The 57671-nt window shown below is 46.1% G+C and carries 46 protein-coding genes and 1 riboswitch (2 of these 47 cut by a window edge); of the genes, 30 read left to right on the forward strand and 16 right to left on the reverse strand.

Features of this window, described 5'->3' with window-relative positions; translation table 11 throughout:
• The 3 genes from AAC052_RS11725 to AAC052_RS11735 form a co-directional block, all read right to left on the reverse strand.
• Positions 1 to 1268, reverse strand: partial view of a DUF4403 family protein gene (locus AAC052_RS11725; RefSeq protein WP_339813434.1) — the 5' portion only. The gene continues 157 nt to the left of window position 1, outside the view; only the first 1268 of its 1425 coding nucleotides appear in the window; the start codon lies at positions 1266 to 1268; its stop codon lies beyond the left edge, outside the window.
• Positions 1268 to 2566: an acetyl-CoA C-acyltransferase gene (locus AAC052_RS11730; protein ID WP_339813435.1), complete on the reverse strand. Its 1299-nt coding sequence runs from the start codon at positions 2564 to 2566 to the stop codon at positions 1268 to 1270. Before AAC052_RS11730 ends, AAC052_RS11725 begins: the two co-directional genes overlap by 1 nt.
• Positions 2567 to 2658: 92 nt before the next feature.
• Positions 2659 to 5682 (reverse strand): AsmA-like C-terminal region-containing protein, encoded by a 3024-nt coding sequence (locus AAC052_RS11735; protein WP_339813438.1) that lies wholly within the window; start codon positions 5680 to 5682, stop codon positions 2659 to 2661.
• Positions 5683 to 5854: 172 nt separating this feature from the next.
• Here AAC052_RS11735 and AAC052_RS11740 point away from each other — a divergent pair, with 172 nt between their 5' ends.
• Genes AAC052_RS11740 through AAC052_RS11755 form a run of 4 tightly spaced genes read left to right on the forward strand, consistent with a single transcriptional unit; the run spans position 5855 to position 8675 of the window.
• Positions 5855 to 6499, forward strand: a complete 645-nt coding sequence (locus tag AAC052_RS11740; protein ID WP_339813440.1) for a DUF4230 domain-containing protein — start codon at positions 5855 to 5857, stop codon at positions 6497 to 6499.
• 25 nt (positions 6500 to 6524) lie between these two features.
• Positions 6525 to 7979, forward strand: a complete 1455-nt coding sequence (locus tag AAC052_RS11745; RefSeq protein WP_339813443.1) for an aminotransferase class I/II-fold pyridoxal phosphate-dependent enzyme — start codon at positions 6525 to 6527, stop codon at positions 7977 to 7979.
• 26 nt (positions 7980 to 8005) lie between these two features.
• On the forward strand, positions 8006 to 8227 hold the full coding sequence (locus AAC052_RS11750) for a UPF0175 family protein (protein ID WP_317489061.1): 222 nt from the start codon (positions 8006 to 8008) through the stop codon (positions 8225 to 8227).
• On the forward strand, positions 8220 to 8675 hold the full coding sequence (locus tag AAC052_RS11755) for a DUF3368 domain-containing protein (RefSeq protein ID WP_339813445.1): 456 nt from the start codon (positions 8220 to 8222) through the stop codon (positions 8673 to 8675). Before AAC052_RS11750 ends, AAC052_RS11755 begins: the two co-directional genes overlap by 8 nt.
• Here AAC052_RS11755 and metX read toward each other — a convergent pair whose 3' ends face one another.
• Positions 8676 to 9779 (reverse strand): homoserine O-acetyltransferase, encoded by a 1104-nt coding sequence (gene metX / locus AAC052_RS11760; protein WP_317489063.1) that lies wholly within the window; start codon positions 9777 to 9779, stop codon positions 8676 to 8678.
• A gap of 31 nt (positions 9780 to 9810) precedes the next feature.
• Positions 9811 to 11118, reverse strand: a complete 1308-nt coding sequence (locus AAC052_RS11765) for an O-acetylhomoserine aminocarboxypropyltransferase/cysteine synthase (protein WP_317489064.1) — start codon at positions 11116 to 11118, stop codon at positions 9811 to 9813.
• A gap of 252 nt (positions 11119 to 11370) precedes the next feature.
• Positions 11371 to 11479: riboswitch (SAM riboswitch) on the reverse strand.
• Positions 11480 to 11687: 208 nt separating this feature from the next.
• Here AAC052_RS11765 and tpiA point away from each other — a divergent pair.
• The 10 genes from tpiA (at position 11688) to AAC052_RS11815 (ending at position 28814) form a co-directional block, all read left to right on the forward strand.
• The gene (gene tpiA / locus AAC052_RS11770; RefSeq protein WP_339813446.1) at positions 11688 to 12452 is read left to right on the forward strand and encodes a triose-phosphate isomerase; all 765 of its coding nucleotides are present in this window, start codon (positions 11688 to 11690) and stop codon (positions 12450 to 12452) included.
• Entirely contained in the window at positions 12453 to 12797 is a 345-nt protein-coding gene (locus tag AAC052_RS11775) for a DUF6150 family protein (protein WP_339813448.1), read from the forward strand.
• Between the two features lie 29 nt (positions 12798 to 12826).
• Positions 12827 to 13666, forward strand: a complete 840-nt coding sequence (gene prmA / locus AAC052_RS11780; RefSeq protein WP_339813451.1) for a 50S ribosomal protein L11 methyltransferase — start codon at positions 12827 to 12829, stop codon at positions 13664 to 13666.
• A gap of 74 nt (positions 13667 to 13740) precedes the next feature.
• Complete coding sequence (locus AAC052_RS11785) at positions 13741 to 18495, forward strand: hypothetical protein (RefSeq protein WP_339813453.1); 4755 nt, start codon at positions 13741 to 13743, stop codon at positions 18493 to 18495.
• Positions 18496 to 18718: 223 nt separating this feature from the next.
• Positions 18719 to 20101 (forward strand): dipeptidase, encoded by a 1383-nt coding sequence (locus AAC052_RS11790; RefSeq protein ID WP_339813456.1) that lies wholly within the window; start codon positions 18719 to 18721, stop codon positions 20099 to 20101.
• Between the two features lie 84 nt (positions 20102 to 20185).
• Positions 20186 to 22213: a cytochrome c biogenesis protein CcdA gene (locus AAC052_RS11795; RefSeq protein WP_339813459.1), complete on the forward strand. Its 2028-nt coding sequence runs from the start codon at positions 20186 to 20188 to the stop codon at positions 22211 to 22213.
• A gap of 9 nt (positions 22214 to 22222) precedes the next feature.
• Positions 22223 to 23518, forward strand: a complete 1296-nt coding sequence (locus AAC052_RS11800) for a peptidoglycan DD-metalloendopeptidase family protein (protein ID WP_339813461.1) — start codon at positions 22223 to 22225, stop codon at positions 23516 to 23518.
• An 81-nt stretch (positions 23519 to 23599) separates the two neighbouring features.
• Positions 23600 to 25891, forward strand: a complete 2292-nt coding sequence (locus tag AAC052_RS11805; RefSeq protein ID WP_339813463.1) for a patatin-like phospholipase family protein — start codon at positions 23600 to 23602, stop codon at positions 25889 to 25891.
• Between the two features lie 68 nt (positions 25892 to 25959).
• Positions 25960 to 26694 (forward strand): OmpA family protein, encoded by a 735-nt coding sequence (locus tag AAC052_RS11810; RefSeq protein ID WP_339813465.1) that lies wholly within the window; start codon positions 25960 to 25962, stop codon positions 26692 to 26694.
• 38 nt (positions 26695 to 26732) lie between these two features.
• Positions 26733 to 28814, forward strand: a complete 2082-nt coding sequence (locus AAC052_RS11815) for an OmpA family protein (RefSeq protein ID WP_339813467.1) — start codon at positions 26733 to 26735, stop codon at positions 28812 to 28814.
• Positions 28815 to 29324: 510 nt separating this feature from the next.
• On the opposite strand, the gene AAC052_RS11820 is transcribed toward AAC052_RS11815, so the two are convergent.
• Positions 29325 to 30146 carry a hypothetical protein gene (locus tag AAC052_RS11820; RefSeq protein ID WP_339813469.1) on the reverse strand — a complete coding sequence of 274 codons (822 nt, stop codon included), beginning with the start codon at positions 30144 to 30146 and terminating at the stop codon, positions 29325 to 29327.
• 255 nt (positions 30147 to 30401) lie between these two features.
• Between AAC052_RS11820 and AAC052_RS11825 the strand changes: the two genes are divergently transcribed.
• Genes AAC052_RS11825 through AAC052_RS11835 form a run of 3 tightly spaced genes read left to right on the forward strand, consistent with a single transcriptional unit; the run spans position 30402 to position 34281 of the window.
• The gene (locus AAC052_RS11825) at positions 30402 to 31841 is read left to right on the forward strand and encodes an aldehyde dehydrogenase family protein (protein ID WP_339813471.1); all 1440 of its coding nucleotides are present in this window, start codon (positions 30402 to 30404) and stop codon (positions 31839 to 31841) included.
• A 1-nt stretch (position 31842) separates the two neighbouring features.
• Positions 31843 to 33819 (forward strand): FAD-dependent oxidoreductase, encoded by a 1977-nt coding sequence (locus AAC052_RS11830; protein WP_339813472.1) that lies wholly within the window; start codon positions 31843 to 31845, stop codon positions 33817 to 33819.
• 60 nt (positions 33820 to 33879) lie between these two features.
• Positions 33880 to 34281 (forward strand): hypothetical protein, encoded by a 402-nt coding sequence (locus tag AAC052_RS11835; RefSeq protein ID WP_317489077.1) that lies wholly within the window; start codon positions 33880 to 33882, stop codon positions 34279 to 34281.
• On the opposite strand, the gene AAC052_RS11840 is transcribed toward AAC052_RS11835, so the two are convergent.
• Both AAC052_RS11840 and uvrA read right to left on the reverse strand, forming a co-directional pair.
• Positions 34282 to 35328: an alcohol dehydrogenase family protein gene (locus AAC052_RS11840; RefSeq protein WP_339813474.1), complete on the reverse strand. Its 1047-nt coding sequence runs from the start codon at positions 35326 to 35328 to the stop codon at positions 34282 to 34284.
• 7 nt (positions 35329 to 35335) lie between these two features.
• Positions 35336 to 38161 (reverse strand): excinuclease ABC subunit UvrA, encoded by a 2826-nt coding sequence (uvrA, locus tag AAC052_RS11845; RefSeq protein ID WP_339813477.1) that lies wholly within the window; start codon positions 38159 to 38161, stop codon positions 35336 to 35338.
• 277 nt (positions 38162 to 38438) lie between these two features.
• Between uvrA and AAC052_RS11850 the strand changes: the two genes are divergently transcribed.
• The 4 genes from AAC052_RS11850 to AAC052_RS11865 are packed head-to-tail and all read left to right on the forward strand — an operon-like array spanning position 38439 to position 41077.
• Positions 38439 to 39038 carry a sigma-70 family RNA polymerase sigma factor gene (locus tag AAC052_RS11850; RefSeq protein ID WP_317489080.1) on the forward strand — a complete coding sequence of 200 codons (600 nt, stop codon included), beginning with the start codon at positions 38439 to 38441 and terminating at the stop codon, positions 39036 to 39038.
• On the forward strand, positions 39013 to 39252 hold the full coding sequence (locus tag AAC052_RS11855; RefSeq protein WP_152001277.1) for a hypothetical protein: 240 nt from the start codon (positions 39013 to 39015) through the stop codon (positions 39250 to 39252). The genes AAC052_RS11850 and AAC052_RS11855 overlap by 26 nt, the downstream gene beginning before the upstream one ends.
• 10 nt (positions 39253 to 39262) lie before the next feature.
• Positions 39263 to 39913: an endonuclease III gene (gene nth / locus AAC052_RS11860; protein ID WP_339813479.1), complete on the forward strand. Its 651-nt coding sequence runs from the start codon at positions 39263 to 39265 to the stop codon at positions 39911 to 39913.
• Between the two features lie 3 nt (positions 39914 to 39916).
• Positions 39917 to 41077 (forward strand): glycosyltransferase family 4 protein, encoded by a 1161-nt coding sequence (locus tag AAC052_RS11865; RefSeq protein WP_339813480.1) that lies wholly within the window; start codon positions 39917 to 39919, stop codon positions 41075 to 41077.
• On the opposite strand, the gene AAC052_RS11870 is transcribed toward AAC052_RS11865, so the two are convergent.
• Entirely contained in the window at positions 41074 to 42063 is a 990-nt protein-coding gene (locus AAC052_RS11870) for a gliding motility lipoprotein GldB (protein ID WP_339813481.1), read from the reverse strand. The two genes, AAC052_RS11865 and AAC052_RS11870, sit on opposite strands and share 4 nt — an antisense overlap.
• A 122-nt stretch (positions 42064 to 42185) precedes the next feature.
• On the opposite strand from AAC052_RS11870, the gene AAC052_RS11875 reads away from it, so the two are divergent.
• The gene (locus AAC052_RS11875) at positions 42186 to 42827 is read left to right on the forward strand and encodes an outer membrane beta-barrel protein (RefSeq protein ID WP_339813484.1); all 642 of its coding nucleotides are present in this window, start codon (positions 42186 to 42188) and stop codon (positions 42825 to 42827) included.
• On the opposite strand, the gene AAC052_RS11880 is transcribed toward AAC052_RS11875, so the two are convergent.
• The 3 genes from AAC052_RS11880 to AAC052_RS11890 form a co-directional block, all read right to left on the reverse strand.
• Complete coding sequence (locus tag AAC052_RS11880) at positions 42824 to 44377, reverse strand: Rne/Rng family ribonuclease (RefSeq protein ID WP_317489085.1); 1554 nt, start codon at positions 44375 to 44377, stop codon at positions 42824 to 42826. The genes AAC052_RS11875 and AAC052_RS11880 overlap by 4 nt on opposite strands.
• 146 nt (positions 44378 to 44523) lie before the next feature.
• A complete protein-coding gene (locus tag AAC052_RS11885; RefSeq protein WP_317489086.1) occupies positions 44524 to 45345 on the reverse strand; it encodes a tetratricopeptide repeat protein in 822 nt (273 codons plus the stop codon).
• A 28-nt stretch (positions 45346 to 45373) separates the two neighbouring features.
• Positions 45374 to 45664 (reverse strand): HU family DNA-binding protein, encoded by a 291-nt coding sequence (locus AAC052_RS11890; protein ID WP_317489087.1) that lies wholly within the window; start codon positions 45662 to 45664, stop codon positions 45374 to 45376.
• A gap of 138 nt (positions 45665 to 45802) precedes the next feature.
• On the opposite strand from AAC052_RS11890, the gene mutY reads away from it, so the two are divergent.
• From mutY to recG, 5 genes are read left to right on the forward strand one after another with little or no spacing between them, the layout of a single operon-like run.
• Positions 45803 to 46876: an A/G-specific adenine glycosylase gene (gene mutY, locus AAC052_RS11895; RefSeq protein ID WP_339813487.1), complete on the forward strand. Its 1074-nt coding sequence runs from the start codon at positions 45803 to 45805 to the stop codon at positions 46874 to 46876.
• Positions 46877 to 46926: 50 nt separating this feature from the next.
• The gene (locus tag AAC052_RS11900) at positions 46927 to 47358 is read left to right on the forward strand and encodes a single-stranded DNA-binding protein (protein WP_339813488.1); all 432 of its coding nucleotides are present in this window, start codon (positions 46927 to 46929) and stop codon (positions 47356 to 47358) included.
• Positions 47359 to 47384: 26 nt separating this feature from the next.
• Positions 47385 to 48743 carry a gliding motility-associated protein GldE gene (gene gldE, locus AAC052_RS11905; protein WP_317489089.1) on the forward strand — a complete coding sequence of 453 codons (1359 nt, stop codon included), beginning with the start codon at positions 47385 to 47387 and terminating at the stop codon, positions 48741 to 48743.
• Between the two features lie 9 nt (positions 48744 to 48752).
• On the forward strand, positions 48753 to 49334 hold the full coding sequence (gldD, locus tag AAC052_RS11910) for a gliding motility lipoprotein GldD (protein WP_339813491.1): 582 nt from the start codon (positions 48753 to 48755) through the stop codon (positions 49332 to 49334).
• A 29-nt stretch (positions 49335 to 49363) separates the two neighbouring features.
• Positions 49364 to 51457, forward strand: coding sequence for an ATP-dependent DNA helicase RecG (recG, locus tag AAC052_RS11915; RefSeq protein WP_339813493.1), 2094 nt, complete (start codon positions 49364 to 49366; stop codon positions 51455 to 51457).
• Here recG and AAC052_RS11920 read toward each other — a convergent pair.
• Genes AAC052_RS11920 through AAC052_RS11935 form a run of 4 tightly spaced genes read right to left on the reverse strand, consistent with a single transcriptional unit; the run spans position 51450 to position 55842 of the window.
• Positions 51450 to 52217 (reverse strand): LytTR family DNA-binding domain-containing protein, encoded by a 768-nt coding sequence (locus AAC052_RS11920; RefSeq protein WP_317489092.1) that lies wholly within the window; start codon positions 52215 to 52217, stop codon positions 51450 to 51452. The two genes, recG and AAC052_RS11920, sit on opposite strands and share 8 nt — an antisense overlap.
• Positions 52214 to 53266 carry a histidine kinase gene (locus AAC052_RS11925; protein ID WP_339813496.1) on the reverse strand — a complete coding sequence of 351 codons (1053 nt, stop codon included), beginning with the start codon at positions 53264 to 53266 and terminating at the stop codon, positions 52214 to 52216. Before AAC052_RS11925 ends, AAC052_RS11920 begins: the two co-directional genes overlap by 4 nt.
• Positions 53263 to 54258: a histidine kinase gene (locus AAC052_RS11930; protein WP_339813498.1), complete on the reverse strand. Its 996-nt coding sequence runs from the start codon at positions 54256 to 54258 to the stop codon at positions 53263 to 53265. The genes AAC052_RS11925 and AAC052_RS11930 overlap by 4 nt, the downstream gene beginning before the upstream one ends.
• 45 nt (positions 54259 to 54303) lie before the next feature.
• A complete protein-coding gene (locus AAC052_RS11935; RefSeq protein WP_339813500.1) occupies positions 54304 to 55842 on the reverse strand; it encodes a hypothetical protein in 1539 nt (512 codons plus the stop codon).
• A 257-nt stretch (positions 55843 to 56099) separates the two neighbouring features.
• Here AAC052_RS11935 and AAC052_RS11940 point away from each other — a divergent pair, with 257 nt between their 5' ends.
• The 3 genes from AAC052_RS11940 to AAC052_RS11950 form a co-directional block, all read left to right on the forward strand.
• The gene (locus tag AAC052_RS11940) at positions 56100 to 56900 is read left to right on the forward strand and encodes a hypothetical protein (protein WP_339813503.1); all 801 of its coding nucleotides are present in this window, start codon (positions 56100 to 56102) and stop codon (positions 56898 to 56900) included.
• Between the two features lie 4 nt (positions 56901 to 56904).
• Positions 56905 to 57393: a methylated-DNA--[protein]-cysteine S-methyltransferase gene (locus AAC052_RS11945; protein WP_339813506.1), complete on the forward strand. Its 489-nt coding sequence runs from the start codon at positions 56905 to 56907 to the stop codon at positions 57391 to 57393.
• 164 nt (positions 57394 to 57557) lie between these two features.
• On the forward strand, positions 57558 to 57671 hold the start of the coding sequence (locus tag AAC052_RS11950) for an alpha/beta hydrolase (RefSeq protein ID WP_317489098.1). Its footprint extends 867 nt past the window's final position; only the first 114 of its 981 coding nucleotides appear in the window; the start codon lies at positions 57558 to 57560; the stop codon falls past the right edge of the window.

The raw sequence follows: 57671 nt of genomic DNA on the forward strand, positions 1-57671 counted from the left end.
TTTTCTGCCAGCTTTCCCTTTTCTATCCCGCTTGTGATGAGCATGGGGATCATGTCGGCATAAGGCTGGAGTTCATAGGTAAGCTGCTTTTCAACCATCGTCTTTATGGAGCTATGGAGAAGCCAATCAGCAGAAGCCAGAACGGCATCATCAGAATCTACCACAAAGTCAAAGTCTTCTATCTTAAAACTTTTCGATGTTCTGTCAATCACTGGCTTTCCCTGAAGATAGACATCGCCCCTCACATCGCCTGTCAACCCCAGCTTCACGGCCAAGCCATCCTTCGTGCCGTATACCTCTACATCCTTGATTTGCGCAGAATAACCTGCCGAATCGATCCTCAGCCCCACCAGCTTTTTTCTGCTGTATTTGTTGACCAGGTCAAACGGAAGCGTACACAGTACGCTTGCCACCAGGCTATCCTGATGGTCTGTTTGAAAACTAAACTCAGGTAATGGCACAGGCGAAACTGTCAGGTCATCTCCTTCCACGAGGGTTGATATTTGAGCCGTTAATTCCGCTTGGGCAGTAATTTGTCGTTCAGGGCCACGGGTCCACCTTGCTTTCAGCGTCTCGGCTTTGGCCAGCAGCCAAATCCTTGGCTCATCCTTTTTTAGTCGGATCGGTTGCTGCAAGTCGCTCCAGATTTTTTCAATGATTTTCCTTGTGTCAATGGTCTCTTTCATAAAACCATCCAGCTTCAGTGTAAGGCTGTCTTGGTGGTCGTTCAGCGCTTTCTCGACAGGTTTTCGGAAATTGATGGTCGCAATCCCGAGATTCATCACTGGGTCGCTTTTCCAGACTATCTCGTCAATAACAGTTTTGGGCCTGATGCTCCAGTCTTTTTCAAAACCAAGCTCCGTCTTAAAGAGTAGTTCCAATTCAAATTCTATCGGCGTTTGATTTTGGATTTTCACACCCAAAATATTCTTCATGTATTGACCTGAAACTTTCAGATGAGCCCGATAGCGAAGGTCTGGTGCTTTCCAGGTCAATATTATAGGCTGTTGCTTAGTAAGCTCAAAGTAAAGACTGTCGTTTGTATTGACCGCTACCCTCTTTCTCAGAAAGGTGCCATCGATTTTTTCGTTGATAAGGGCTTCTACCTTATCCAGGCTAAAGCTGAGAGGGATGGTCAGTCTTGAAACCGGCGGAGCAAGCGTTGAGTCGAGTGTTGTTCTTTCCGGAGCGTCGGTTTTTGCTTTCTTGCAGGAAGCAAGGGCCAAAGCCAAAGCGACGGTAACGGCGAGGCATTTTAAGATATGCATTAGATCTTCTCTAGAATCATCCCATGACCATGCGCTCCGGCAGCGCATGCCGCCAGCAAGGCCAGTTTGCCTTCCTCCCTCTTCAATCTGTTCATGGCAGTAGTTACCAATCTCGCTCCAGTGGCACCAAAAGGGTGACCCAAAGATAGTGAGCCTCCGTGAATATTAAATTTATCCATGTTTATCTCGCCAGCTTTTGCAGTCAACCCCATCTTCTCCTTTGCAAATTGGTCGGAATTCAATGCTTTGAGATTGGTGACAATCTGAGACGCAAAGGCCTCGTGAAACTCTATAACATCCAAGTCTTTCAAGGTGAGGTTCTGTCGGTGCAGCAGTTTGTAGGTGGCATATGCCGGGCCAAGCAGAAGCTCTTCATTGGGGTCCTGACCAGTGAACAGATAGTCTCTGATTTGAACCGATGTGTCGTAGCCCAGGGCTTTGGCTTTTTCTTCGCTCATGAGCAACACAACTGCGGCACCATCTGTGAGGAAGGAAGCATTGCCGGCCGTTATTGTTCCGTTCTTTTTGTCGAAAGCTGGTCGCAGCTTTGCTAGCTTCTCAACCGTTGTATCTGCCCGATAGGTATTGTCTTCCTTAATTGCCTCAAACGATGGCGGAAACTCTGCGGGAGTAATCTCACTGGCCAATATCCCTTCCTCAGCGGCTCTTGCAGCTAACTGGTGCGACCGGGCTGCAAATTCATCCTGCTCTTCCCGGGTAACACCAAATCGGGTGCCCATCAGTTCGCAGTCCTGACCCATAGTGCGCCCGGTGGAGTATTCTGCGATTTGGGGTACCTCTGGTTTGAAATCTGACGGACGGAGAGACAACACAAACTTCAGCCATTCACCGGTCGAGCGAATCTTCTGAGAAGCGAAGAGCTTGGTTCTCATTTTCTTGGGAAAGCCTATCGGAATATCCGACACGCAGTCGGTTCCACCCGCAACAACCACATCGGCATGACTAAGCCTGATCAGGTCAGCTCCCTGGGCAATAGCCTGGTTGGCGGAAATGCAAGCCTGGGAAACGGTATGTGCCGGTGTGGTAAAAGGAATACCGCCAGTGAGGGCGCACTCTCTGGCCACATTGGATGTCACAATATTGTGGACGACCGTGCCCATGATCACCCTTTCAACCTGTGCCGCATCAAGAGACGTTTTTTTCAAAAGGCCAGAAATTGCTACTGCACCCAGTTGATAGGCCATAAGATCCCGATAGCCTGTGCCCGACTTCAGAAAAGGCGTTCGGGTGCCGTCAACTACTACTACTTTTCTTCCGACATATGATTGCTTTGCCATATCTGGGGCTGTTTAATTGGATATAATTATACAAAAAAACCCTCAGGACAATAAACATCCCGAGGGTTTGAAACGTCTCGTGAGGGTGGGAATTATTCTCCTCCTCCTTTTTTCTTTTTAAGCAGCCCCTTCAGTTTGTCGGCAGCCTCCTCTTTCACTTCTTCTTTCTTCTCTTCGACTTGTTCTTTCACTTCTTCCTTAGCTGCCTCTTTTTTCTCCTCTACCTCTTTTACAACGGCTTCTTTCTTTTCTTCAGCCGCTTTGACAGCCTCTGCTTTTGCCTCCTCTGCTTTTTTTGCAGCTTCTTGTTTCTTTGCATCCATTTCTGAAGCTATCTTAGCCTTGGCAGCATCTGTGGCGGATTTGCCACCCTCGCCCGCATCTACGCTTTTCAGTGTCACTTTTGGATCATCATAAGTGCCACCAACGCCGAAGTTCATCACAATATTGGAGGAGATAGCAGAACTCACTCCTGTGACAGACGCTATGGCCTGATTGGCTGCGGCAGATGCGGCACCGGCAGGCACGTTCATGGCCATTACGTAGTCCATTGTGCCATCTATACCATTACTTCCGGCAATCGTGGTTTTATATTTGCCTACATTCACATCGAAAGGCTTCAGCCACACTCTTCCGTCCCTAATTTCGGCTTGCATAATCACGTCTTTCAAACTCAATGTCCCTGAGTCATCACCAAGTTTTGAAACAGACGACAAAGAGGTCAGCACTTTAAGGTCATTTACTTTGCCCTCAGCGACTTTCACCACACCCTGGCCCAGGATAGACTCCATCACAGGCATCATATCCTGACCCAAAGCGCCCGCCATAACAAAGTCTGTTGAGAACTTGCCTTCCATCTTCTCAGCTATTGGCGCCAGTTGTTGAACTGTTGTGAATGTATTATACGCTGCTTTGATTGACATATCGGTGATTGAAAAGTCAAAGGCAAACACGGGCTTTTCCAGGTCACGGCTATCGTACTCCCCGTCCATAGCAAACAGACCATCCATCAAATTGAACTTACCATTGTCAAGTTTTACCACACCATCTTTCACAATGATATTGCCCTTCATGTTTTTGATCTCCATGTTGTCATACAACAGACTGGTAATACTTGACCTAAGAATGAAGTCGATATTCTTTGGCACTTCCACTACTTCAAGTGCAGCCGTGTCGGCCTCCACAGTGGCAGTGGTGTCTTCGTCGGTCATCCACTCGTTCAGGTCAAACGAGTTGGAAGAAAAGTTCAGCTCGCCTTTGATGGTTTCATCGTTCAGCGCATAGGCCATGTAGTTGGTAATGGCGCCGGTCATGGCCATGTCGCTGCGACCAAGCGTAGCGTTGAACTTACTCAGGCGAACTTCTTTTGGATTGAAGCTCAGTTCAGACTCAGAAATGGCAAAGCCCTGGGGCAGGTCAGCGTCGGCATAGTAGAAGTTGCTTACGGTCATCCCTCCGCTGGTGGCCAGCTTGTCGTATCTCTCGGCATCTACATCCGACATTTTACCTTTCGTCTGCATGTTGGCAGCGATTTTGCCTTTCAGCTCCATGCCCTCCATTGGAAAGATTTGCATGATTTTCTCTAGGTCAATACCGCCATTTACTGCCAAATCCCAGGTATAGTCATCCAGGTTTTCAAACCTTAGTGTTGATTCAAGCTTTTCGCCATCTACCAACATAGTGAATTTGTCCATCAGCACCACCGTTTCAGCCATCTTGCCGCTTTCGTTTTTGATGGTAGTATGCATATTCATCTGTTCCATCGGTATCGGATACTCCGCATATTTGATGAAACCATCGGCCAGCCCCATTTCCATATCAATTGTCGGAATCGTGTTGGCAATGCTGTCATAAACGCCCTGAGATTTGGCATTCATACTAAAAATACCCTTCATCTCAAGACCTTCCATAGGGAACATAGTGGCCAGCTCACCTAGATTCAGTTTTGCCTGAATGTCGGCTACCATGTCATAGTTCACCAGGTTTTTGATAGTCAGTTTAGCATCAACGGGATTATTGCCGAAGTCAAGATGAAATTGCTTGATGTCAACCAGCGTATTGTCTATGTTGCCATCAGCACAGTCGATCAACATATCAACATTCACATTGCTGACTGCTGAGGGCAGTTCGGGATATTTGAAATTACCGTCGATTACCTTCATGCCGAAGTTGAATGCTGGCATTTGAGTGTCGTTGTAGATGCCTTTAACAAACCCGCTGAACTGGGTGTCGCCAGAGGCTGTCAGCCCGGTGAAGCTATCACTGTACATACCAGGCACAAGCGACAACAACGACTTGAAGCTGTTCTCAGGCGACGAAAAACTAATGTCCATGTCGTATCCCTCCTCTGGCATGGCAAAATACCCGTCAAAGTTGAGTCCGAAATCGTTGAGCGACACCACGTTGTCTTTGAAGGTAAATTTCATTTGGCCCAAGTCCATATTCAGCGCCATGTCGGCTTTGAGCCTTTTATCAGACATATATTCTACGCCGTCGTAGGAAACAACTAAATTTTCTATTTCTGTGTAGGTGCCCATATCAAACACCTCCAGCGTAAAGTCGCCGCTTCCAGTGTGGTTCATTCCTTTCATTGCCATGTAGAAAGGTATCGTGGCGTCATCATAAACGATGTTGCCATTTTTGATTTCCCATTTGTCGATGCCAAACTGAACATCGCCACTTTCTGTTGGAGCTTCTTCGGCAACTGGTTCCTCAGAGGGCTTGGCGATATCATAATTGGCTTTGCCATTGGCCAGCACCTTCACGTAAATATTTGGCTCGTTGAGGTACAAGCCGCTGATACGGTAGTTGCCGTTGATCACAGACATGATGTTGACCACCACGTCGACCTGGTCAACTGCAGCAAGAGTGTCCTTCTTAAACTCATCAATGCCAACCACCCCCAGGCCACCGAGTGTTACAGTTAAATTGGGAAAGTTTTTAAAAAGTGTAAGGCCGAACCGTGACTCATCAAAATACACTTTGGCGTTAACATTCTCTGCAATTGCATCGTCGAGCGCCGCCTTAATATCATCTTTATAGATGACCGGCAGTATGGCTGCCGCCAAAAGCACGACTACAATGAATCCACCAACAATCAATAGAAACTTTTTCATGGCTGAGTGATTTTAAATTCGGAAAGGACAATTACCCGTATATATTACGTTTTCGTTTGAAGTAATTAGATGCAAATTAACAATTTAGAATGCTGAATGATAATAACGAGGGGATGATTTATTTATGATGTTTATGCATCAGCATCTATTGATTTTATAATTTTCGCAAACAATGATCTTTACACCCAAAATAATCTTCAGAATACTGCTATGGGCGCTCTTGCTGGTCGGCGGGGTAGTACTGTGGTTCAACAGTGGGTTGTTTGTTGAGCCAACCACAGTGAACCAGCGACACCAGTTGCTGCTGAAAGAAATCGAAGCTTTGGGCAAGCTGGAGCTGGTGAAGTACCGGATGCAGGATGTAGTGGAAATAGAGAGGCTTAGCAAGCGCTACCTGGATCTGGGCATTTTCAGAATTCAGGACGGTGGCGACTCAAGGGCGGTGCTGATTGCCGCCGGAGAGGCAGTAGCATGCATCGATCTTTTGAAAGTGACGACATCGGACATTATCGACGGAGACACGCTGGTGATTCAACTACCAAAACCGGAGCTTTGCTACCACAAAATTGACCACAGCAAAAGCAGGTTTTACGACTTAAAAAGGGGCATTGGTCTGGAAGACAAAGAGTTCAACCAGTTTATTGACACTGCTTACGCTCAGGCAGAGGCTCAGATGATGAAATCTGCCCTCGAGGGTGGTATCCTTGAGGAGGCAGAGGAAATGGCTTACAAAATTCTCTTGCCGCTTCTCAATAAAGTTGCGTCCCGGCCTGTAATCATTTATTTCAAAGAGGAGGACGTTATCCGCTTAAACTAAGCCTGTTGAAAACTCTCTACATCAAATGAATCTAGACTTTCAGGAAAAAGAATTCCGCCAATACACCGAGCAAGCGGTATCCATTTACTTCGACTGGTTAAAGCACCTCCGAGCTTCCAAAATCTATCACAACTATACACCAGCGCAAATTCAGGAGCGATTCAATGAAACGCTGCCAGAGGAAGAAACGCCTATGGAGTCGCTGCTGGCCAGTGTTGGCTCCGACGTTTTCGAGATGTCGAACTTCAACCCGAGCCCCAACTACTACGGGTACATCACAGGCGGAGGCAATCAGGTTGGCATGCTTGCTGAATTTCTAAAAGCTGGGTTGAACCAAAACAACCTGAAGTGGCACAACGCCCCCGCCAACTCCGAAATGGAGAAAATAGTCATCAAATGGCTCTGCCAGTTCATGGGTTATCCTGATGACAGCGCAGGCGTGCTGGTGAGTGGAGGTTCGGAAGGTAACTTCCTGCACCTGGCTGTGATGCGAAAAGTGATGGGGCCTGCTTCTCTTTCTGAGAAGGGCCTTTATGGCCAAAAACCTATGACGGTCTATGTTTCTAATCAGGGTCACTCCAGCTTCGACAAGGCCATGGACCTGCTGGGCATGGGAAAAGAATACCTTCGGAAAATCCCCGTCGACGATCAGTTTCAGGTAAGGGTTGATTTGATGGAAGAAGCCGTTCAGAAAGACCTGAACGAAGGCTTATTGCCTATTGGTGTAATTGGCATTGCGGGCTCCACCAACAATGGCGCCATCGACAAGCTCAATGAACTCGCAACACTTGCCAAAAAATATAAATTGTGGTACATGGTAGACGCTGCCTACGGCGGCCCTGCGGCTGGCACCGCTGTTGCTGGTCATCTTTTCAGGGGCATGAGCGAGGCTGATGCCGTTCTTGTGAACCCACATAAATGGCTCTATGTGCCCTTCCAGGTGGCCGCTGTTATTGTGAGAAAAAAAGAGCACCTCAAAAACACCTTCAGCCTGGTGCCCGACTACCTTCGGGGCGGTTCGAAAAAAACGGAGCGAGAAGACCTGATGGATTTGACGCTACAGCTCACCAAAGATTTTAAAGCGCTCAAGGTATGGATGACGTTCAAAGCCTACGGGGCGAAAAAATTGCGACTAGCAATCGAGAATGATATTGCGGTAGTGAGGTATTTCCAGGGGCTAGTGAATGCCTCCGAAGATTTCGAAATGCTGGGGCCGGCCAATTTGTCGATAGCTACCTTCCGTTATGTGTCGGAGAACGATGGAATAAAAAGTAACCAGGCAAGAGTTGACGCAGTAAACGAGCGGATACTTGAACTGATTGAAGAAGATGGGCGTATCTTTTTTGCTGGTACCCGTATTGATAACAGGCCCGCTTTGCGCATCAACTGCAATAATTACAGAAGGACAAAAGCCGATATTGACTTTTTACTGATGGTACTGAGAGAATTGGGGGAGAAGGCACTGTTGAGATCCGTTTAGTCGATTTTGCATTATATTTGTCTTACATGAAAACAATTACGCTCAATCTTCCGGAAGAAACCGACGAGAAAGAAGTCAAAATGATCGTTGCTTCATCACTCTTCGAAAAAGGGATATTGTCATCTGGCCAGGCTGCCACCTTTGTTGGCATCTCCAAACGAGAATTTATTGAAACCGTTGGCAACTACGGAGTGTCGATTTTCGGAGAAACAGCAGATGACCTGAAGAAGCCGTTTCCCAATGGCTGAGATTATTATCTCCGACACAAGCTGTCTAATTGCTTATCAACGAATTGACAGGCTAGACATCCTTCAAAAGTTATTTCATGAGGTGATCATTACTGAGCAGGTTCTCTCAGAGTTTGGCTATGCTGTACCTGAATGGATAAAGGTCAAATCAGCGCCGCCCCCGTTTAGTCATAGCATTCTTGAAACGCTCGATTTGGGAGAAGCAAGTTCAATTTCGCTTGCTCTAAAAACACCTGGTTCAATTCTAATCCTTGACGAGCGGAAAGGAAGGAAAGTTGCCACCGACCTGGGCCTGGAAATTATAGGATCAATAAGAGTCCTCCTCCTCGCAAAAGATAAAAAGATTATTCCAAGTGTGCGTGAGATGGTGGATCAGCTTTCAGAACACAAATTCCGATTTTCCACACACGTCGTCAGGCAGCTTTTGATAGAGGCAGGAGAAGCATAGCTACACCGCCACCATCACCCTCTTATAAAACTTCTCAATAGAAGCGCCAATGGCTTCCCATTCTATAAGAAAGCCATCGTGCCCATAGAGCGAATCGATGATATCCAGCGAGGCATCGTCGACATGAGAGGCCAAAAACACCTGCTCATCTATTGGAAACAAAATGTCGGACCTGATGCCAACAAAGTGTGAGTTGGCTTTTATCTGTGAAAGTGCTTTCTCTATGCTGCCTCTGCCTCTGCCTACGTTATGTGAATCCATCGCTTTTGATAGCCTCCAGTAGCTATAGGCATTGAAACGCTTCTTCAGCTTTTCTCCCTGGTACTGCTGATAACTCGACGCCAAATAGTCATCCGTTTTCTCTGTTGTGTCCTCCTCCTGGGTTCTTTGGTAGGTGAGGTAGTGCCTGTACGAAAGCAGGGCGATTGTTCTGGCAGTCTTCATTCCCTCAAGTCCTGCATCCGGTTTACTTTCTTTAAAGGTAGCGTCGTTCGCAATCGCCATCCTCTGCGACTCGTTGAAAGCAATGCCCCAGGGTGAATGGTGGGCGTTGGTGGAAACCCCGATGAGGTTCTCGAACACGTCAGGCTCAATAATGGCCCACTCCAGTGCTTGCTGCCCTCCCATAGAGCCGCCAATGAGGGTGTGGACTTTTTCAAAGCCGAGGGATTTTCTTAATTGAATAAAAGCGCCAACTATGTCTCTATTGGTGGGCGTGGGAAAATCGTGAAAGTAGGGCTTGGCTGTCGAAGGGTTTTTATCGAGTGCATTGGTTGAGCCGTAGCAACTCCCCAGCATATTGGCACATATCACAAAAAACTTCTCAGGATCATACACTTTACCGGGCCCAAACAACCCTGGCCACCACTCTGAAGGATTAGAATTGCCCGTAAGTGCATGACATACCCACACAACGTTGTTCCTTTCGGGGTTTAGCTTACCAAATGTCGTATAGTGCAAATGGTACTCTGTCAATTCCCGACCGGACTCAAGTTTCAATGGCTGGGTCGATCTGTATAATTCCTCGGTTATTTTCACTAAGTCCTCTTCTTTTGGGTTAAAATTCCTCCCGGCCATTGGATGTATAGCCGGGAGGTAAGTCATCAATTAACCTGTATATATAATTAACTAAAATTTACTTTTTAAGCTGGTCAAAAGCCTGTATCAAGTCTGCTTTAATGTCATCTACATGCTCGGTACCAGCCGACAGTCGCAACAAATTAGGGTCAACCCCAGCTTTTAGCTGCTCCTGCTCGCTCAACTGTTGGTGCGTCGTCGACGCCGGGTGAATAATCAGGGTTTTCGAGTCACCCACGTTGGCCAGGTGGCTCACGAGTTTCAATGAATCGACAAACTTTTCTGCGTTGGCCTTACCTCCTTTGACTTTGAATGACAACACACCACCAAAGCCTCTTTTCAGGTATTTCTTGGCCAATGCGTGGTATTTGCTGCTAGCAAGTCCCGGGTAGTTCACGCTTTCAACCAGAGGATGTTTCTCCAGCCATTGCGCCAACTCAAGGGCGTTCTGCACGGTTCTGTCTAGTCTTAGAGAAAGTGTCTCAATGCCCTGGAGCAAAAGGAAAGAATTGAATGGGCTTATGGCCGGGCCGAGGTCACGTAAACCTTCCACCCTGGTTCGGATAGCAAAGGCAATGTTGGGCAGCCCCAGTGGGTTTCCTTCACCAAACACTTCCCAGAAGTTCAACCCATGATACCCTTCAGATGGCTCCGAAAACTGCTTGAACTTTCCATTGCCCCAGTTGAAGTTTCCTCCGTCAACGATGATTCCTCCTATACTTGTGCCATGACCGCCTATCCACTTGGTGGCAGATTCAACCACCACGTTCGCTCCGTGCTCCAACGGTCGAAACAGATAGCCACCGGCGCCAAAGGTGTTGTCAACCACCAAAGGAATATTATGCTTCTTCGCTACTGCTGCTATCGCTTCAAAATCAGGGATATTGAATTCCGGATTGCCTATCGTTTCAAGGTAGAGGGCTCTGGTATTTTTGTCGATTAGCTTTTCAAACTCGGCCGGTGAGTCATTTTCTACAAACCTCACGTCAATCCCCAACCTCTTGAAGGCAACTTTGAACTGATTATAAGTGCCTCCGTACAAGTGGTTGGTAGATACCAGGTTTTGGCCTGCTTCCAAAATGTTGTGCAAGGCCAAAAGCTGTGCGGCCTGGCCCGATGCTGTTGCCACTGCAGCAACACCACCTTCGAGGGCCGCTATTCTCTTCTCGAAAACATCCGTTGTCGGATTCATGATCCGTGTGTAGATGTTCCCAAATTCTTTCAGGGCAAACAGGTTGGCACCATGCTCAGAGTTTTTGAATGTATAGGAGGTGGTTTGATAAATAGGCACCGCCCTCGACTGTGTGGCTGAATCTACTTCCTGACCTGCATGTAATTGCAGTGTTTCAAATCTTAATTGTGACATATTATATGGTGTTTTTAAATTGAAGTTGAATTAAAAAATTGCCTGTAACGGGTTGGCTCCCTGGCCAATAGTCCGTCGTTTGCTGCTAAGCGACAAAGGCAAAAGCGCCTAGCAGCACATACAGCAACAACAGCAGGCAAAAGCCGCCCTGATTGAAAAATTTAATACATGAAATGTGTGAGCCGATGACCGGCCGTGCGATGAGATAGCGACTGTCGCTAGAAGAGATTCCTGATTTTTCATTTTGCTCTCAATTTATATTCTCCGCCAACCGGCGGATCAGGATTTAGCACCTTACCACCTTGAGTGGCCGGTTGCTAGCGCTTCATAGAGCCTGTCTCTCCACGCTTCTTTATAAATCAATTGCTAAGAATTGACTTGAAGGCACAAACGTAGATACGGCGAATTATGTTTCCAAACATTTTGTAGAAAATTTCCTGAGCGCTGATTTTGAAGGTATAGCCTCGAAAATGAAGCATTTTATTTTGTGCTCTCCTGACAATTAACTCAAATGCGGTCTTCTAAATATTCATATTCAGCTATATTTGGGCCCGATTAAAATGAAAATCATGAGAAAGAAGATTGTAGCAGGAAACTGGAAAATGAATAAGAACCTGGAAGAAGGACATCAGCTAACTTCCGAGGTGGTTAACATGGTGAAGGATGAAGTGACCAGCGACGTGCAGGTGGTTTTATGTACCCCTTTTGTTCATTTAAACTCTATCAGCAAACTTTTGACAGGAAGTAAAAACGTAATGCTTGGTGCCCAAAACTGTAGCGAACATGCGTCAGGTGCTTACACAGGCGAAACGTCTGTTTCGATGCTCAAGTCTGTCGGCACTCAGTTTGTCATCATAGGCCACAGCGAGCGAAGAGAATACTTTGGAGAAACAGATGCTCTTTTTGCAAAAAAGGTTGATGCGGTGCTTGCAGCTGGCATGACTCCTATTTACTGCTGCGGAGAGAAGCTGGAAGTGCGTGAAGCCAACGATCATATTAAATTGGTAACTGCGCAGGTATCAGAAGCGCTTTTTCATCTTTCAGCAGATGCTCTTCAAAAAGTAGTGATTGCCTATGAGCCTGTTTGGGCTATCGGAACCGGTAAAACAGCCTCCTCTGCACAAGCGCAGGAAATGCATGCTGAAATCAGGGCTCACCTGGCTGGAAAATATGGCAAGAATGTTGCCGAAGAGATTACTATACAATACGGCGGCAGTGTGAAGCCGGACAATGCAGTCGAGATTTTTGCCCAGCCCGACGTGGATGGCGGACTGATCGGTGGCGCTTCTCTGAAGTCACGTGACTTTGTCGACATTGTAAAAGCAATGAAGTAAATGAACATTTTCGTTTTCCTCGGTTTAATTAGTCTAAGCCTTTCTTCCGTTGACGAACCAATGGTTGCTGCAGATCAGGATTTCTGTGGTGTTTATGGTGCCATATACGTGGAAACAGACAGAAGAAGGGCTGACTACCTGGTTTTTGAAGATGAAAACGAAGCTTTTGCCGACATATTGATTTTCAAGGAGAGCAGCAGGGTTTTTGCTGACAGGCAGGGGATTTGGTACTTCACCAAAAACCGGGGCCTGGCCGACTTCACGATATATTATGTCAAAGAAAAAGGCCAGCAACACTTTTCTGTTAATTTCACTGATACCGAATCATTTGCCGGCTGCAGATAGGCAGTTAACCACCCTAATCCAGGTCAACTATGGACTTTATCGAATTGCAAATTAAGACCTCCAGGGATCTTGCAGATATCCTCATAGCCGAGCTGGGAGAAATTGGCTTTGACACCTTTGAGGAAACTGACGAGGGGTTTAATGCCTACATTTTGGAAGGGAGCTTCCAAGAGGCTGACGTCAAAGAAATTATTCAGAAGTATTCTTTCCTTGGCATCGCCAGCTACGAAACTGTAAAGATTCCAAAGGAGAATTGGAACCAAAGCTGGGAAACAAACTACCACCCCATCGAAATCCCAAGTCGCTGCAGGGTCAGGGCTTCTTTTCATAAACCCGACCCATCTTTTCCGTTGGAAATCGTTATCAACCCAAAAATGTCGTTCGGCACAGGGCACCATTCCACCACCTATCTCATGATGGAGTTGCTTCTTGATAGCGACCTAAAGGGAAAGTCGGTGTTTGATTTTGGTACTGGCACCGGCATATTGGCCATTTTAGCGGCCAAACTCGGTGCTGCGCACATCGACGCCAGCGACATCGACGAATGGTGTATAGAAAACGGCATGGAAAACATCGCTATTAACGATTGCAGTAATATCAAAATCCAGCTAGGCACTGTAAAGGAAGTAAAAAAGAACCCTTCTTACGACCTGGCCATCGCCAATATCAATCGAAATGTGTTGCTGGAAGAAATGTCAGACTATGCCGCTGTGCTTCCGGAAGGCAGCAAGCTGTACCTAAGCGGCTTCTACGAAACTGACCTACCAGTAATTGAGGAAAAAGCCTCGTCACTTGGCCTCAGCAAGACCACCCATAGGGTGCGAGAGAAGTGGGTGGCTGCTGCTTTCGAAAAAAAGGCGGTTGAATAGATAGTAACAGGCCCTCATTTTTCGTTACCTTTGAAGTTATGCAGGTGTTTTTAAGGGAACGGTTATCTCTAAAAATGAGATTCTTAGCAATATTGCTATTGCTGTCCTCACATCTATGGGCTCAACAGTTTACCTTTTCCACTGACCCTAACACATTCGGGCAAGATTTATCAAACGGTATAAGACAGATTGACAATGAAGGTGCGGCCAAGATCGCCGCTGACTTTGTCACCGTGTGGAATTCGGGTCAGATCAATGCCGACCAGAAGAAAATTATTATTGATATCGCCGTCAAAATGCGGGATCGGAGAATGCGCACCTACCCATATTTCGAGTTCTTCGGTGCCTACATAGCCTACGCCATTCAAAAGGAAAATATCAGCTCCACCGAGCTCACAAATCTTCTCAAGATCAACAATCAGGTAGTCGACACCTATCGCAACAAGGAGTACAGCGAGTTTTTGCTCATGCTCAATCAATTTTTTGCCCGAAGGGCTTTGTACTACACCAAATACTTCAAACTATATGCCGAGGGAGGCACTTATGGCTTTGAATTGGACGAGGCAGAGCCGGCCTATGTATTGCCTGCTGAGGAGCCCCCGATCGAAGAGGAAATCCCGGCAGATAGCGGCTGGGGAACGTCCGACAGCAGCAACGATGGTTGGGGCACACCCTCTAATAGCGGATGGGGCAATGACTCAGGATGGGGTAACGACCCGGTAGCCGAGCCTGAGCCGGTTGCTGATGCTTTTGTGGCAGAGGTAGTTAGTCAAGCACTACTTCCCGAAGTGAGTGGGCCTGTGATAAAACTCAACAATGTGAATTTCAGGTTAGTAACACCCTATGACTCCGTCGGCATCCAAAACACGTCGGGCTCGGTTGTCATCCACGACAAAGTGTTTGTGGGCACCGGGGGTAAATTTAACTGGCCCGGCGAAGCAAATGGTGCGGAAGCCGCCTCAGTTACCTTTACTGATTACAGCTTTGAAATCACGAAACCAAGAATAAGTGCGGAGAAGGTCAGCCTCAGCTTCCCTGCCTGGTTTGATGGAGAAGCAGAGGGAATTTTCGACTTTAAGAGCTATCAGAGAACCGACAAAGAGGAGCTGTATTTTCCTCAGTTTACTTCCTACTATGCCGACATCACTTTAAAACTTAAAGCCCCAAATGCTACATATACCGGGGGATTTTCCATCATAGGAAATAAATTTTACGGCACATCCGCCCTTAAGCGACAGTCTGTGCTCAATATCAGAGACGACTTCGGCCGTTCTTTCACAGCAAGGGGCGTCAAGTACGCCTTCGAGGACTCCCTGATAACGTCGGACAGGGCAATGGTCACCATTTACCACAACGGTGATTCGATCTTCCACCCTCAGAATAAACTGGTTTTTGACGAGGGCAAAAACCTGCTCACCTTATACAGAGACCAGAATAAATTCAAAGGCACACCCTATTCGTCATCGTTTTTCCTGATGGACTTCAGTGCTGATAAAATCAGTTGGGATTTGAAGACCGACAGCCTCGATATCTCTATTATGAATGCCCGAAACCGTATTCCTGCGGTTTTCGAGTCTCAAGACTATTTTAGTGAAAAGCGGTTCTCAATGTACCCGGGTTTGTTTGGTTATCACCCCATCATGGCTGTGGTTCGGTATGCAAGGAATTCAGGAGCAAGTGAGTTTTACCTCCGCGACATGACAACTGCCTATAAGCTCGACTACAACCAGGCGCTGGCAGCAATGAATTTCCTTTACCAAAATGGCTTCATCAATTTCCAGCCTGAAACAGGCTTCATAAAGGTGAAGGACAAATCTTTTCACTATATTCTATCTAATCAGAATAAGAAAGACTACGATAATCTAATCTTGCCTTCTCTTACTGAGCGGTATCCGAACGGCACCCTCAACTTTGGCACCAAAGAGCTCACGGTTAGAGGTGTAGACAGGGTGTATATCACTACTGACCTGAAGGTTTACATGGAGCCAGACAGTGGCGTGGTAAAAATTCTCGAGGGTAGAGATTTGTTATTTAATGGAATGGTGAATGCCGGAGATTTCGTTTACAAAGGAAAGGACTTTCAGTTTCAGTATGCCGACAACCTCTTCGCCATGCCGACTATTGACTCTATCAGGATTCAGATACCGGTGCCTGACTCACTCAAGGTTGAAGGCGGTGAAGAAAAGACAGCCTTGCACAACCATCTCGAACTCACCTCCGGAACCCTCTTTGTAGAAAGCCCCGATAACAAGTCAGGAAAAAAGCAAAACCTCCAGTATCCTTACTTTACTTCCGATTCCGAAGCCGTTGTTTTCTTCGACTCTAAGGAGATTCTTAAAGGGGCTTATAACAAGACAGTCAGGTTTGTGATACCGCCATTCGAAATAGACAGCTCCAACAGAAGTGATGGAGCAAGTATAAGTTTTGAGGGCACCTTCTATGCAGGAGACATATTGGAGCCGTTTGAGGAGAAGCTTGTTATTCAACCTGATAAGTCGCTGGGCTTTGAGCATAAAATACCTGAGAGCGGTTACAAGCTGTATGGGGGCACCGGAACACTCTACAACAACCTAAGCCTGAGCTACCAGGGCTTGAGGTCAAATGGAAAGATTGACTACTTAACGACCACCGTATACTCCAACGACTTTATTTTCTACTTAGATTCTACTTCAGCCATCGCTCAAAATGGCGAAATCAGACCGGGCAACTTAGGGTCGGCCTCCTTCCCACAAGGTATAATGGGAGCCCTGAGAATGAAATGGCTGCCCAAAAAAGACAGCATGTTTCTCAAAAACATCGGTGACCCCATTGAGCTGTACAATGGCACGGCCAAGCTTCAGGGGGCTGCGAACATTACTGCCAAAGGGGCCTTTGGGCTTGGTACGCTGGAGACACGAGGATCGAGGGTAAAGTCGAAGCAGTTTAGTTTTTCGGAAACAAAATTCAGCGCCCGCCACGGAGCGTTTGAAATTTTGACTGACAACCCTGAGAAACCAGCCATGGCTGGCGAGGACATTGCGTTGAATTTTGACCTTGCAGCAAATGTGGCAGACGTTCACCCTGAAAAGGCTGGTGTGGCGGCTATTGGCTTCCCTTATGCACAAATGAAAACGTCAATTACCAACGCTATTTGGAACCTAAACGACCAAAAGATTACGATGAGCAAGCCGGCTAATGTTGCCATCGAAGACTCCTACTTCTACTCAACCCGACCAGATCTGGATTCGCTGGCGTTTAACGCAACAGCGGGTATTTACGACATCAACCGCTACGAGTTGAACCTGCAAGGCATTCCGTACATCACAGTGGCGGATGCGGAAATCACGCCGGAAAACGAAGAGATTACGATCCTTGAGAACTCAACACTGCAGGAGCTTAAAAATGCTATTGTCAGGATTGACACTGCCAATCGTTACCATACCCTGACCAACGGACTCATCACCATTGTCGACAGAAATAAATTCACTGGCAGCGCTCTGTATCAGCTCGTCAATGCGGCGCAGGACACTTTTACGATCAAGTTCAATCAATTTGAGCTTCAGAATGTGCCCATAGCCAAGAACAGGTTCAAGACGATGACGGTGTCGGAAGGCGAAGTGCTGGAAGACCAGGATTTTGTGATGTCGCCAGGGTTCCTGTACAAAGGTCGGGCTAAAATGTATGCAGACAGGAGGGCGCTTGAGCTGATTGGCGGGGTGAAGCTCGACTGGAAAAAAGAAAGGGACTCTCAGTGGATCAGCTATACTAACAAAACTGAAAATCCTGAAGTGCTTGTCAACTTTGATGCCTCGACGGCTGAAGCGGGCCAAAAGCTAGTCGCCGGTCTACACTACGATTCATTTGATGACATTATATACCTGACCTACATTAACGACAAAAACGACCCGGCGGACTTTGACCTTTTCACGCCTCATGGCATCCTTTCTTATAATCTCGAAGGCGATTTCTACAAAATAGAGGACAAAGCCAAGTCAGACGGGAATTCCTACGCTGGCAGCACATTCATTTACTCCGAAAGCACCAACAGCGTGATCTTTGAAGGCCCCGTAACCTTTATAAAGAACAGCCCGGATTTTACATTAAAGGCATCTGCAAAAGGTATTGGCCGACTCGACTCCTCTTACTTTAAAATGACGGCTTTTTTAACGGCCGATTTCAAAATTAGCCCTGCCGCAACCGACATAATGACAAAGGATCTGGTTGACATTATTGAGCGCCTCGGGGCTCCACAAGCCAATAGCATACAGGGTGACTTGGTTTATCTCCTCGCCAATCTCACCAGTGATCAAATTGCCAAGAGCTATGAAAACAACTCTTTGAAAAATTACGTGCCATTGGTGTCTATTTCACCAGAGCTTCAAAAAGCGCTGTCTCTCTCGGAGGTAAACTTGCAGTGGAATGCTACTCACAAGGCCTGGTACAACGATGGAAAGATTGGCATTTCAAACATTTTCAGAAATGACATAAACGCAGTAGCTGATGGCTTTGTTGAAATCAAGAGAGACCCCCTCGGAGACATTGTAAATATTTTCATCATGTTTTCAGAGGCCACGTGGTATCACTTCAGGTTCGACCAAAACAGGCTCCTGATTCTCTCTTCCAACCAGCCGTTTAATGAGGCCATAAGAGGTTCATCCACATTAGAAAAAGCTGGGCTTGGTGCTTTTGCTCTTGGGCTTGGAGAAGAGGCTGAAACGATGACTTTCATCAACAACTTTCGCAAAAACTATTACAACATTGACAAGCCGTTCAAGTTACAGTTCGCTACTGACCCTGCCTTTGGGAAGGACAGCTTCGATACGATAGAAAAAGACAAGGACGGCTTCTAGTACCTACAACTGTCAAGATAAGCAAGCCTATTCCTAAAGTTCGATCTGGTTGCAACGTCTTTTCCACGCCACCATTGACAAATGCCATTGATACATAGCAGATTTGCCTTTGCAGCGTCTTGGTAATATTCCTTACTTTTACCCGATGAAACCACGGGTGCTTCTTTCCGAAGAAATACAGGATAGCATCCAGGAAAACATTAGCCTGATAAATTAAAATTTCATGAGTGTAAAAACCAAGATTCCGTACATCGAGCAAAACCAACAACGGTTTTTAGATGAGCTTTTTGAGCTGTTGAGAATTCCATCGGTGAGTGCCGACAAGAAGTTCAGGGATGATGTAAAAAAAGCGGCGGAGTTTATAAAAACAAAACTAGTTGAAGCCGGTGTCGATAAAGCTGAAATCTGCCGTACCGCTGGTCATCCCATTGTTTATGGAGAAAAAATAATTGACCCCGCACTTCCAACTGTTCTTGTATACGGGCACTACGATGTGCAGCCTGCCGATCCGTACGAGCTTTGGGAAACACCTCCGTTTGAACCTACTATCAGAAACGAGAAAATCTATGCCAGGGGATCTGCCGACGACAAAGGCCAAATGTACATGCACATTAAGGCCTTTGAAACAATGATGCAGACCAACTCACTCACCTGCAATGTAAAGTTCATGATCGAAGGTGAGGAAGAGGTGGGCTCCAACAATCTGGGCATTTTCACTGAAGCCAACAAAGAGAAGCTGAAGGCCGACATGATCATGATTTCTGACACAGGCATCATCAGCAACGAACATCCCTCGATCACGGTGGGCTTGCGTGGGCTCACCTACGTGGAGGTAGAAGTGACAGGGCCCAACAGAGACCTTCATTCCGGCATGTACGGTGGCGCTGTAGAAAACCCCATCAATGTGCTCTGTGAGATGATTCATAAAATGAAGGATGAAAATGGTCACATCACTATTCCTGGGTTTTACGACAAAGTCGTCGAACTGTCAAATGCAGACCGGGAGGCAATGGCGAAGCAGCCCTTTTCTCTGGAGAAATATAAAAAAGACCTCGACATAGCCGATGTATTTGGAGAAAAAGGCTTTTCCACGATAGAAAGGACAGGGATTCGGCCGACCTTCGACGTCAACGGCATTTGGGGTGGATACATTGGTGAGGGTGCCAAAACGGTGCTCCCCTCCAAAGCCTACGCCAAAATAAGCATGAGACTGGTGCCAAATCAGAACTCTGATGAAATCACAAAAATGTTTACCGACTATTTTCTGAGCGTGGCCCCTAAAACAGTTAAGGTCAAAGTAACGCCCCATCATGGCGGCGAACCTGCGATGGTATCTACCAAATCCACGGCCTACCAGGCTGCGGCATTGGCGGTGGAAGAAGCCTGGGGAAAAGCCCCGATACCCACCAGGGAAGGGGGGAGCATCCCGATCGTGGCACTGTTTCAAAAAGTATTAGGCCTCGACTCTTTGCTAATGGGTTTCGGGCTTGATGAAGACGCCATCCATTCTCCCAATGAGAGTTATGGCATATTTAACTACATCAAAGGAATTGAAACCATCACGCTATTTTATAAACACTTTGCCACTTTGAGCAAAGCGAAATAAAAACAAGCAAACAAACTCTCTGCGAAGGGAATACGTTAAGGAGTCAAATTTGGCCCTTTCTCTTTCCGGAAAAAGAAGAAACTGATGAAAAAAATACTACTAGGTCTGTTTGGAGTTTTTACCATTTTTGTGTCCTATGGGCAGGTGCAAAGACCAATATCATGGACTTACGAATTAAGTAAAAAAGACCCCAAAGTAGGCGATACCCTTAGCCTCGTTTTCAAAGCTAAAATAGATAACACCTGGTATCTGTATTCGTCAGATTTTGACCCTGATCTGGGCCCTATTGTGGCAGAGTTTGACTTCGTGGGCGATCCTTCTTACGAAGCAATTGATAGCATAAGACCTATTGGCGCAAAAAGAAAATACGACGACCTGTGGGAAGGGGAATACACCTATTTTAGAGAGCATGCTGAATTTCGTCAGACCATTCTCGTCAATAGCCTGCCGGTTAACCTTTCAGGCAGCTTTTTCTATCAGGTTTGCACCGATGTAGATGGCAAGTGCATCAACTTAGATGAAGACTTCACATACGCCACCTTCTCTGGTGATTCTAAGAAAAGCGCTGTTGAAGTAAAAAAAGGATCAAATGATACCGAAACGGCTGTCCTGAACAAAAGAGATTCCACAGATGCCTATTCGCTCTGGGGTTTTATGGTAGTTGCCTTTTTAGCCGGACTGGCGGCGCTGCTTACGCCCTGTGTGTTTCCAATGATTCCCATGACCGTCACCTTTTTCACTGGAAAAGGTGATAAGAAAAGTGGTAAGGGAATGGCCTTGTTTTATGGCTTCAGTATCGTGCTTATTTATACCCTTATTGGATCGCTGGTTGCGCCGTTTATGGGGCCGGAAATTGCTAATGACCTGGCCACCGGCTGGGTGCCCAATGTCATTTTCTTTTTGGTCTTCATTGTTTTTGCCCTGTCCTTTCTCGGGCTTTTTGAAATCACCCTGCCGCATAAGTGGGTCAATGCCATGGATCGAAACGCCGACAAGGGCGGTATGATCGGCGTATTTTTCATGGCCTTTACGCTGGTGTTGGTTTCTTTCTCCTGCACCGGCCCCATAGTCGGAAGTATCCTTGTCGAGTCTGCCGGAGGAATGATCTTGAAACCGATTTTGGGTATGGCGGCGTTTTCAATGGCTTTTGCAGTGCCATTTACGTTGTTTGCCTTTTTCCCGAACTGGCTGAGCACATTGCCAAAGTCCGGCGGGTGGCTCAATTCCGTTAAAGTGGTGCTGGGTTTTCTGGAACTCGCTTTGGCATTCAAATTTTTGAGCATTGCCGACCAGGCCTATCACTGGAATATCCTCGACAGAGAAATCTACCTGGCTATCTGGATTGTGGTGTTTACCTTATTGGGTTTTTATCTGCTAGGCAAAATACAGCTGCCTGGCGACAGCAAAATGGAGAAACTGCCGGTGCCAAGGCTAATTCTCGCAGTAATCACTTTTATATTCGTAGTGTATATGATCCCAGGGATGTTCGGTGCCCCCCTGAAAGCCCTTGCCGGATATTTACCTCCGCAATCCACGATGGATTTTGACTTACCTGGCATTGTTCGTCAGCAGGGAGCTTCTTCCAATTCAGGCACAGCATCCAACAGCATCTGCGAACCGCCAAAATACGCCGACATGCTTCACTTCCCTCATGGTCTCACTGGCTATTTCGACTATGACCAGGCCATTGCCTGCGCACGTGAACAACAGAAGCCGCTTTTTATTGATTTTACCGGACATGGCTGCGTGAACTGCAGGGAAATGGAGGCAAGGGTGTGGTCGGATCCCAAGGTGCTCGAAAGGCTTAGAAATGACTTTGTATTAGTGGCGCTTTACGTAGACGAAAAGACCGAGCTGCCCGAATCACAGTGGTATGAGTCGGAATATGATGGGAAAATCAAAAAAACTATCGGGAAGCAAAATGCTGACCTACAAATCACCAGGTTTAACAACAATGCGCAACCTTTTTACGTGATTTTGGACCCAAATGAGAACCTTTTGACCGATCCGAAGGCCTATGACCTCAATATTGCTAACTTTGTAACGTTTCTGGATGAGGCGAGTTCTTCTATGAAGAAGAACAAGCCCGTTTTTTCGACCATAAATCCCTGATTCGACTTGATGAAGAAATACGTTCTGGCAGGAACCATCTTAGTAATTATCTCTTGTTTATTTTTCCTCGCATATAAACACCAGCAAGCTACCTACCAACCCGAGTATACCGGCGAAACCGAATTGGTGACGGTAGACACAGTTACCACCGTCTACGAACCCGAAAGACTTTACGGTTTTAATTTGGATTCTTTTAACGTTCATGAAGACATTGTTAAAAGAAATCAAACACTGTCAGATATTCTCAAGACCTATAATATTGATCCCGCCAAAATTTATGAGGTGGCCACTAGCTCAAGAAAAGTCTTCGATGTAAGAAAAATTGGCTACAGAAAAAACTACACCGTTTTCACCACAAAAGACTCAGCGGCTAGCGTAGTAGCCATGGCTTACGAGCCGAACAAAACTGAATTTGTGGTCTTCCACATGTCCGACTCCGTTTATACAGAACGAGTGCAAAAGGAAAAAGTGCTTCAGGTTCGGGCTATTGCCGCTAAAATCGAGTCTTCACTTTATGAAACGCTCATCAACGCCAATGTTTCCCCCATGCTGGTTTCGAAGCTGGTTGATATGTACGCCTGGCAAATCGATTTTTTTCATATCGATGCCAACGATTACTTCAAAGTCATATTTGAAGAAGAGGTAATCGACGGAGAGGTGGTAAACATCCCAAGGGTAGTGGGAGCTTATTTCTATCACGCTGGCCGTGATTTTTACTCGGTTTACTACAATCAGGGAGACGGGCTGGATTACTTCGATGAGGAGGGAAATAGTCTCCGAAAAGCTTTTCTTAAAGCCCCGGTTAATTTTAGTCGGATAAGCTCCCGATATTCTGGTAGGCGCTTTCATCCCGTGCTGAAAAGGTACAGGTCTCACCTTGGAACAGACTACGTAGCACAAAAAGGCACACCGATTTATACCGTTGGAGACGGTGTCGTTACTGAGGCCACCTACAATTCAGGAAACGGGAACTATGTGAAAATACGGCACAACGCTACTTATACAACCCAGTACCTGCACATGAGCAAAATAGCCAGCGGCATGCGGCCTGGCAAGGCTGTTAAGCAGGGGGAGGTTATTGGTTACGTAGGAAGCACCGGTCTGGCTACGGGGCCTCATGTCTGCTTCCGGTTCTGGCGCAATGGCGTTCAGGTAGACCCTTTCTCAGTAGAAATTCCACCTTCTCAGCCGATTGCTGACGCACACAAAGAGGCCTATTTCAAAGAAAGGGACAAAATCCTTTCGGCTATAGACACCATCACTTTCCTAACCGAAAAGCCGGTTCTTAATGCTTCTGTAGATTGACGCACTCTCCGGGAATACTTTAATTTGTTGGCAACAGTTTAGGAAGTATATTCTCGCAAAATTTTTTCAAAACAGACAAATATGAGGAAGCGGCTGACTTTGCTCCTTTCAATGTCATTTATTTACTGTTGCAGCTTTTCCCAAAAAGTGGCGCTTGTATTAAGCGGTGGCGGAGCCAAGGGGCTGGCACATGCTGGGGTAATCAAAGCTCTCGAGGAGAACAACATCCCAATCGACTACATAGTGGGCACTTCCATGGGCAGTATTGTTGGTGGGTTCTATGCCGCCGGATACAGTGCAGACCAAATCATGGAAATAGCTCTTTCTCAGGACATTCAAGATTGGGTAAAGGGAGTGATTAGGGATGACTATAATTACTACTACACCCAGAAAGACCCTGACTCCCGATGGATGTCAGTCGAATTGTCACTTGACTCTTCCTTCACTGCTTCTTTTAACGCCAATATAGCTGAGGATCATGCGCTTAACTTCGCCCTCGCCGAACACCTGGCACAGGCATCCCGAAAGTCAGTTTACAATTTTGACAGCCTTTTCGTGCCGTTCAGGGCCACTGCGGCCGAGGTATTCACTCAGCAGGCAGTACTGCTGAAAGATGGAAACTTGTCGGATGCACTCAGGGCTTCAATGACTGTCCCCTTCTTTTTCCGCCCTATAAAGTTTGATGGAAAGTATCTTTTCGATGGAGGCATTTATAACAACTTTCCCGTGGACATTGCCATTGAGGAGTTTAAGCCTGACATCATCATTGGCGTCAACGTAGCCTCAAAAGTGTACAAAGAGTACCCGACCAAAGAAGCAGACCACCTTGTAAATGAGCAATTGCTCTTTCTTATGCTTGATAAGTCTGACCCAACCAGGCTTGAAGGTAACATCTACATCGAGCCCAATCTGGAGGGGCTCAGTTCCACCGATTTTGCCAGAGCCAAAAGCATCACCGATAGCGGCTATGTGGCAGCAATGAGGCAAATGGAGTTTATCAAATCGAAAATAGGACGTCGAGTTGGGGAGGAGGAAGTCACCGCTGCCAGAAGTCTATTCCAATCAGATTTTGTTCCACTCGACTTTAGTGAAGTGGAGGTAGAGGGATTTAATTCCAGGCAAACAAAGTACCTCGATAACCTACTGGAGAAAAAGAACAAAATCGTTGAGCTGGAAAAGATAAAATCAGGCTATTACAAAATCGTTTCTGAAGATTACTTCAGAAGTATGTACCCTCAAATCACAAAGAGCGAAACAAGTGAGAACTACAAACTAAAGCTGACAGGATCACCTTACAGGAAGGTGAAAATGGTTTTGGGGGGAACAATGACCAGCCGAAGTACCTCTAACCTGCTGGTTGGCGCACAATACAAGCGGCTTGGCCAGGTCTTCACTCACTTCGACGGTGCGGTCAATGCAGGCAGGTTTTACCAATCGGCCAAAGCCAGTGCCAGGCTCTACTTTCCAACGTATATCCCCTTCTACCTGGAGCCTAAATATGTTTTCAACAAGTGGGACTTCATCAATTCTACTGAAATACTGTTGAAAGACAAGGCTCCCACTATAGTCAATCAGGTAGACAGAAATTTCACATTCAACGTCAGCACACCCCTGGGCACTCACCACAAACTGACATTCAGCCCTGGCCTGTTCTATACCCGAGATAATTTTGCCGCTATACCTGAAGTAAATACCAGCGATGTACTCGACGAACTACGGTTAAAAGGATTTGCGGCGAAAATAAAGGTGAGTCAAAGCAATCTCAACTTCTATCAGTATCCAACCAAAGGCGAGGCCTTCGAGGCCTCTGTTGGCGGATACCATGGGTCAGAAAAATATTTTCCGGGAAGCACTTCCGAGCTTGCTTACAGAGAGGCCAGCCACTCCTGGCTGACAGCGAAGGTTTCCTACGAAAAATACAACAGATTGCTTAACTGGTATGGTATTGGCTACCAGATAGTTGGTCATTTCTCAACATTTCCTCTCCTGAGCAGCTACCGGGGAACACAAATTGCTGGTGGTGGATATTATCCATTTCAGGACAGCCGCACACTCATTTTGGAAAACTTCAGATCCAATAAGTTTGCCGCCGGCGGTCTGAAACAGATGTTTTTTGTTCGTGACAACCTTCATTTCAGAATGGAGGGTCATTTTTTTGCCCCATTGCAGCTGCTTGAGAAATCACCAGATGAAATGCCCGTATACCAGCAGAACACGAAGAAGATATTTTTTGCTGCATCAGCCGGAGTAGTCTTTCAAAGCCCAATAGGTCCTATTGCTTTCGCCGCTAACTACTATGATGACGAAGAACAAAAATGGGGAGTCTTGTTTCATTTGGGCTACTTGCTGTTCAATCAGCGAGCCTTTGATTAATTCAATAATTTTTTTTATTAGCTTCGAAAAAGCTTACTTTTATTGGAAAAATTACTATCGACCTTACCATGAAAATAACATCGGCAGCATATTTTGCCCTGTTTTTTATAGCAAGTGCGTGGCAGCTTAAAGCTAATGCTAGTTTTTTACCAACAGCAGGGTTTTATCAGCAGAAGGATTCCTTAGTCAAAGTATCCGGAAAAGTTGTGGATGATAAAACCGGAGAACCTATTGTCACCTCTGTTTTCTATGAAAAGCTCCCGTACTATGATGATATGGGATCAAATAAGAGCAAGCAGCAAGATGGCTCCTTTGAGCTATTCCTATTCAACAACACTTCCTACACCATGAAAATTAAGGCAAATGGGTATGATGCTGTTGATAGAGAATTCAAGGTTGAACTTCAACCAGGCGATTCTGCCTTTAATTTGGAGTTCCGTCTTACCCCTGACCGGGCTAATCAAATGATCACTCTCGAAAATCTTATTTTTGAAAGAGGCAGATCAAAGATCAGCTCAAGCTCTTTTGAAGAGTTGGATCGTTTAGTGGACTGGCTCAACGAGAGGCCCAACATGGTTATTCAGCTTGAAGGCCACACAGACTTTGAGGGAAGCGATGCCGCCAATATGGAGCTGTCGTTAGAAAGAGTAAATGCAGTAAAAGATTATCTTGTTTCTAAAAACATAAAAAAGAACAGAGTGCAAACAAAGGCTTTCGGGGGCACTCAACCGCTTACGCTTGAAAGAACTGATGAAGATAAACGAAGGAATCGCCGTGTTGAGGTACGAGTCATTCGAGAATAATTTATCCCTAATCCTAAACCTTATTGAATCGGCTTGATATGAAAAGAATTCTACTTGTATTATGTTCTTTTGCAATAGGCATAAGCCTGAAAGCACAAGAATCTGTTAGCTGGGCCAGTAGAGTCATTGAAGTTTCGTCTGAGATGTCCCCACTGGAATACTCGGCAATGCAGGTGCTTCACAAGCCCAATGTGTTGCCCAATGGAGGCGATAATCCCAATGCCTGGACTCCCAATAAGGCCGATAGAACTGAATTTATCACTGTAGCTTTCGAGAAGCCCATTAGAGCACAACAAATTGCAATTGCAGAGTCGCAAAACCCGGGCGCCATTTCACAGGTATATGCCTACGATGCGTCTTTCAATGAGTTTCTGTTGTTTGAGTTGACCCCCAGAGCGATTCCCATAGAGAGCAGACTGCTTAACCTTTTCTTCGAAAGAACGAGTTATGAAATTGCTGGTATCAGACTAGTGATTGATGGTCGTTCTATTAAAGGGCCAAATAGTATTGACGCCATCGGAATAAGCGACTCAAACATTCCTATTACAGTATTGGTCAACATCGCTCAGAATGTAAACCAAAACCTGGAAACGGTGGAGAAATTGGGCGAAAACGTAAACAGCTCCTACGTAGAACACAGTCCGATTATATCTCCCGACGGAAAATACCTCTTTTTTAGTCGTCAGTACCACCCACAAAATGTTGGAGGCGTGGATGATGCCGAAGACATCTGGTATTCGGAATGGAATGAGGAAAAGCAAGAATGGAATATTGCTAAGAATGCGGGCCCTCCGTTGAATACAAAAGGCCCAAACTTTGTTTCTTCAATTACTCAGGAAAATGGAGAAATGATACTTTTATTGGGCAACCAATATGGTAAAAAGGGCAAAATGTTTGCCGGCGCTTCAATGAGCAAGCTTGTCAATGGTGAATGGGCTGAACCTGAAAACATCGAGATTGAGAATGACTATAATTACAATTCCAGAGTAGACTATTCGCTCTCAGCAGACGGTAAAGCAATGATTATCTCATCAGAGAGGGACGACACCTACGGCGGGAGAGATCTCTATGTATCATTCAAAAAAGGGAATGGCACCTGGTCAGAGCCCAAAAACCTTGGTGGTGATATCAACAACGCTTCAGATGAGCAGGCCCCTTTCCTTACCAACGACAATAAAACACTCTACTTCTCTACAAAAGGCATAAGTGGATATGGTGGTGCCGACATCTTTGTGACTACAAGGCTGGATGACACATGGCAAAACTGGTCGGAGCCCGAAAACCTTGGTGCTGGCATAAACACAGCAAGTGACGACATCTATTTCAATATGCCCACCTCAGGCAAGCATGCCTATTTCTCCAGAGGAGTTGAAAATGAGGATACTGATATTTACAGGTTCGAAATACAGGAGTTTTTCATCGAATCCGACAAGCTTTTGGCTACTACCGACCTAGATGGTGCTAAGAATAAAAACCTCAAAATAAATCCAAGGGATGTTGTCATTGCATTGAATGGTAGAGTGCTTGATGAGAAAACACAAAAGCCTGTTATCGCTACTATTATGATAGAAAGGCTCCCTGATGGTGTAGACATTGGCGCAGTGAAGACCAATCCTGAAACAGGTGAGTTTCACTTTAGCCTAAGGGGCGGTGCCCACTATGGTGTAATCACTGAGGCTGCCGGTTATATTTCTCTCGATAGAAACCTTGACCTTAATCAACCAAACCCTGAAGAAAAAACAAGGCAACTTGATCTTTATATGGTTAAGCTGGAAAAAGGTGCGGAAATATCGTTCAACAACATCTTTTTCGATCTTGAAAAATACGAGCTGAAGACCGCTTCTTACCCCGAGCTCGAAAGAATAAAAGAAATGCTTGAAGCTCAAAAAATTGGAAAGATTGAAATTTCTGGACACACCGACACTTCAGGCCCGGAAGATTACAATCAGCGACTATCCGAACTTCGTGCCAGAGCGGTTTATAATTACTTTATCAACAATGGTATTGATAAGGCACGGTTGACAGTTATAGGCTATGGTGAGACGAAGCCCAAAGTACCCAACGACACAAGAGAGAACCGTGAAAAGAACAGAAGGGTAGAGTTTAAGATCATGGAGTAAATCAGTTTTTTGCCCAACTTTAAAAATAAGAAGTGCCCGGCTTTGTCCGGGCATTTTTATTTAACACCTCCCGCAAACTCTGGCAAAAGCCGCAATGGTGAAAAGCATCTTCGCTGGGACCCAACCTGAAGTCTACCTTTCCGCAAACCTGCTTCTGGGAGCTCTTCAAATCCTACCAAGACTTCGGATCAATCTGTATTTCTCGGGATTGAATGTTTCGTTTGTGGTTAAATAAAAAAGCAAAACTGGTTCAATGCGTCTCGCCCGGCCGGGCTTCTCCAGTCGGTTAGGCTTGGACCTTTTGCTTTTTTATGACCGCTCGGAACATTGGGGTTGAAGGGTAATCCCCCAGATTTTTCGCTTGATCCAAGACTTGGCCGTTTTAAAAAATGCGGCCATAGACGCACATTGTCCCGATAGAGAAGAGCGAAATTTCCTAATGCAGGGAGGCTTAAGAGGCAATAAAGGGGGGTCGACTAAAGCAGGGGTGCTCAGCTTTGCAAGGGCAGGTTACTTACTAGCAAGCAATTCGCTTTGGCCCCGAAAGTAATCTCTTACATTCGAAATACGATCAGACGGGTAAAGAAAATACGACTTGTCTACGAGGGCAACCGCCTTAAGGATGTCTTTGGCATTCCAGGCGGCGATAGCCCGGTTGTAGTAGTTAAGTCCGGCCAGTTCCCTTTTGGTTAACTTGTCGTTCAGGATATAGCTTTTCTGCCCGTCAGTCGTGTTTGAAGAAATGCCCGATAAGTTCTGGCGCTGTGCACTGAGGTATTCTTTTTCCTTCTCGGAAATTTCAATCTCCGAAGAGATGAATCCTGCGATAGGGTCGGTAGACTCAAACAAGAAGCTTCTTTCGCCCGCATTAACCTTCAAGTAAATGTGATAGTCTGTTTCTACCAGATTCACCTTATAGCCCAAATCCGTGAGGTACAAGTAGTAGAGCGATGTAGCAGTGAGACAATCATATTGTCCCGTCTCGAACTGGCTCGCCAGACTAACATACTGCTCATAACTTTTCAACTCCTTTCTGTGAACCCTGTAGAAGAAGAATTTCAAGAATTGTTCTTCGCTCCTGTACTTACTCTGTTGGTTTTGATAGAAAGCAAGGTTGGCCTGATAGGTACTCAAGGCCGATTTGGCTCGCTCCTGGTCAAGCGACTCATCAGCTACCAGCAATAAACTCAAAGTTGGTTGACTGGAAGTGTTAACTAGAACCGCTTTTTCGAGCTCAGAATGAAAACGCAAATCAGACATATTGACCTCCTGCCCAAAGCCTAAAAAAGCCTTTGCAGTAAGAAAAATCAATATGTAAAATCTGTTTATCATCTGCCGCTTGCTTACTAGTGCTATCTACTTTACGAAGTTGCGTAATATAAAGTTAACATTAAATTAATATAACGTATGCCTCTCTCAGTCTTTTTCGACGAATTCGTGCCTTTAGCGGGTATATGTGCTTTGATCTGATGCCACACATCACTCAATGTTACCCTAATGTTACCACTAACAGTTTTTGATTATCTTCCGGTAGATAATGAGGCTTATTTGTGGTAATTTGTTATTAAGGATTAAGAACGCCCGAAATTGATAGACGAGAAACAACAAACAAAGGCACTTGACGCTGATCTGTCCGAACTCTTTTTGCGACAATCACAGAAGGCCCTTTTGCTCAGGCAGGAAAGCTACGGGCTGAGAATTGAGCGACTCAAAAAACTCAAGGCCTGGGTTCTTGCCAACACGACGAAAATTCGTGATGCCGTATACAGCGACTTCAAAAAGCCTGAGTTTGAAGCCGACCTCTCCGAAACCTTTGTTGTGTTGGCAGACATCAATCTCGCCCTGAAAAGCCTAAAAAAATGGACGAAACCGAAATCGGTGCCCGCCGGGCTTACTTATTTTGGTTCCTCTGCTTTTGTTCAATATGAGCCGAAAGGCGTTTGCCTGATTATCTCTCCCTGGAATTATCCTTTCAATTTATGCATAGGGCCGTTGGTTTCAGCTATTGCTGCGGGCAACACCGCCATCATAAAACCATCTGAATTGACTCCCAACACCTCGCAGCTTATTGCGCAAATGGTAGGCGAGCTGTTTCCGCAGGAGGAGGTAGCCGTGTATCAGGGTGGGCCTAAAATAACCCAACGACTGCTTCAGCTTCCCTTTAACCACATTTTCTTTACAGGAAGCTCGGCAGTAGGCAAAATAGTGATGGAGGCAGCAGCCAAAAACCTAAGCTCCGTTACCCTTGAACTTGGGGGCAAGTCGCCCGTCATTATCGACAAAACGGCAAACTTGAAAGATGCTGCTGAAAAAATCGTCTGGGGAAAACTTCTTAATTGTGGCCAGACGTGTGTGTCACCTGACTACCTGTTCATTCACGAAAGTGTGAGAGAGTCATTTATGGAACACCTGAAATACTTTCTGGAGACGCTATTCAAACAGCCAGGCGAAAATTTTAAAGAAACGCCTAACTACGCCCGGATCATCAATAAAAAGCACTATCAGCGGCTCTGTCAGGCTTTGAGCACGGCCATAGAAGACGGTGCCAGCCTGGTTTACGGTGGCGACGTTGATGAAACCGAAAACTTCATTTCTCCCACAGTCCTCGACAACGTGCCTCTCCACACCACCCTAATGAAAGAAGAAATTTTCGGCCCGATACTTCCGGTTAATACGTTTAAAAACCACGACGAGGTCATCCAATACATAAACGGACGACCCAAGGCCTTATCGCTTTATCTGTTTTCGAACGATAAGCGCATTCAAAAAAGATACCGACTGGAAACCTCGTCAGGAACAGCCTGTGTGAATGACGTGGTAGTCCAATTCCAGCAGCCACACCTTCCCTTCGGTGGAGTGAACGAAAGTGGCATCGGTAAGTCTCATGGACATTTTGGGTTTCTGGCCTTTTCAAATGAAAAAGCCTGGTTGAAACAGAGGGTCGGTTTCACCTCAGCCAAATTGCTTTACCCGCCTTATAGTGCCGCAAAAAAACGGATTCTCAATATCCTTATGAAGTATTTCTGAAATGAAGCTTACAGAAAGACAGTGCAACATTTTGGAGGAAGTGGCCAACACTTTCATCGCTCCCGACACCACCAATGGCGAGCACAAAGGTTTTTGGGCCTCGAAAGGAGCTGACAGGGTTGCCCCAGTCAAAGTTGCAGAGGTGATTGCCTCCCAGCCCCGGCCTGCACGTGAGGAATTTACCCAACTGCTGAAAATACTGGACAGCAACCTGCTCGGCATGACCTGGGCGGGGCCTATGAAGAAGTTTCTGGATCTGACTTTTCAACAAAGAGAAAAACTTTTCGTCACCTGGTCCAATAGCCCTGTAAAAAAGCTCCGGAAGGCATTTTCGTCTCTCAAAAAACTTTCAACTTTCATCTATTTCAGCTCGACTGAAGGCGGTTACCACCCCGACTTCAAGGCCATTCAGTATCCCGGCCCACTGTTGGGCGATGCGGACAAACTCCCCCGACTTTCTGAATTGCAGATTGACAACGATAGTGTCTTTAGCTGCGAAGTACTCGTGATCGGTAGCGGTGCGGGGGGTGGTGTGATAGCCGGTGAGCTGGCAGGCTCAGGCAAAGACGTTATCATCGCCGACAAAGGCCCTTACCTCCACGGCGCTGACTTCACTCAGGAAGAAGGAAAGATGATTGAGACGTTGTATGACGGAAAGGGCGCTATCACGTCTTCCGACGGGCAGGTGAGCATTTTTGCTGGTAGCTGCGTAGGTGGCGGCACCACAGTCAACTGGGCTGGTAGCTTCAGAACACCTGACTATGTTCTTCAGGAATGGGCCAGCGAACATGGCGTGCCTTTCCTAGCTTCCCAATCATTTCAGGACAGCTTAAATGCTGTAGTTGCAGAAATAGGTGTCAACACCAACTACTCGCTTCACAACCTGCAAAATCAACTTCTGTTGGACGGCTCCAGGAAACTAGGTCAGCAAGTTGAACTCATTCCAAGAAATGAACGAAAGCCTGGCGCAGAAGACTTTCAAAAGCTGGGCTTCAGCAGCCTGGGCGACAGGTATGGGATCAAACAAGGCACTGCTCAAACGTATATTCGAAAAGCGACAACTACTGGTGCCCGCCTTCTTTCGCAGTGCCAAATTGAAAAGATAGCCATTAAAAATGGAAGAGCAACAGGTGCCGAAGCGGTTTGCTATTCACCAAAGGGCCACAAGAAAAAGGTTTTTATACAAGCAGAAAAAATCGTCGTAGCCGCTGGGGCTATTCAGACACCAGCGTTGCTGAAAAGAAGTGGACTCAAGCATGACCACATAGGAAAACACCTCCACCTTCACCCTACCGTAGGTATTAGCGCCACCTACACTCAAAAATCAGAAGCCTGGTTTGGGCCAATGATGTCTGTTGTCAATGATCAATTCGCCCGGTTGGATGGCAACTACGGTTTCAAGCTTGAAACGCCGCCCACACATCCCGGCCTCATTGCCATGTCTCTTCCCTGGTCCGGTGCCCGCCAATTCAAAGAAGACATGTTGAAGGCATCGCACATTGCTTCTTTCATAGCCATTGTAAGAGACAAGTTTCCGGGATACATCACTATCGACAAGGAAGGCCAACCCATTGTGCATTACAAACTTCACGGATTCGACTTGAAGCACCTTATTAACGGGATGGAAGAAGCGAGCCGGCTCCATTTTGTCAATGATTGCGAGCAGATTATCTATCCGCATTTCGGTAATCATCGCTTTAATAACACCGGCAAAAGAGCCGATCTTGAGAAGTTTATCCACAACCTGCCGGTCTGGGGATGGCGCCCAAATCAATTTTCGCTGTACAGTGCGCATCAAATGGGCACCTGCCGAATGGGGGAAGATAAAAAGACGCACCCAACAGCACCTGACGGTAGCCTTTATGAAGTGCCCAACATCTACATCGGCGATGGGTCAGCTTTCCCGTCGGCTAGTGGCGTGAACCCCATGCTGAGCATCATGGCTCTTGCCCATCACACTGCCCAGGGACTAAAATAGATGCGTGCAAAAGCAATTCCATTTTTATAATTTCGTTCATCCAATTGTGACCAAAACTATATGCGCACTCTTTTAAAATGCTCTGTCGTACTTGTTGCCCTTACCCTTACCTTCTGCTCTGAAGGTGACAAAACCCAAAAGGCACTTCAGGGAAAATGGAAAGCTAACTGGACAACGAGCAAAGAAGCCTTCCCTGATGTTAGCGATGACATCGCCATGACCATGGAAGGGTGGATTGAATTCAATGCTGACGAAGTAACTATCACGGCCTATGGTTACCCTGGCTGCATATTTTCGGCCGACACACTTGAGCACTCGCAAAAATGGGCTATAAGAAACGATACGCTGGAGCTGTTGAATGAAGGCGACGTACACGGCATTGCCTACTTAATGAAAGAGAAGTCCGATGACCATATCCAGTTGGTACTGATGGGTGACATTTTTCTGGATCTCACCAGATAATCAATTGTGCAGAATGATCTTTAAGCTCTTATCCAGCTTCTGATCAAAAATTCTATATCCTTCCACGCCTTGCGCTAAGGGGAGCCTGTGAGAGATAATTGCTGACAGGTCAATTTGCTGATCGCCAAGCAAAGGAAGCAGTTTTGACATGTAGTGCCTGGCAGGGCATCTTCCGGTTTTATACGTGATGTTCTTGTTGTAAGCATCAACGGGCGAAAAGGTGAAGTTGTTAGCGGTATGCACACCCACGGATGAAATAATTCCGCCGGGGCGCACCACATCGAAAGCCAATTGTTGCGCAGAGGGATTTCCTACGACTTCCATCACAGCGTCGGCACCAATTCCATTGGTTTGCTCAAGAATAAACTGCTTAGCATCCGTTTTTGACAAGTCCACCACTACGGCGCCATACCTTTGAGCGATAGCCATGCGCTCGGGCACGCTGTCCACCGCCCAAATTTCGTCAGCTCCCTGTATTTTTGCTGCCAGAATAGCCATCAGCCCAACCGGGCCACACCCCAGCACCACATATCTTCCACCTGGCCTGACGCCAGCGTTTTCAGCACAAAAATAACCTGTACTGAAGATGTCACCGGTGAGCAGTACCTGTTCTTCGCTAAGACCTTCGGGGGACTTAACCAACGTACTATCGGCAAGTGGCACTCTAACGTACTCAGCCTGTGCGCCATGAAGACCATGGCCATGCTCTACCCAACCATAAAGCTGCCCTTGCTGACATCTGCATGTAAGACCGATTTTGCAGAAATAACATACACCGCAACTCGTTGTGAAAGGGCTTACCACCCTGTCGCCTTTTTTAAGGCCAGTGACAGCACTTCCAATCTCCACCACCTCCCCGAAAAACTCATGGCCCATGACAGTTCCGTAGTCCAGCCCCTTTTCATGTTCCCGATAGACATGCAAATCAGAGCCACAAATAGCGGTTAGCGCTACTTTTACAATCACATCTGTTGGTTGAATGATCGATGGATCCGTAACCGTTTCAAAGCTCAGCTTCTCCTTTCCCTGAAATGTGATGGCTTTCATCAGACTCTTAGTTAAGCTTTTCCTTCAAATATTGAGCCGTGTGGTTACCCTTCAACTTTACCATGTCTTCCGGCAAACCAGCGAAGCCAATGGTGCCTCCATCAATTCCACCCTCCGGGCCAATATCTATGATCCAATCGGCATTTTTCACAATCTCCATGTTGTGCTCGATAATCAACACTGAATTCCCCTGGTTCACCAAAGCATTGAGAGCATCCAGTAGTTTTTTGATGTCATGAAAGTGAAGGCCAGTGGTGGGTTCGTCAAAAATGAAGAGAATGTGCTCGCTACTGCCGGCATTTCGCTTTCCGATGAAAGAAGCCAGCTTCACTCGCTGTGCTTCACCGCCAGACAGTGAGTTAGAAGACTGACCGAGCTTCACATAGCCAAGTCCAACTTCAAGCAATGGTTTCATTTTGTTAATTATTCCTGGTTTGTCTGAGAAAAAACCTATGCTTTCTTCCACCGTCAGGTCAAGCACTTCGGCGATGTCCTTGTCTTTATATTTTACTTCCAGCACCTCGTCTTTGAAGCGCTTGCCGTGGCAGGTATCACACAATAGTCGGATATCTGCCATAAACTGCATTTCAATTTTTACTTCACCCTCACCCTGGCAGGTTTCGCAACGGCCACCTTCCACATTGAAAGAGAAGCTTGCGGGTTTCAGACCTCGTTGCTTAGCCAGTGGTTGCTCTGAGAACAATTGTCGGATCACGTCGTACGCTTTCACGTAAGTCACCGGATTGGATCGTGACGACTTGCCGATGGGGTTCTGGTCTACGAACTCTATTTGTGTAATGCGCTTGTAGTCACCCTCAAGCTTGTCAAACTTGCCGGTGGCCTCGTTCACAGTGCCGAGTATCTTCCCTATCGCCGGGTAAAGAATCCTTTTTACCAGCGTAGACTTGCCTGAGCCGCTCACCCCAGTCACCACCGTCATCACGCCCAGCGGCAGCTCCATCTTCACATTCTTGAGGTTATTCTCTCTGGCTCCGGAAATCAATACCGACTCATTCCACTTTCGTCTCTTCTTGGGCACCTCAATCACATCTCTGCCGTTCAGAAAGCGGGCGGTATGAGACACATCTTCCGTAAGTATCTGAGCCCAGTCGCCCTGAAACACAAGCTCGCCTCCATGGCTGCCAGCTCCGGGCCCAATATCAATGATCTGGTCGGCGGCTTTCATCACCTCCTCCTCGTGTTCTACTACTATTACCGAATTGCCCAGATTACGAAGGGTTAGCAGCACTTCAATAAGCCTTGAGGTGTCTCTGGGGTGCAGGCCGATGCTCGGTTCATCCAAAATATACATGGAACCCACCAGTGCACTGCCGAGTGAGGTGGCCAGCTTTATTCGTTGAAATTCGCCCCCCGAAAGTGTGCTGGTTAAGCGGTTTAGAGTCAAATAACCAAGGCCTACCTGATCGAGATACGTTAGCCTGTTGATTATCTCCGTTAATATGCGCTTGCTCACCTTTCTGTCGTGCTCGGTAAGCTCAAGGCCCTGCAAAACCTGCAGCACCTGAGAAACAGGCATTAGCACGAGGTCGGTGATAGAGTGGCCGTCGATTCTCACATAGGCCGCATCTTTCCGCAACCTAGTACCTCTGCAGTCAGGACACACAGTTCTGCCTCTGTAGCGGCTGAGCATCACCCTGTACTGAATCTTGTGAGTCTGGCCCTCCAGGTATTTAAAAAAAGCATGAAGGCCTTCAAAGTATTTGTTGCCGGTCCACAGCAACTGATACTGCTCGGGCGTCAACTCGTTAACGGCCCTATGGATGGGGTAGTCAAACCTAATTCCATTTTTTAAAAGGGGTTGTGCCCAGGCTTGCATGGTTTCGCCACGCCACGGGGCCACCGCCCCTTCATACACAGACAGACTTTTGTCTGGAATTACCAGGTCTTCGTCGATGCCAAGGATTTTCCCGAAACCTTCGCAGGTTCTACAGGCTCCGTATGGGTTATTGAAGCTGAACAGATTAACACTAGGTTCTTCAAATCGGATACCATCAAGCTCAAACTTATCTGAAAATTCACGCCTCCCCACTCCCAGCACATCCACATAGCAGGTGCCTTCTCCTTCGAAAAAAGCTGTTTGTATTGAATCTGAAAGCCTGTACTGGTTATCTTCATCTTCGGGCTGTGCCGATGCCCGGTCTATAAGTATTTCAAGATTCTCGGGTTTTTCCAGACCTTCTTTTTTCTCCACCAAATCTTCTATTTGAAGTATCTCTCCATCGAGAACTAATCGGGTGTAGCCTTTACTAAGTAAAATCCGAAACTCATCGTCCAGCGTCCTCTCAGACTTCAAACGCAACGGGCAAGTGATTACCAGCTTCGCCCCAGCCTTGTGACTATATATCCAGTCCACTACGTCGGTAACCGAATCTCTTCGAACCACCTCACCACTTACCGGCGAATAGGTCACACCTATCCTGGCGAACAACAGTTTCATGTAGTCGTAAATTTCTGTTGTTGTGCCAACAGTCGACCTTGGATTACGGGTATTTACCTTTTGTTCGATAGCAATCGCCGGGGAAACTCCTTTTATGTACTCCACTTCGGGTTTCTCCATGCGCCCCAGAAACTGACGGGCATAGGAACTAAGGCTCTCCACGTATTTTCTTTGACCTTCTGCAAAAAGGGTATCAAATGCCAGAGAAGACTTGCCCGAGCCGGACAGGCCTGTGATCACCACGAGCTTGTTTCTCGGAATGGCGACGCTAACATTCTTCAGGTTATTTACTTTGGCACCCTTTATGATGATATACTTACGTGGGTCAAGGTCATCAAAGGCCACTGCCTTGTCATTCAATATGCTTACTTCCATTTATTCCGGGGGGTATTACAACGCAAACTTAAGTCTATAATGGTGAATTGCAGTTCAATTGTTTCATTTAAGGTAAACCAAGATAAACGAAGGTTATCCACACATTATTATCTATACAAAACTTTTGTGCGAAAAATTTTTATGTGCGGAAATGAATGACTAAAATTCACATCTTAACATAGAAATAATAGTGCACGAAGCACATAGAATTAACCACTTTAAACCTCTAACTGTTACAATATGGCATAAACCTCTACGTTACTAAAAGTGAAGTTTGATGAGCAAGAATGAAATTAGTGACAGCCAATTAGTAACGCTGTACAGAAACGGGGACGAAGAAGCCTTTAGTACACTGTTAAACAGGCACAAGAACAGAGTTTATACAACGATTTATTTAATTGTAAAAGACCGTTATGTGGCTGAAGATTTATTGCAGGATTCATTCATAAAGGCCGTTAAGACGATTAAGTCTGGCCGGTATAATGAAGAAGGAAAGTTCCTGCCATGGATACTTCGAATAGCCCATAATTTGGCCATAGATTATTTTCGAAAGGAGAAGCGCTACCCTGTGGTAGTGATGGAGGATGGCTCCAAGGTATTCAACACCCTTGAGTTTGCTGAAGATCCGATCGAAAATAAACAGATTAAGATGGAAACCCATCAAATGCTCAGGCAGTTGATACAGGAGTTGCCCGAGGCTCAGAAGGAAGTATTGATTATGCGTCACTACATGCAGATGAGCTTTCAGGACATTGCTGATTCAACAGGTGTTAGTATCAACACCGCTCTGGGCCGAATGCGGTATGCTCTCATTAATCTGAGGAAGAGAATGCAGCAAACAAGTATAGCCTATGACAAAAACATTTACAGAAAATGACCTGATACGGTATGTATATGGAGAGACTTCAGAAATAGAAAATAACGAAATCGAAAGTGCTTTGCTATGCGATAGCGAAGTGCAGGAGCAGTTTGCTCAGCTGATTGAGATCACTCAGCAGCTTAGCTGCGTCGACTATTTTCCTTCTGAAAACTCGGTGAAAAATATCCTTGATAAAGCCAAAGAACTAAATTTGCAGTCTATCGCTAAATAGTGAGAGACTGATGACACGCAAAGAGCGCTACGAGGCTTTTATAAATTTCTTTGCTGAGCACTTTCCTGAACCAGAAACGGAGTTGCACTATGGCAACCCTTTTGAATTGCTGGTGGCAGTGGTTCTGAGTGCCCAGTGCACAGATAAAAGGATCAACCTGGTAACGCCTGCCTTATTTAAGGATTTCCCGACACCTGCTCACTTGGCGGCCACCACTTTCGATGTGCTTTTTCCGTATATCAGAAGTGTGTCTTACCCCAATAACAAGACCAAGCACCTGATTGGGCTGGGCAAAAAGCTGGTAGAAAACTTCAATTCCGAAGTTCCGGGCACAATTGAGGATCTTCAAACCCTGCCCGGCGTGGGGAGAAAGACTGCCAACGTAATTGCATCGGTGATATACAATCAGCCCACAATGGCCGTAGACACCCATGTTTTTCGGGTATCGAAACGGCTTGGATTGGTAACAAAAACCGCCAATACACCACTGGAGGTAGAAAAACAGCTTGTAAAATACATCCCCGAGGAGCATATACCCAAAGCCCACCATTGGCTGATCCTGCATGGCAGGTATACATGCCTGGCACGAACTCCGAAATGCGAAGTGTGTGCCATCACGTCCTTTTGCAGCTACTATGAAAACTCGCTGAAGCAGCGTTGATCCATGAGGGTGGTCCTTCTTCATCAGTACTATAAAACGCCAGAAGAAGGCGGAGGCATTCGTTCGTGGTACCTGTGCCGGGCCTTAACAGAAGCTGGTCATGAGGTGGAGGTAGTGACTGCCTGGAATAAAAAAGAGAACAAAACGCTGTTGATCGACGGCTACCCTGTTCACTATCTTTCCGTCCATTACTCTAACGACCTGGGTTTTTTTAGGCGGATTCGGTCCTTCACTGCCTTCTTTATTGCTGCCTACAAGAAAGTGAACTCATTATCCCGACCGGACTTCATTTACGCTATCAGCACCCCGTTGAGCATCGGTGCGCTGGCCAAGTGGATCCGATGGAGAAAGAACCTGCCGTATTTCTTCGAAGTTGGCGACCTTTGGCCCGATGTGCCGGTACAAATGGGATATTTGCGCAATCCGCTATTAATTCGAATCCTTAAGAGCCTGGAGCTTTCCATCTACAAATCAGCGAAGGGCATTGTGGCCATGAGTCCTGCGATGGTAGACTATTTCAATGACCTGGGCTACGGCAGTAAAACCACTTGCGTTACCAATTTTTCTGACCTTTCTCTTTCCAGCACCCCCTCGCATGAGAGAGAACCGACAGACCGTTTTACTGTAGCCTACGTGGGCACTTTGGGCAAAGCAAACCATCTCAGCTATCTGATTGATTTGGCTGAGGAAGCTCAAAAAAGGGGCTTGAAGAATTTCCGGTGCATTCTTATGGGGGAAGGTGCGGAGGAGCCTTTGCTCAAAAAAATGATCGCCGAAAAAGGGCTTTCTAATGTTTCGCTTTTGCCACACTCCAGTAAGGAGGCGGCCATCAGTGTGCTCAAAAGTGCTTCGATGGCCTATTTGTCTTTTGGACCATATGACAAGCTATGGACGGGCAGTCCGAACAAGTATTTTGATGCGCTGGCGATTGGAAAACCCATTCTCTGCAATTTCGGCGGATGGATCGGTGATGAAATCACAGACAAAAAATGCGGAGTTGTTTACAGCCCTTTTAATCCTCAATCGTTTTTTGACAAGCACTGGCCATCACTACAAACGGAAGATATACTTGAAAGCATGGGTCAAAATGCGCTAACCCTTGCGAAAGGGAGCTACACGCTTGCCAAACAAATCCCGAAGTGGCTAACGTTTCTTTGCCGCTAATGTGGGTTCGGCCTGTATTTAGACAGCGTGAAAATCTTCTTCGGGTCATCTTCCTCCATTAGTTCCTGCAGGGTGACCTTCGGGTTGTTCTCCATATAAGACCTTACTATTTCCCAACCCACCCAAGCGCCAATCCGTCCGGGGCATTTCTCTCCTATCTCATACACATTTGGTCGCTCGCCCATGAACTTGTTGATGAGCTTGGGCTCAGTTTCATACAACAACTGGTTTTGTACAAAATTCGCCCAGACCACGTCCTCATTCTTGTGCACTTCTCTCAGCTCTTCCTCAGAAAACCCTATGATAATAGAATCGGGTGCGCAAGGCACCATTCGCTCTGTAAAATAGTAAGTCTTACCAGCGGTTATCATCTCATTCAGCAGCGTGTTATCGCCGTAGTCAACTTTGTTGTAATAGTCGGACAAAAAGAAGAAAGAAGCTGGCACGATATAATCAGGCTTAAAGCGACGGGCAATGTAGGCTGGTACATTATTGGGTTTGTACTTCGAGTCTTCGCCGATGAAGAAGTCCAGCCCGATGACCAGTAGGCTGTCCGAAAAATAGATGTCCCTATAAAAACCCGTGACCATGGTTTGTACCTTCGGCGTTTTAGCGGTTGGGTAGTAATACTTGAGGTGCTGAAACGCAGAAGCATACTGCGACTCCAGCCAACTTATATCCCCAAATTTCCCGTCTACCTCCATTTGCAATGAATCGAGGTGAGGAATTAGGTTGATCATTTGATTGGCCAGCACGCTGTCGGACGGATACTGATTGGCATCCAAAAAGTAGTCTGCTAACGTTGGATTGTCTTCAAGAAACGCCCTCACATCAGCAGAAGTAGTCGACTTAAAAAGTGGAACTTCCTTCCTTTCAATAGAAACCTCCATGGGTATCGCAGCTATTTCAGGATCGATCTCACATTCCTTGTTTTCGCAAGCAGCGAAGGCAAAGAAAATGAGTAGAAATGCATAATTTCGATTCATAGTATCAACTTTGGACTAAAACTATAGATTATCCCTCTTTGAAAAAACTGGGATACATTGAATTAAACTATTTTTCAGCAAGGTCAGCGGCTTTGCCCCTTTGCGTAAAGAAACGATCATTTATGAAAAGAATTTTTATCCTTTCCATTTTTTGCCTCATTTCTGGCGTTGCCTTTTCCCAGGTAAAAATCGGGCTCAGGTTTTCTCCCTCTTATAATATTAACAGGGCATCCAGCCTGTCCGACACTTTGATTCTGTCGCCACAGCAAGGGAGTTTCAAAATGGTGCTGGGTGTGGTAACAGAGTTTGCCTTTACGGATACCTACAGTTTCACAACAGGGCTCGCTTTTGCACCAAAAAGTGTTGGAATCAATTTTGCCGGAGAAAACGGCGGCTCATATGCCAATACCACCGAAGAATATAAAATACAATATCTCCAGATTCCTGCATTGCTGAAATTGTACACGGATGACTACCTGCCGGGCAGTAGAATTTACTTTCATGTGGGGGCCATGATCGACGTCAAGATATTTGACTCGCCTGAAAACAATGACTACATTTTTGTGGAAAAGTTTCTGCCAGTGGATGCGTCGGCAGTGCTGGGGGTTGGTACAGAAGTGGAACTTGGAATATCCACTATTGTGTTTGGGGGCTTGAGCTACAACCGGGGGCTGACCAACATGGCCTCAAAAACAATCGCTCTTGACGCAAAACCTATTGTCAAGAGCGATTACTTCCAATTGGAGCTCGGCCTAAAGTTTTAGACCAGCTCTATTTCTTCTCCTGTAGAATTAACAAAGTGGAAATCCGTCAGGCCTAGTGATGAGTCCTCAATCAAATGAACCCATTTATAGTACTTCATGAACCACTGCACTCTCTTCGAGTAAATGCCTTTAGTGAAGTACGCAAACAAATAAGGATGAAGACTTATGGTAAGCTTCTTCTCATTTTGCTTGCCAAAAATGTGTTCGATATTCTTTTCTATTTGGTCAGCTACAATCACTGAAGCGGTAATTTTACCCGTCCCGTTGCAGGTAGGGCAAACCTCCCTGGTAGCTATATTCATCTCAGGCCTTACCCGCTGCCGGGTAATTTGCATCAGCCCAAACTTTGATAGGGGAAGCACTGTATACTTTGAGCGATCGGTGCTCATCTCCTGCTTCATCCGTTCATAAACCTTCTTACGATTGTCCTGCTTTTTGAGGTCAATGAAGTCGATTACGATGATACCACCCATGTCCCTCAGCCGGAGCTGTCTGGCTATTTCCGATGCAGCGTCCATGTTTACACGCAAAGCCGTCGACTCCTGGTCTTCTTCGGCGTTTGACTTGTTGCCGCTGTTAACGTCAATTACGTGAAGCGCTTCGGTATGCTCAATGATCAAATAGCCTCCTCCGGCTACACTTACGGAACGGCCAAATGACATCTTGAGCTGTTTTTCTACATGGAAATGCTCAAATATTTTAACCTTACCGGTGTATTGTCTGAGGATTTTTTCTTTGTCGGGAGCTATCTTGTTAACGTAGGCTCGGACATCTGCAAAGGTCTTTTTGTCATCGATGTGGATAGCATCGAACGACTCGTTGAGGACATCTCTCAGAATAGAGTTTGTCCGGCTCATTTCGCCGATGATCTTGTCCTTCGATTGTGCTGTCTTCAGGTTTTTCATCCCTTCCTCCCAAATGGAAACAAGGTTTCTTAAGTCCTTGTCGAGCTCAGCAACATCTTTGCCCTGAGCGACAGTCCTGATGATAACACCAAAGTTTTCGGATTTAATAGACGACACCAAACGAACAAGTCGTTTGCGCTCATCGCTGCTGTCAATTTTCTTAGAAACATTGACAGTATTTGAGAATGGTACAAGAACTAAGTACCGTCCCGCCAGGGACAATTCACAAGAAAGCCGGGGGCCTTTTGTGGAGATTGGTTCTTTTACAACCTGTACAAGTATCTTTTGACCCTTGACGAGCACCTGGCTGATTTTGCCAAGCTTATCAATATCTTTTTCGGGTTTAAAGCCTGCCAGTTTGTGGCTTATATTTTTGTTTGTAAGTACAAGCCGTGTGAACTTATTCAACGACTGCACTTGCGGGCCTAAATCGAGATAGTGCAAAAACGCATCTTTCTCGTAGCCGACATCAATAAAAGCAGCATTTAGGCCCTGTACGATTTTCTTTACAGTGCCTAAATAAATATCTCCAACATTAAATTGATGATCATCACTTTCCTGATGATACTCTACCAATCGCTTGTCTCTTAGTAAGGCAATCCGGGATCCCTGTGGAGTCGAATTTATTATTAATTCATTGCTCACACTGATTCCGTTTTAAAAAGTAAATTACTTCTTCTTGTGCCTGTTCTTTCTGAGTCTTTTCTTTCTCTTGTGAGTAGCGATCTTATGTCTCTTTCTTTTCTTTCCGCAAGGCATATGCGAATGTCTTTATTTGTTAAACAATTTTTTTAATTCAATTCCTGAAGGTAAGAGTCAACAGCGGCGCTTACTGCCGGATCGTTTTCCGTTTCCTTCGCTTTGATAAGCCAGGCTTTAGCTTTCTGCTTGTCACCTAACTCCTTATAACTAACACCAAGATAAAACATGGCCTGGATGTTCTCAGGGTCAATTGTCAAGAGCTTTTCAAGTCTCTCCACCGCCTTATCGTACTGTGCCGACTGCATCGAAAGAATGCCCATGTTGTACAGGGCCTCTTTGTTGTCAGGATCCTTCTCCAGAATTTCTCTCAACATCAGAATTCCCTGCATGGGATTCGGTGAAGAGATGTAGGTCATGGCTATTTTTGACTTAGCACTTAAATTGTCGGGATCAGCTTTTAAAACCTCCCCAAGCAATTCCTGAACCTTAGTTCCGAGCTTTCTGGCCCTGGCATCATCCGCCGCAAAACCGAACGCTTCGTAATAATAATTACCCGCTTTCTCCTTTGCCTCTATCGACGGATCGACCTCCGCAAGGATGTCAGCGTACTTAGCAACACTGTCCAATTGTTGTACCAAAAGGAAGGTGTTTGCCAAAGAGTCTGCAAAGATAGCTGAATTGTTTGGATTTTTTAACTGCTCCTTGAAATATTGTATCTTTTGCTGGTCAGAATCAGACAGTTCTACCTCGTGGGCTCCTGGTATTTCTTCAGCTCCTGCATTTTCTTCCTGCGTGGCTGATGGTACTTCAGCCATATCACCGTCATTGTCTACGACTACCTTGGGAAGACTGAAAAGAACGACGATCAGCCCAACCCCTAATATGGTTAAGACAATTTGCTGTTTTGACATGAAGTTTGTTTGCTGGAAATAGGACTTCCTATTTCAGTTTGTTGCTGCTTTTTACCTTCTCAATAAAAACCTTCGACGGCTTAAAGCTAGGCACATAGTGCTCATCGATGACGATAGCCGTGTTCTTAGAAATATTTCTGGCAATCTTCTTGGCTCTTTTCTTGTTTACAAAACTTCCGAAACCACGAACGTAAATATTACTGCCATCTGCCATCGAACTTTTTACCACAGTGAAAAAAGCTTCTACGCTAGTTTGCACATCTGCTTTATCAATCCCCGTTTTCTCTGCAATTTCGTTTATTACGTCTGCTTTAGTCACCTCTTCTATATTTTAATTATGCTTTGCTACTCGATTTTTTTAATGGGCACAAATTTAAATGAGCGGGGTAGAAATAAAAAAGAAAGAGTTAAATAAAAGCGCTTATTTTGTGCCCTCAACGAAAGTATTTCTCTCATCGTGGCCGAAAGTAATCAGGCATTTTCAAACATTTTAATAAGATGGTACGAAAGGCATAAAAGGGATCTTCCGTGGCGTGAAACGAAAGACCCGTATGCTATCTGGCTTTCGGAGATCATCCTTCAGCAAACACGTGTTGCTCAGGGCCTTCCTTATTTTCAGAAATTTATTGCCAGGTTTCCCGCTGTCGGCTCACTGGCTCAAGCAAGCCAGGAAGAAGTGCTGGCCTTATGGCAGGGGCTAGGCTATTACTCAAGAGCAAGAAACCTCCATGCATGTGCTCAAATGGTGGCTTCGCAATACGACGGCAAGTTCCCGAACACCTACAAAGAGCTTCTGCAACTGAAAGGCGTAGGTGCCTACACTGCCGCCGCCATTGCCTCCTTCGCCTTTAACGAAGCAGTACCCGTAGTCGATGGAAACGTTTATCGGGTGGTTTCCAGAGTGTTTGGGTTACACGACGATATTTCTAATGCTTCCACTAGAAAGGTATTTGAGGGGCGGCTCGTTTCTCTCATTCCATCCGATACGCCGGGCGAATTCAACCAGGCCATCATGGAGTTTGGTGCGCTTCATTGCACACCATCTGCACCCGACTGCAAAAATTGTGTTTTCAGTCACTCGTGTTTCGCATTCAGAAACAACGAGGTGGCCAACTTACCAGTAAAGACAAAAAAAGTGAAGGTGCTCAACCGGTATTTTAACTACTTTGTTTTCCAATTCGGTGAGGAGGTACTTATGGGGTCAAGAAAAGATAAGGATATCTGGCTCGGCCTTCACGACTTCTTCATCCGGGAAAAAGACGAATTGCTGGATGAGGATGCGGCGCTGGGGGAAGTCAAGCGTTTGATTTCGCCGGAAAGTTGGGAACTAATAGATATTTCAGCAACTTATAAACATGTGTTGACTCATCGCATCATTTATGCCCGTTTTTTCAGGGTGAGGATTTTGATGCATGAAGACTTTAGGCTATTGAGCGAGAGGCTGGGGTTGAATACAATCAGTATTAGTGACACAGCTGGTATCTCTAAACCAGTCTTAATCGCTAATTATTTGAATGATACCTTATTTTAAATTATTTTTAATATCCCTATCTATCAAAACATCACAAAAAACAAATCTTTATGTCAGGAGTAAATAAAGTGATTCTGCTTGGAAACCTTGGAAAAGACCCGGAAATACGGCACCTCGAGAACGGACGGGCCGTGACAAACTTCACATTGGCTACCAGCGAAGTTTACAAAAACAAAGAAGGCAACAAGGTAACTAACACCGAGTGGCACAACGTAGTTTTGTGGACGCCTCTTGCAGAAGTAGCTGAAAAGTATCTGAAAAAAGGAAATCAGGTTTATATCGAAGGAAAAATCACAACCCGTTCCTACGACGACAAAGACGGAAACAAGCGATACATTACGGAAGTGGTGGGAAGGGAAATGACCCTTGTTGGAGGAAGGCCAGACGGCGGTGGCGGCCCGTCCGAACAACAAAGTAGTGGATCCGCTCAGCCAGCTCCAGTGGCAGCAGAGCCAACCGATCTGGATGATTTGCCGTTTTAGCACTATATTGCAGCTTTTATCCATCAATGGAAGACCCATACCCCAGTATATACTTGACATTAATTGGAGACTTAGGTATCACTTATGTCTCCTTTTACATTTTTAGCGGCGTTCTATTTGCGCTGCTGCTCTATCTTTCTGCCCTTATTTCAGGGTCGGAAGTAGCTTTCTTTTCCCTAAATCACGGTGATCTTGCCACGTGCCGCACTTCGGCCAATTCTCAGGACAAGCGAATTATAAGCCTGCTCCAGGGGCCGCAGCGCCTTTTGGCCACCATTTTGATCATGAATAACCTGGTCAACATCACCATTGTGACATTGGCGACATATGTCACCTGGGAGATAGTGGGTTCGAAATCAGCCGACGGATACATTGTGGCTGTGCTGACTGTAATCACCACACTGGCTATTGTCTTTTTTGGAGAGGTGGTGCCAAAAGTATATGCCAATCAAAACAACCTGAGCTTTGCCAGGAGCACGTCGGGTTTGCTGAATGTAGCCGATACTATTTTCAGGCCGGTGTCGTGGTTGCTGCTGTCGATCAGCTCAATCGTTGAAAAAAGAGTAGAAAGAAAGGGCTACAACGTGTCGATTGATGAGCTCAATCATGCGCTGGAGCTGACCGCTGAAACTGAAGCCACGGAGGAGGAAAAGGGCATATTGAAGGGGATCGTAAATTTCGGCACACTCACAGTGACCCAGGTAATGCGATCCAGGGTAGACATCACGGCTATCGATTTCGAGACCGACTTCCATGAGCTGATGGATCAGATCAATAAGACAGGCTACTCCAGGATTCCTATATATAAAGAAACCGTCGACAAAATAGAAGGGGTTCTTTACATCAAAGACCTGCTCCCTTTTGTGGACAAAGACGAAAACTTTCTGTGGCAGAACCTGATGCGCCCGGCATTTTTTGTGCCCGAAAGCAAAAGAGTTGATGCGCTATTTAAAGACTTTCAGGAGAAGCGGGTGCATATGGCCATCGTTGTCGACGAATATGGTGGCACCTCCGGGCTTGTGACCCTGGAAGATTTGATCGAAGAAATCGTTGGGGAGATCAACGATGAGTTTGACAACGAAGACGAGATCGCTTACAACAAACTCGACAGCAATACTTACGTGTTTGAAGGCAAGATCTCGCTGAACGACTTTTGCAAAGTAGTGAGTGTTGAAGGCAACATCTTTGACACGGTGAGAGGCGACAGCGAATCTCTTGGAGGGCTGATTCTCGAGATCAATTCTAAGCTTCCCAATGTTGGAGAAAAAATACGCTTTGAGCGGTTCGTTTTCACAGTAGTGTCGGCAGACAACAAGCGGATCAAAAGAGTGCGGGTTTTCATAAACCCCTCGTTCCAGGCGGAAAGTCTCCAAAAGGATAAGTAATTTAAGGGCATGAAGCTTAAATTCTTTCTCTTATTCTTCCCGGTCATTCTTGCTTTGAGTGTTGCCTGCGAAGGCACCTACCTACCCAAGCCCAAGGGATACAACCGGATTGACCTTCCGCCAAGTGAGTATGTTGCTCTGCCAGACTCCTTTCCTTATCAGTTTCAGTATTCTGCTCACGCAAAGCTTCTAAAGGACTCTTCGTGGATGGCCGAAAGGTATTGGATTGATTTGTACTACCCGACAATGGAGGCATTGGTGCAGGTGACCTATAAGCCTGTGAGGCACGACACCGCTTTGCTCGGAGAGTATTTTGAAGACTCCTACAAACTCACTTCCAAGCACAATATCAAAGCGTATTCCATTGAGCAGATGGATTTGGTTATACCAAATGGTGGGTGGGCTGTAGTGTCGGAGTTGACCGGAGAAGTGCCCAGCCAATTTCAGTTTCACGCCACTGATTCTGCCAATCACTTTATTCGGGGAGCACTCTATTTTGAGACTTCCACAAAAAACGACTCTTTAAAGCCCGTTATTGAGTACATTAAGTTCGATATCATCCACATGCTCAACACCCTTGAGTGGAAATAGGCATACAGTAGAGAACCATTACCCATCGCATGTCCGGCTTTTTTGAAACCAGAATAGAGTTCCTGAAAGGCGTTGGCCCTCAAAGAGCGGAGCTGCTAAACAAAGAGCTGTCTATTTTTACCTACGGTGACTTACTCCAGCACTATCCGTTCAGGTACGAAGACCGGACAACCTTTCACAAAATCAGAGACATAAGAGACGAGGAATCCTTTGTGCAGGTGATTGGAAAAATCCGATCAATGGAAACTGTTGGCATCGGCGGAAAAAAAAGGCTCGTGGCCAACTTCTATGACGAAACCGGAGAAATGGAGTTGGTTTGGTTCCAGGGGGCTGCCTGGATTTCTAAGAAGCTCCGGGTAAATACACCCTACCTTGTTTATGGCAAGCCGTCCGCTTTTGGCAGCAAGTTCAACATCGCCCACCCGGAAATTGAACCACTGACGGTTGATAACAGAAAAGGTGGGTATCTGCAACCCATTTACCACACCAGCGAAAAGCTTAAGGCCCGCTTTATCGACAGCAAAGTGATCTCAAAGTTTCAGGAGCAGCTATTGCTGGTTGCTTTGCCGTATATCCACGAAACGCTTCCCGACTTTTTGCTGCAGAAATTTGGCCTGGTGAGCAAAAAAGAGGCCATGGTGAATGCCCACTTTCCGAAGAGTAGTGAATGGTTAGAAAGGGCGAGAAAGCGGTTGAAGTTTGAAGAGCTTTTCTACATTCAACTCAGGTTAGTAAGCCTTAAGGGCTCCCGAAAAGACTTGTACAAAGGCCTGGTGCTGGCAGACACCTCTCTGCTCACCACTTTTTACAATGACCATTTGCCGTTTGAGCTGACTGGCGCCCAAAAAAGGGTGATCAGGGAAATTTACCTCGACATGCGGTCGGGCAAGCAAATGAACCGCCTTTTGCAGGGCGATGTGGGAAGTGGAAAAACCATGGTGGCCTTTATTTGCATGCTGCTGGCCATTGGCAGTGGCAGCCAGGCAACACTTATGGCACCGACTGAAATTCTGGCCGGTCAGCACTACACCGGGCTCAAAGAGTACGCCGACAAAATGGGTCTAAGCATTGCCAAACTTACCGGCTCCACCAAAAAGAAGGAGAGGACAAGGATTCTGGCAGAACTGCTTTCCGGTGATATTCACATACTGGTAGGCACTCATGCGTTACTGGAAGAGCCTGTGCAATTCAAAAGCCTCGGACTGGCCATCACTGATGAGCAACACCGCTTTGGCGTAGCACAACGGGCCCAGCTTTGGCAGAAAAACGAAGAGTTTTATCCTCACGTGCTGGTGATGACGGCCACACCCATTCCCCGCACGCTGGCCATGACGGTATACGGCGACCTGGATACCAGCACGATTGATGAAATGCCCGCCGGCCGGAAGCCCATCAAAACGATTCATAGAACTGACGCCGCCAGGCTGCAAGTGTTTGGGTTCATCAGGGAACAAATTCAGTTGGGGCGGCAAGCTTACATTGTTTATCCGCTCATAGAGGAGTCGGCATCGCTCGACCTCAAAGACCTGATGGATGGCTACGAAAGCATTGCAAGGGCTTTTCCGGACTTCCAGCTCAGCATTGTGCACGGCAAAATGAAACCCGAGGCCAAAGACTTTGAGATGCAGCGGTTTGTGGAGGGCGTTACACATATAATGGTGGCAACAACTGTGATTGAGGTAGGCATCAACGTGCCCAATGCCAGTATGATGGTGATAGAAAATGCGGAGAGATTTGGGCTGGCCCAGCTGCATCAGCTCAGGGGCAGAGTAGGCCGGGGTGCCGACCAGTCGTATTGCATTCTGATGACAAAAGACAAGCTAAGCCAGGAGGCCAGAACCCGTATTCAAACCATGGTGGGCACCAACGACGGGTTTGAAATTGCCAGGGTCGATTTAAAACTGAGAGGCCCCGGCGACTTAATGGGCACCCAACAAAGTGGTGTGATGGATCTTTTGGTGGCTGACCTGGTGCAAGACGGGAAAATACTTCAGGCAGCAAGGGAGGAAGCACAGCAAATCATTGACAATGACCCTAAGCTGGCTCTGGACAAACACCGGGTGATCAAATCACACATTTCTTCGCTCAAAAAATCAGTGACAAACTGGAGCCGGATCAGCTAGCATCATTGAACCAGTCTTTGAAAGCACTTACCTTCTCCCGGCTCACCACAATCTCTTCAGGCCAATCCACCGTCGGCACTATTCTAAGCCTGGTAACGGAGTAGATCAGCACATCTTTGATGGCATCGATATTGATGATATAAGTGCGGTTGGCCCGGAAGAAGGATTTCGGGTTAAGTATCTCCTCCAAGGTCTCCATTTTATAGTCGATCACATATCTCGCCTTGGTATTGGTAACGATAAAGCCATTTCTCCCCTCGGCGTAAAAGAAGGCCACGTCTTCGGTTTTCACGGATCGGATATGTTCGCCAACCTTCACCATAAACCTGTTTTTGAAGTCTTTTTGAAGGTAGCTTTTGAGTACGTTTTCAATGGCATTTGCAGGCTGCACGGCGGCCCCTTTCTTCAGGAGCCTTAACTTCTCAATGCTTTGCTCCACTGCACCTCTGTCGATGGGCTTGAGCAGGTAGTCCACTCCGTTCGAGCGAAAAGCCTCCAAAGCATAATTGTCGTAGGCGGTGATGAAAATGACCGGTACATTGACGGGGTGCTTTTTGAATGCCTCCAGGCTTAACCCGTCTTTCAACTTAATATCCGTTAATATCAGTTCTATCTCGTCTTCTTTGGCTTCGAGCAACTCCAACATAGCCACCACAGTAGTCGCTTCGCCTATCAGTTCAATTTCCGGAGCTATTTCCGCCAATATTTTCTTGAGCTTGTCTGATGCTGGTTTTTCGTCTTCTATAATAATGGCTTTCATGCTGCTTTCTCGAGTTTTAGAAGAGGTAGTTTTACAAATCCCTTATTGTCGGCTTTCACTATCAGCAGGGGCCTCTCGGTGAAGTGCTCAAACGACTGGAGCAATTCCATCATTTTTTCTTTGCCCTCCACCGTTGGCATCAGCCTTTCCCACAGGGAGTATTCAATGGTTAAATAGTCCTCCTCTCGCCTGACAAATATCTTCAAAGGCCGACTTTGGTTGATCATGTTCGAAGCGATGATCCACTCCATTACAATCATCATGCTTCCCGGCAAAAGGTACGCCTCTTCTTCGATAGCTTCGCTCTCCGGCTGCCAATGAATATTTCCATCATACTGCTGGTTATAAAGATACACTATGCTTTCAGCGATCGTCAATTCAGACTTCATTTCCGAAAGATCTTCGTGCCGGCTGTCAAGCACACTTCTATACACATGCGAAAGCTTCTGGATAAACTTGTCGGCGGCTTTGTCCTTTTTATAAAGAATAGAAATCAGGGTTTCGAGCGATTTGTAAAGAAATTCCGGGTTAATGACCCTACTAAAGATTCTCAGCTTCAGGTCTATATTCTTTTTCAATACCCCTTCTTTATCTAATGCCCTATTTGTTTCAAGTGTAAACAAGATGACAGAGGCGAGCACTATAAAGTAGAGAGCATAAATAAAGCCGTAGATGGATAGAAAGGTGGATAATTCGGTGGTGAAGGTACCAAAGCTATAGCCTATCACCCCCACAAAGTAAGCGCTGATGCTGCCGAACACCACAAGCAGGGTCACCAGCAATCCTGCAAGAAATAATAAGCCAAACGAGAGCTTAATAAAGTCACTGCTTTCAATTCGTGGCACAAAGCCATTTGCAATGGCCCGCAGCAATTCAGCAACCAAATAGGTAATTCCTATGCACAACAAAGCTTCCTTTTCGAAAAACACCTCACCAAGTGAGCCCAGGTTATCAAACACCAGCAGCACAAGCATGTAAATAAGCATACCCAATGGGAGAGGGGCAAACAATCGTGATATCAAGTGATTATAAAAAAGTTTACGCTTCATAAATGAGGAAGTAAAGGAACGGAGACGCTAAACAGCTTGTCGTTTACAATCCGAACTGGTAAATCGGTAAAAAAAACATATCGCTTTTGGATATTGGCCAAACCCACCTGTAGCGACTCTGCTTCATCCACGATGCCCCGGTTTTCATTGGTCACACAGATGTAGTTACCCTCCGCTTCCTGAATCACTATCTCCATCGGATCCAGCTCCGAAAAGTCGTTGTGTTTGATAGCGTTTTCGACCAGCAGTTGTACCGTAAGCGGCGGTATGTTAGCCGAAAACTTATTGGCCCCGATTGAAATTGTGTGGGTAAGCGCATTGCCGAATCGTACTTTTTGGAGAAACAGATAGGCCCTTACAAAAGCCAGTTCCTCCTCTACAGTTACCAGCTTTTTATCCTGAGAAGCAATAAGATACTGGTAAGACTGCACCAGCCGTCGAATGAACTGCTCGGCTTGTTCTGAAGAGTCGTCGAGCAGGGAGGAGATGGTGTTGAGACTGTTAAACAGATAGTGGGGACTAAGCTGTGTTTTCAGAAGCTCGTACTGAAGCTCAAGCTGCTCTCTTTCGTGCTTGAGCTGGTTGAGCCGACCTTTAGAGTATTCGCTGAAACTAAAGTACGACAGGTCAAAAACTCCATTGACGATGATCAGGACAAAAAGAAGCAGCGCTAATTTGATCATTTCAGGCTTCAGCGTTTCGAAAGAAACCGGTTCAGGAAAAAGCCCTTTGGACAGCTCAAGGCCCAGCAGGACAATACCAGCCAATATTGCAGCCTGCACAAGTGAACCTGCAAGAAACCGGACGCCCAGCGACTTCCTCCAGGAAATGACTGCATTTAACCTGATGTTGGAGTAGACTATTGAAATGCCAGCCACAGCGCCCATGGCCACTACCAACAAATAGGTAGCAAGGTGGGCTGTAAGGTCGGGAAGCTCTCCGGTTTTACCGTAGTAGAGATAGTTGAATATCCCTACTGCGATAAATGCCATTCCTGATGATTTCAATAACCATTTTCTCATGGCTGGCTATGGTGCTTAATAAAGTTTCTCCATCACCCTGCGGTACTCGCTGCTCGAAGGTATTTTAGAGGCAGATTCCGATACAGCTTTTCTGAATGTGTCATTTCTTGGCATAACTTCAGCTACTTTCACCAGCACGTCTCCTCTCGACGACGAGGAAGCGATATGTTCAGATGCGTCAATTACTTTCATAAGAAAATCGGGATGTACGTTACCGTCTTTCATGAAAGTTAGCAAAACATTTCCTTGTTCCGAAGAGCTTGGTATCCTTGTGACTGTTTCAAAAATAAGATCGCTGAGCTGGGGGTCGTTGCGCATTTTGGCCGACGCAGCTCTTAAAACCTCGCCCTGAGTAGAACTGCTGGCAATGCTCTGCACGGCTTTGATCAATGGCACCAGCTGCGACGGTGTTGGTTCTTTTTCGATAATAGCGAACTTCAAAACTTCGCCCTGTGTGGAGCTACTGGCAATTCGGCTGATGGTAGAAGCGAGTTCACCAAACAGCTCATTTGAAAGTTGGCTGGAGTTATCAATAGCGTATTTAAGCACTTCTCCCTGTTCGGAGCTGGAAGGAATCTGCCTGACAGATGACAGCACTTTGCTAAAAGTATAAGCTTCCAGGTTCTCGTCCCTCATCAGATCTCTCAAAACACTTCCCCTTTCCGAACTCGAAGGAATATCATCGACCACGTCAAAGTATTTATCCTGTATGCGCTGATCCTTATCAAACTGCCTGTTGTACAGTCTTAACACAGACCCCCGTTCTGAGCTCGATGGAATGTGATCCACCGCATCGAGCAATGCAATTTTGGTAGACGTTTCCAGTTTATGCTTTTGTAACGCATGGCGCAATGTATATGCCGACTCTGAACTCGACGGGATATTGTTAACTGCCTCGAAATAAGCGGCGGCACTCTTGCTGTTCGAAAAAAACTTGTAGTCATATTCCCTGAGCAGCTCGCCTCTGGTTGAACTGGAGGGAATATCTCTGCCAATGGCGAGAGCAATTTTAGACAGCCCGGCTTCAGAGAGCCCATTGGTTTCCAACAGGAACGAAAAGTATTCTCCCTTACCGCTTGAGCTGTTGATCTCCTCTATTTCGTCAATCACAGCATCAACGCCGCCCTTCCTGTAGAACCTCCTTACCCTGTCTTCAGCCGCCACGCCGGTGGAGTGAATCACATCGAGGAGAACATCAGCCAGCCATTTTCTTCCTTCCGGCTCGAAGTTGATTTGGGTTCTGTTATCATAAAACTCGTAAGACAGCTGCCCTGCATCGTTGCTGCTGATCGTGAGTTCCTTTTTGTTGCCAAAAGTTGTTTTTCTTATTGTTAGATAGCCACCGGGCGTAATGGCCGTCACTTCGGTATCGGCATCATTTACTTTGACTGAGCCCCTTACTTTTATCTCCAGGCTGGAAGCGTTCCCAACAATTTTGAAGTCATTTCTGTAGGTCTTCGTTTTGAGGGAGTCCTCCCCGGCAGCCTGGACCGCCACAACAGCAAAGCAGAATACTGCCACCGTTGCAAAAATTTTCATCATTAGCGTTTTCATAAGTTTGTCCTTTTTAAGCTTCACTATCCAAACGTTCTGACAGGAAGCAATTCTTGGAAATTCATTTTGAGTTGATGATACAATGAACGGTAAATGACCGACGAAAGTAAACGGCTATGTAGCCAACCGGAGAATGTTTGTAGCCAACCGTTCAATTCGATTATTCATTTTTATATCAAAGTTTTCAGTGCCATTGGATTTTGGGCTATCTTAAATGAAATTTAGGAATTCGAACCACCGACTAAGCACGTCACGAAATGAAAAACACAATTAAGCTTGCCTTATTTTCAGCTGTTGTCATTGGGTACATCACCAGCTGCACTCCTTCAACAAAAGAGACCAATGACGGCCAAAGTGAGTTTGTCGAGAACCCACCTGCTGAAGGCTTCGATGAAAAAAACTCAGATCCTGTTGCCATTAAACTTGCCGATGATGTGATGACCAGCATGGGAGGGCGAAACAACTGGGACGCCACCCGGTTCCTTGCATGGAATTTCTTTGGTGCCCGCAAGCACCTATGGGACAAGCAAACTGGTGATGTGAGAATTGAGGCACCAAGAGACTCCACCATTATTTTAATGAACATCAATACCATGACAGGCCGGGTAATGAAGAAAGGCCAGGAGTTTACCAGCCCCGACTCCCTTTCAAAATATCTTGAGAGAGGCAAGTCCTGGTGGATCAATGACTCCTACTGGCTTTTCATGCCATTTAAGCTAAAAGACAGCGGCGTAACTCTGCAATACGTTGGCGAAGACACAACAATGGATGGCCGCAACGCCCATGTGCTAAGCCTGCTGTTTAAAGGAGTGGGTGTGACGCCCGACAACGGCTACAAAGTATATGTTGATATGGAACAAAGCCTGATAACTCAATGGGCTTACTACAAAGATGCCTATCAGGACGAGCCTAACTTTGTGCTTCCATGGGTCAACTACAAGCCCTATGGTAAAATTCTTCTATCCGGTGACAGAGGTCAGCGACAAATCACTGAGATAAGCGTTTTGGAGACTGTTCCGGAAGGGTCATTCACTGAGTTTAGCCCAATAATCCTGTAGTTTATTGAATCAATGCGTCATTCAAAGCCCGGTTGGTCAACTAAAGCTTTCTGCTGCTGGGGGTTACCTATTGCGGATTGACTTTATTAATGAGCAGGAAGTTTGTTCTCTTCCAACCGATTCTCTGTTAAAAGAGTCTGTTAAGCAGCTTCAAGCCTATTTTAATGGTAAGCTTGAGTTTTTTGATCTGCCGCTGAAGCCTATCGGAACTGATTTTCAGTTGCGGGTTTGGGAGGCATTGGGAAAGATACCTTACGGTACCAGCTGGTCTTATCTTCAGCAAGCTACTTTTTTGGGAGATGCGAAGTGTATCAGAGCAGCAGCAAGTGCCAACGGAAAAAACCCTTTGCCAATCGTTATTCCTTGCCATAGGGTGATTGGAACAGATCAAAAGTTGGTTGGATTTGGCGGCGGGCTGTGGAGAAAAGAGTTGCTTTTAGGTCATGAAAAACACCCTAATTACCAGTACAAACAGGGTATGATTAAGTTTTAACCGTTAGCAGCATTATATTTTTGATTACATTTGAACCAATATTTGACCAGCTATACTTGTTTTCGAGTATTTTTGATGAAAATCTACCTGCTTCCTACGATTCGTTTTCGAATGAATTAATTTGGCATTATTAGTGCAGAGAGGGATAAGTAAAGGATCACGGTATGTTTAAAAAGACCTTAGTTTCGCTGGTACTATTCACGATAGGCGTTTTCATGGCGCTTTTCCGTGCCGACTTGTCGCTTGAAGACCTATCGATAAAGTATGCAGGAAGAACG

This window comes from uncultured Imperialibacter sp. (assembly GCF_963974565.1).
In the GTDB taxonomy this organism is placed as follows: domain Bacteria; phylum Bacteroidota; class Bacteroidia; order Cytophagales; family Cyclobacteriaceae; genus Imperialibacter; species Imperialibacter roseus.

What these genes read in the sequence shown, in the direction of transcription:
- AAC052_RS11805 (WP_339813463.1), top strand. Translation starts at nt 23,600, where the DNA reads ATGAGGAAGCGGCTGACTTTGCTCCTTTCAATGTCATTTATTTACTGT.
- AAC052_RS11730 (WP_339813435.1), bottom strand. Translation starts at nt 2,566, where the DNA reads ATGGCAAAGCAATCATATGTCGGAAGAAAAGTAGTAGTAGTTGACGGC.
- AAC052_RS11920 (WP_317489092.1), bottom strand. Translation starts at nt 52,217, where the DNA reads ATGAAAGCCATTATTATAGAAGACGAAAAACCAGCATCAGACAAGCTC.
- AAC052_RS11800 (WP_339813461.1), top strand. Translation starts at nt 22,223, where the DNA reads ATGAAGAAATACGTTCTGGCAGGAACCATCTTAGTAATTATCTCTTGT.
- AAC052_RS11830 (WP_339813472.1), top strand. Translation starts at nt 31,843, where the DNA reads ATGAAGCTTACAGAAAGACAGTGCAACATTTTGGAGGAAGTGGCCAAC.
- AAC052_RS11820 (WP_339813469.1), bottom strand. Translation starts at nt 30,146, where the DNA reads ATGATAAACAGATTTTACATATTGATTTTTCTTACTGCAAAGGCTTTT.
- tpiA (WP_339813446.1), top strand. Translation starts at nt 11,688, where the DNA reads ATGAGAAAGAAGATTGTAGCAGGAAACTGGAAAATGAATAAGAACCTG.
- metX (WP_317489063.1), bottom strand. Translation starts at nt 9,779, where the DNA reads ATGACTTACCTCCCGGCTATACATCCAATGGCCGGGAGGAATTTTAAC.
- prmA (WP_339813451.1), top strand. Translation starts at nt 12,827, where the DNA reads ATGGACTTTATCGAATTGCAAATTAAGACCTCCAGGGATCTTGCAGAT.
- AAC052_RS11745 (WP_339813443.1), top strand. Translation starts at nt 6,525, where the DNA reads ATGAATCTAGACTTTCAGGAAAAAGAATTCCGCCAATACACCGAGCAA.
- AAC052_RS11815 (WP_339813467.1), top strand. Translation starts at nt 26,733, where the DNA reads ATGAAAAGAATTCTACTTGTATTATGTTCTTTTGCAATAGGCATAAGC.
- AAC052_RS11735 (WP_339813438.1), bottom strand. Translation starts at nt 5,682, where the DNA reads ATGAAAAAGTTTCTATTGATTGTTGGTGGATTCATTGTAGTCGTGCTT.
- AAC052_RS11785 (WP_339813453.1), top strand. Translation starts at nt 13,741, where the DNA reads ATGAGATTCTTAGCAATATTGCTATTGCTGTCCTCACATCTATGGGCT.
- uvrA (WP_339813477.1), bottom strand. Translation starts at nt 38,161, where the DNA reads ATGGAAGTAAGCATATTGAATGACAAGGCAGTGGCCTTTGATGACCTT.
- AAC052_RS11925 (WP_339813496.1), bottom strand. Translation starts at nt 53,266, where the DNA reads ATGAAGCGTAAACTTTTTTATAATCACTTGATATCACGATTGTTTGCC.
- AAC052_RS11795 (WP_339813459.1), top strand. Translation starts at nt 20,186, where the DNA reads ATGAAAAAAATACTACTAGGTCTGTTTGGAGTTTTTACCATTTTTGTG.
- AAC052_RS11930 (WP_339813498.1), bottom strand. Translation starts at nt 54,258, where the DNA reads ATGGCATTTATCGCAGTAGGGATATTCAACTATCTCTACTACGGTAAA.
- AAC052_RS11775 (WP_339813448.1), top strand. Translation starts at nt 12,453, where the DNA reads ATGAACATTTTCGTTTTCCTCGGTTTAATTAGTCTAAGCCTTTCTTCC.
- nth (WP_339813479.1), top strand. Translation starts at nt 39,263, where the DNA reads ATGACACGCAAAGAGCGCTACGAGGCTTTTATAAATTTCTTTGCTGAG.
- AAC052_RS11810 (WP_339813465.1), top strand. Translation starts at nt 25,960, where the DNA reads ATGAAAATAACATCGGCAGCATATTTTGCCCTGTTTTTTATAGCAAGT.
- gldE (WP_317489089.1), top strand. Translation starts at nt 47,385, where the DNA reads ATGGAAGACCCATACCCCAGTATATACTTGACATTAATTGGAGACTTA.
- recG (WP_339813493.1), top strand. Translation starts at nt 49,364, where the DNA reads ATGTCCGGCTTTTTTGAAACCAGAATAGAGTTCCTGAAAGGCGTTGGC.
- AAC052_RS11935 (WP_339813500.1), bottom strand. Translation starts at nt 55,842, where the DNA reads ATGAAAACGCTAATGATGAAAATTTTTGCAACGGTGGCAGTATTCTGC.
- AAC052_RS11875 (WP_339813484.1), top strand. Translation starts at nt 42,186, where the DNA reads ATGAAAAGAATTTTTATCCTTTCCATTTTTTGCCTCATTTCTGGCGTT.
- AAC052_RS11765 (WP_317489064.1), bottom strand. Translation starts at nt 11,118, where the DNA reads ATGTCACAATTAAGATTTGAAACACTGCAATTACATGCAGGTCAGGAA.
- AAC052_RS11835 (WP_317489077.1), top strand. Translation starts at nt 33,880, where the DNA reads ATGCGCACTCTTTTAAAATGCTCTGTCGTACTTGTTGCCCTTACCCTT.
- AAC052_RS11850 (WP_317489080.1), top strand. Translation starts at nt 38,439, where the DNA reads ATGAGCAAGAATGAAATTAGTGACAGCCAATTAGTAACGCTGTACAGA.
- AAC052_RS11870 (WP_339813481.1), bottom strand. Translation starts at nt 42,063, where the DNA reads ATGAATCGAAATTATGCATTTCTACTCATTTTCTTTGCCTTCGCTGCT.
- AAC052_RS11885 (WP_317489086.1), bottom strand. Translation starts at nt 45,345, where the DNA reads ATGTCAAAACAGCAAATTGTCTTAACCATATTAGGGGTTGGGCTGATC.
- AAC052_RS11940 (WP_339813503.1), top strand. Translation starts at nt 56,100, where the DNA reads ATGAAAAACACAATTAAGCTTGCCTTATTTTCAGCTGTTGTCATTGGG.
- AAC052_RS11740 (WP_339813440.1), top strand. Translation starts at nt 5,855, where the DNA reads ATGATCTTTACACCCAAAATAATCTTCAGAATACTGCTATGGGCGCTC.
- gldD (WP_339813491.1), top strand. Translation starts at nt 48,753, where the DNA reads ATGAAGCTTAAATTCTTTCTCTTATTCTTCCCGGTCATTCTTGCTTTG.
- AAC052_RS11750 (WP_317489061.1), top strand. Translation starts at nt 8,006, where the DNA reads ATGAAAACAATTACGCTCAATCTTCCGGAAGAAACCGACGAGAAAGAA.
- AAC052_RS11840 (WP_339813474.1), bottom strand. Translation starts at nt 35,328, where the DNA reads ATGAAAGCCATCACATTTCAGGGAAAGGAGAAGCTGAGCTTTGAAACG.
- AAC052_RS11755 (WP_339813445.1), top strand. Translation starts at nt 8,220, where the DNA reads ATGGCTGAGATTATTATCTCCGACACAAGCTGTCTAATTGCTTATCAA.
- AAC052_RS11865 (WP_339813480.1), top strand. Translation starts at nt 39,917, where the DNA reads ATGAGGGTGGTCCTTCTTCATCAGTACTATAAAACGCCAGAAGAAGGC.
- AAC052_RS11855 (WP_152001277.1), top strand. Translation starts at nt 39,013, where the DNA reads ATGACAAAAACATTTACAGAAAATGACCTGATACGGTATGTATATGGA.
- AAC052_RS11900 (WP_339813488.1), top strand. Translation starts at nt 46,927, where the DNA reads ATGTCAGGAGTAAATAAAGTGATTCTGCTTGGAAACCTTGGAAAAGAC.
- AAC052_RS11790 (WP_339813456.1), top strand. Translation starts at nt 18,719, where the DNA reads ATGAGTGTAAAAACCAAGATTCCGTACATCGAGCAAAACCAACAACGG.